The sequence below is a fragment of the Polaromonas vacuolata genome, assembly GCF_012584515.1.
GTDB lineage: Bacteria > Pseudomonadota > Gammaproteobacteria > Burkholderiales > Burkholderiaceae_C > Polaromonas > Polaromonas vacuolata.
Genome location: NZ_CP051461.1, coordinates 1,226,270 through 1,282,597 on the forward strand (window position 1 = coordinate 1,226,270; position 56,328 = coordinate 1,282,597).

At 50.6% G+C, this 56,328-nt stretch carries 57 protein-coding genes (1 of these 57 running past the window's edge); 29 read left to right on the forward strand and 28 right to left on the reverse strand.

The features are described 5' to 3' along the window. Positions 1 to 213 precede the first annotated feature (213 nt). From HC248_RS05725 to HC248_RS05735, 3 genes are all read right to left on the reverse strand, one after another. Positions 214 to 975, reverse strand: a complete 762-nt coding sequence (locus HC248_RS05725; RefSeq protein ID WP_168921667.1) for an alpha/beta fold hydrolase — start codon at positions 973 to 975, stop codon at positions 214 to 216. After that, the gene (locus HC248_RS05730) at positions 972 to 2,045 is read right to left on the reverse strand and encodes a M14 family zinc carboxypeptidase (RefSeq protein WP_168921668.1); all 1,074 of its coding nucleotides are present in this window, start codon (positions 2,043 to 2,045) and stop codon (positions 972 to 974) included. Before HC248_RS05730 ends, HC248_RS05725 begins: the two co-directional genes overlap by 4 nt. A 101-nt stretch (positions 2,046 to 2,146) precedes the next feature. Continuing rightward, positions 2,147 to 2,458, reverse strand: a complete 312-nt coding sequence (locus HC248_RS05735; protein WP_168921669.1) for a 2Fe-2S iron-sulfur cluster-binding protein — start codon at positions 2,456 to 2,458, stop codon at positions 2,147 to 2,149. A 151-nt stretch (positions 2,459 to 2,609) separates the two neighbouring features. On the opposite strand from HC248_RS05735, the gene HC248_RS05740 reads away from it, so the two are divergent. The 3 genes from HC248_RS05740 (at position 2,610) to HC248_RS05750 (ending at position 5,557) form a co-directional block, all read left to right on the forward strand. Further along, positions 2,610 to 3,131, forward strand: coding sequence for a GNAT family N-acetyltransferase (locus tag HC248_RS05740; RefSeq protein WP_168921670.1), 522 nt, complete (start codon positions 2,610 to 2,612; stop codon positions 3,129 to 3,131). A 151-nt stretch (positions 3,132 to 3,282) separates the two neighbouring features. Then, positions 3,283 to 5,019 carry a M14 family zinc carboxypeptidase gene (locus HC248_RS05745; protein WP_168921671.1) on the forward strand — a complete coding sequence of 579 codons (1,737 nt, stop codon included), beginning with the start codon at positions 3,283 to 3,285 and terminating at the stop codon, positions 5,017 to 5,019. 157 nt (positions 5,020 to 5,176) lie between these two features. Continuing rightward, entirely contained in the window at positions 5,177 to 5,557 is a 381-nt protein-coding gene (locus HC248_RS05750) for a hypothetical protein (RefSeq protein WP_202882426.1), read from the forward strand. Between the two features lie 25 nt (positions 5,558 to 5,582). Here HC248_RS05750 and HC248_RS05755 read toward each other — a convergent pair whose 3' ends face one another. Beyond that, complete coding sequence (locus tag HC248_RS05755; protein WP_168921672.1) at positions 5,583 to 5,822, reverse strand: hypothetical protein; 240 nt, start codon at positions 5,820 to 5,822, stop codon at positions 5,583 to 5,585. Here HC248_RS05755 and HC248_RS05760 point away from each other — a divergent pair. The 5 genes from HC248_RS05760 to HC248_RS05780 all read left to right on the forward strand — a co-directional run bounded on the left by HC248_RS05760 (position 5,788) and on the right by HC248_RS05780 (position 10,044). Next, the gene (locus HC248_RS05760) at positions 5,788 to 7,068 is read left to right on the forward strand and encodes a methyltransferase (RefSeq protein WP_168921673.1); all 1,281 of its coding nucleotides are present in this window, start codon (positions 5,788 to 5,790) and stop codon (positions 7,066 to 7,068) included. The genes HC248_RS05755 and HC248_RS05760 overlap by 35 nt on opposite strands. Before the next feature lie 30 nt (positions 7,069 to 7,098). Further along, positions 7,099 to 8,133: a tRNA dihydrouridine synthase gene (locus HC248_RS05765; RefSeq protein WP_420371997.1), complete on the forward strand. Its 1,035-nt coding sequence runs from the start codon at positions 7,099 to 7,101 to the stop codon at positions 8,131 to 8,133. 85 nt (positions 8,134 to 8,218) lie between these two features. Beyond that, entirely contained in the window at positions 8,219 to 8,728 is a 510-nt protein-coding gene (locus tag HC248_RS05770; RefSeq protein ID WP_168921674.1) for a DUF1993 domain-containing protein, read from the forward strand. A gap of 118 nt (positions 8,729 to 8,846) precedes the next feature. Continuing rightward, a complete protein-coding gene (locus HC248_RS05775) occupies positions 8,847 to 9,260 on the forward strand; it encodes a TspO/MBR family protein (protein WP_168921675.1) in 414 nt (137 codons plus the stop codon). Between the two features lie 121 nt (positions 9,261 to 9,381). Then, positions 9,382 to 10,044, forward strand: a complete 663-nt coding sequence (locus HC248_RS05780) for an alpha/beta hydrolase (RefSeq protein ID WP_168921676.1) — start codon at positions 9,382 to 9,384, stop codon at positions 10,042 to 10,044. Positions 10,045 to 10,058: 14 nt separating this feature from the next. On the opposite strand, the gene HC248_RS05785 is transcribed toward HC248_RS05780, so the two are convergent. Continuing rightward, the gene (locus tag HC248_RS05785; protein ID WP_168921677.1) at positions 10,059 to 10,814 is read right to left on the reverse strand and encodes a hypothetical protein; all 756 of its coding nucleotides are present in this window, start codon (positions 10,812 to 10,814) and stop codon (positions 10,059 to 10,061) included. A gap of 397 nt (positions 10,815 to 11,211) precedes the next feature. On the opposite strand from HC248_RS05785, the gene gshA reads away from it, so the two are divergent. Further along, positions 11,212 to 12,708: a glutamate--cysteine ligase gene (gene gshA / locus HC248_RS05790; protein WP_238342783.1), complete on the forward strand. Its 1,497-nt coding sequence runs from the start codon at positions 11,212 to 11,214 to the stop codon at positions 12,706 to 12,708. A gap of 16 nt (positions 12,709 to 12,724) precedes the next feature. On the opposite strand, the gene HC248_RS05795 is transcribed toward gshA, so the two are convergent. Continuing rightward, positions 12,725 to 12,985, reverse strand: coding sequence for a hypothetical protein (locus HC248_RS05795; RefSeq protein ID WP_168921678.1), 261 nt, complete (start codon positions 12,983 to 12,985; stop codon positions 12,725 to 12,727). A 182-nt stretch (positions 12,986 to 13,167) separates the two neighbouring features. Here HC248_RS05795 and ylqF point away from each other — a divergent pair, with 182 nt between their 5' ends. From ylqF to HC248_RS05810, 3 genes are all read left to right on the forward strand, one after another. After that, positions 13,168 to 14,172 (forward strand): ribosome biogenesis GTPase YlqF, encoded by a 1,005-nt coding sequence (ylqF, locus tag HC248_RS05800; RefSeq protein ID WP_168921679.1) that lies wholly within the window; start codon positions 13,168 to 13,170, stop codon positions 14,170 to 14,172. A 78-nt stretch (positions 14,173 to 14,250) separates the two neighbouring features. Then, positions 14,251 to 14,529 carry a DUF3297 family protein gene (locus HC248_RS05805; protein WP_168921680.1) on the forward strand — a complete coding sequence of 93 codons (279 nt, stop codon included), beginning with the start codon at positions 14,251 to 14,253 and terminating at the stop codon, positions 14,527 to 14,529. A gap of 264 nt (positions 14,530 to 14,793) precedes the next feature. After that, positions 14,794 to 16,848 (forward strand): sigma-54-dependent Fis family transcriptional regulator, encoded by a 2,055-nt coding sequence (locus HC248_RS05810; RefSeq protein WP_168921681.1) that lies wholly within the window; start codon positions 14,794 to 14,796, stop codon positions 16,846 to 16,848. A 76-nt stretch (positions 16,849 to 16,924) separates the two neighbouring features. Here HC248_RS05810 and HC248_RS05815 read toward each other — a convergent pair whose 3' ends face one another. Next, positions 16,925 to 17,926, reverse strand: a complete 1,002-nt coding sequence (locus HC248_RS05815; protein ID WP_168921682.1) for an alpha/beta fold hydrolase — start codon at positions 17,924 to 17,926, stop codon at positions 16,925 to 16,927. Positions 17,927 to 18,124: 198 nt separating this feature from the next. Between HC248_RS05815 and pqqA the strand changes: the two genes are divergently transcribed. The 5 genes from pqqA (at position 18,125) to pqqE (ending at position 21,472) form a co-directional block, all read left to right on the forward strand. Then, a complete protein-coding gene (gene pqqA / locus HC248_RS05820) occupies positions 18,125 to 18,199 on the forward strand; it encodes a pyrroloquinoline quinone precursor peptide PqqA (RefSeq protein WP_168923693.1) in 75 nt (24 codons plus the stop codon). A gap of 143 nt (positions 18,200 to 18,342) precedes the next feature. Next, positions 18,343 to 19,260, forward strand: a complete 918-nt coding sequence (gene pqqB / locus HC248_RS05825; RefSeq protein WP_168921683.1) for a pyrroloquinoline quinone biosynthesis protein PqqB — start codon at positions 18,343 to 18,345, stop codon at positions 19,258 to 19,260. A 14-nt stretch (positions 19,261 to 19,274) separates the two neighbouring features. Next, a complete protein-coding gene (gene pqqC / locus HC248_RS05830; protein WP_168921684.1) occupies positions 19,275 to 20,027 on the forward strand; it encodes a pyrroloquinoline-quinone synthase PqqC in 753 nt (250 codons plus the stop codon). Between the two features lies 1 nt (position 20,028). After that, positions 20,029 to 20,337: a pyrroloquinoline quinone biosynthesis peptide chaperone PqqD gene (pqqD, locus tag HC248_RS05835; RefSeq protein WP_420371998.1), complete on the forward strand. Its 309-nt coding sequence runs from the start codon at positions 20,029 to 20,031 to the stop codon at positions 20,335 to 20,337. Further along, positions 20,294 to 21,472: a pyrroloquinoline quinone biosynthesis protein PqqE gene (pqqE, locus tag HC248_RS05840; protein WP_168921685.1), complete on the forward strand. Its 1,179-nt coding sequence runs from the start codon at positions 20,294 to 20,296 to the stop codon at positions 21,470 to 21,472. The genes pqqD and pqqE overlap by 44 nt, the downstream gene beginning before the upstream one ends. A gap of 113 nt (positions 21,473 to 21,585) precedes the next feature. Here pqqE and HC248_RS05845 read toward each other — a convergent pair whose 3' ends face one another. The 3 genes from HC248_RS05845 to HC248_RS05855 are packed head-to-tail and all read right to left on the reverse strand — an operon-like array spanning position 21,586 to position 24,727. Next, positions 21,586 to 22,431, reverse strand: a complete 846-nt coding sequence (locus HC248_RS05845; protein WP_168923695.1) for an ABC transporter permease — start codon at positions 22,429 to 22,431, stop codon at positions 21,586 to 21,588. Continuing rightward, the gene (locus HC248_RS05850) at positions 22,428 to 23,696 is read right to left on the reverse strand and encodes an ABC transporter substrate-binding protein (RefSeq protein WP_238342734.1); all 1,269 of its coding nucleotides are present in this window, start codon (positions 23,694 to 23,696) and stop codon (positions 22,428 to 22,430) included. The genes HC248_RS05845 and HC248_RS05850 overlap by 4 nt, the downstream gene beginning before the upstream one ends. Beyond that, positions 23,696 to 24,727 carry a PQQ-dependent catabolism-associated beta-propeller protein gene (locus tag HC248_RS05855; RefSeq protein WP_168921686.1) on the reverse strand — a complete coding sequence of 344 codons (1,032 nt, stop codon included), beginning with the start codon at positions 24,725 to 24,727 and terminating at the stop codon, positions 23,696 to 23,698. The genes HC248_RS05850 and HC248_RS05855 overlap by 1 nt, the downstream gene beginning before the upstream one ends. Positions 24,728 to 24,960: 233 nt before the next feature. On the opposite strand from HC248_RS05855, the gene HC248_RS05860 reads away from it, so the two are divergent. The 3 genes from HC248_RS05860 to HC248_RS05870 all read left to right on the forward strand — a co-directional run bounded on the left by HC248_RS05860 (position 24,961) and on the right by HC248_RS05870 (position 28,555). Next, positions 24,961 to 25,713 (forward strand): ATP-binding cassette domain-containing protein, encoded by a 753-nt coding sequence (locus HC248_RS05860; RefSeq protein ID WP_168921687.1) that lies wholly within the window; start codon positions 24,961 to 24,963, stop codon positions 25,711 to 25,713. Positions 25,714 to 25,746: 33 nt separating this feature from the next. Then, the gene (locus HC248_RS05865) at positions 25,747 to 28,014 is read left to right on the forward strand and encodes a TonB-dependent receptor (RefSeq protein WP_168921688.1); all 2,268 of its coding nucleotides are present in this window, start codon (positions 25,747 to 25,749) and stop codon (positions 28,012 to 28,014) included. A 94-nt stretch (positions 28,015 to 28,108) separates the two neighbouring features. Beyond that, entirely contained in the window at positions 28,109 to 28,555 is a 447-nt protein-coding gene (locus HC248_RS05870) for an RcnB family protein (protein WP_168921689.1), read from the forward strand. Between the two features lie 167 nt (positions 28,556 to 28,722). Here the strand turns inward: HC248_RS05870 and HC248_RS05875 are convergent, their stop codons facing one another. Beyond that, positions 28,723 to 29,319 (reverse strand): c-type cytochrome, encoded by a 597-nt coding sequence (locus tag HC248_RS05875; RefSeq protein ID WP_168921690.1) that lies wholly within the window; start codon positions 29,317 to 29,319, stop codon positions 28,723 to 28,725. A gap of 86 nt (positions 29,320 to 29,405) precedes the next feature. Further along, complete coding sequence (locus HC248_RS05880) at positions 29,406 to 31,136, reverse strand: pyrroloquinoline quinone-dependent dehydrogenase (protein ID WP_168921691.1); 1,731 nt, start codon at positions 31,134 to 31,136, stop codon at positions 29,406 to 29,408. Positions 31,137 to 31,307: 171 nt separating this feature from the next. Here HC248_RS05880 and HC248_RS05885 point away from each other — a divergent pair, with 171 nt between their 5' ends. After that, positions 31,308 to 31,964, forward strand: a complete 657-nt coding sequence (locus HC248_RS05885; RefSeq protein ID WP_168921692.1) for an ankyrin repeat domain-containing protein — start codon at positions 31,308 to 31,310, stop codon at positions 31,962 to 31,964. A 253-nt stretch (positions 31,965 to 32,217) separates the two neighbouring features. On the opposite strand, the gene HC248_RS05890 is transcribed toward HC248_RS05885, so the two are convergent. Further along, on the reverse strand, positions 32,218 to 34,059 hold the full coding sequence (locus HC248_RS05890) for a glutamine--tRNA ligase/YqeY domain fusion protein (RefSeq protein WP_168921693.1): 1,842 nt from the start codon (positions 34,057 to 34,059) through the stop codon (positions 32,218 to 32,220). Positions 34,060 to 34,217: 158 nt separating this feature from the next. Between HC248_RS05890 and HC248_RS05895 the strand changes: the two genes are divergently transcribed. Both HC248_RS05895 and HC248_RS05900 read left to right on the forward strand, forming a co-directional pair. Further along, on the forward strand, positions 34,218 to 34,595 hold the full coding sequence (locus HC248_RS05895) for a DUF3300 domain-containing protein (protein ID WP_168921694.1): 378 nt from the start codon (positions 34,218 to 34,220) through the stop codon (positions 34,593 to 34,595). 113 nt (positions 34,596 to 34,708) lie between these two features. Further along, the gene (locus HC248_RS05900) at positions 34,709 to 35,542 is read left to right on the forward strand and encodes an undecaprenyl-diphosphate phosphatase (protein WP_168921695.1); all 834 of its coding nucleotides are present in this window, start codon (positions 34,709 to 34,711) and stop codon (positions 35,540 to 35,542) included. 83 nt (positions 35,543 to 35,625) lie between these two features. Here the strand turns inward: HC248_RS05900 and HC248_RS05905 are convergent, their stop codons facing one another. The 5 genes from HC248_RS05905 to HC248_RS05925 form a co-directional block, all read right to left on the reverse strand. Then, a complete protein-coding gene (locus HC248_RS05905; RefSeq protein ID WP_238342736.1) occupies positions 35,626 to 36,477 on the reverse strand; it encodes an alpha/beta fold hydrolase in 852 nt (283 codons plus the stop codon). Further along, positions 36,474 to 37,301, reverse strand: coding sequence for a proteasome-type protease (locus tag HC248_RS05910; protein WP_168921696.1), 828 nt, complete (start codon positions 37,299 to 37,301; stop codon positions 36,474 to 36,476). Before HC248_RS05910 ends, HC248_RS05905 begins: the two co-directional genes overlap by 4 nt. A gap of 45 nt (positions 37,302 to 37,346) precedes the next feature. Then, complete coding sequence (mutS, locus tag HC248_RS05915; RefSeq protein ID WP_168923698.1) at positions 37,347 to 39,959, reverse strand: DNA mismatch repair protein MutS; 2,613 nt, start codon at positions 39,957 to 39,959, stop codon at positions 37,347 to 37,349. 474 nt (positions 39,960 to 40,433) lie between these two features. After that, positions 40,434 to 41,114, reverse strand: a complete 681-nt coding sequence (locus HC248_RS05920) for a cupin domain-containing protein (RefSeq protein WP_168921697.1) — start codon at positions 41,112 to 41,114, stop codon at positions 40,434 to 40,436. Positions 41,115 to 41,153: 39 nt separating this feature from the next. Next, on the reverse strand, positions 41,154 to 41,780 hold the full coding sequence (locus HC248_RS05925) for a glutathione S-transferase (protein ID WP_168921698.1): 627 nt from the start codon (positions 41,778 to 41,780) through the stop codon (positions 41,154 to 41,156). A gap of 631 nt (positions 41,781 to 42,411) precedes the next feature. Here HC248_RS05925 and HC248_RS17930 point away from each other — a divergent pair. Continuing rightward, on the forward strand, positions 42,412 to 42,510 hold the full coding sequence (locus HC248_RS17930; RefSeq protein WP_420372014.1) for an SWIM zinc finger family protein: 99 nt from the start codon (positions 42,412 to 42,414) through the stop codon (positions 42,508 to 42,510). A 427-nt stretch (positions 42,511 to 42,937) separates the two neighbouring features. On the opposite strand, the gene HC248_RS05930 is transcribed toward HC248_RS17930, so the two are convergent. The 5 genes from HC248_RS05930 to HC248_RS05945 all read right to left on the reverse strand — a co-directional run bounded on the left by HC248_RS05930 (position 42,938) and on the right by HC248_RS05945 (position 45,861). Beyond that, entirely contained in the window at positions 42,938 to 43,300 is a 363-nt protein-coding gene (locus HC248_RS05930; RefSeq protein ID WP_168921699.1) for a nitrile hydratase accessory protein, read from the reverse strand. Next, complete coding sequence (locus HC248_RS17805; RefSeq protein ID WP_272953641.1) at positions 43,297 to 43,629, reverse strand: SH3-like domain-containing protein; 333 nt, start codon at positions 43,627 to 43,629, stop codon at positions 43,297 to 43,299. The genes HC248_RS05930 and HC248_RS17805 overlap by 4 nt, the downstream gene beginning before the upstream one ends. Positions 43,630 to 43,649: 20 nt before the next feature. Beyond that, positions 43,650 to 43,982, reverse strand: a complete 333-nt coding sequence (locus HC248_RS17810; RefSeq protein ID WP_272953642.1) for an SH3-like domain-containing protein — start codon at positions 43,980 to 43,982, stop codon at positions 43,650 to 43,652. Next, a complete protein-coding gene (nthA, locus tag HC248_RS05940; RefSeq protein WP_168921700.1) occupies positions 43,979 to 44,626 on the reverse strand; it encodes a nitrile hydratase subunit alpha in 648 nt (215 codons plus the stop codon). The genes HC248_RS17810 and nthA overlap by 4 nt, the downstream gene beginning before the upstream one ends. Before the next feature lie 254 nt (positions 44,627 to 44,880). Further along, positions 44,881 to 45,861 (reverse strand): IS30 family transposase, encoded by a 981-nt coding sequence (locus HC248_RS05945; protein ID WP_168920864.1) that lies wholly within the window; start codon positions 45,859 to 45,861, stop codon positions 44,881 to 44,883. A 252-nt stretch (positions 45,862 to 46,113) separates the two neighbouring features. Between HC248_RS05945 and HC248_RS05950 the strand changes: the two genes are divergently transcribed. The 4 genes from HC248_RS05950 to HC248_RS05965 all read left to right on the forward strand — a co-directional run bounded on the left by HC248_RS05950 (position 46,114) and on the right by HC248_RS05965 (position 49,705). Then, positions 46,114 to 46,812, forward strand: a complete 699-nt coding sequence (locus HC248_RS05950; RefSeq protein ID WP_168921701.1) for a glutathione S-transferase family protein — start codon at positions 46,114 to 46,116, stop codon at positions 46,810 to 46,812. Beyond that, the gene (locus tag HC248_RS05955; protein WP_168921702.1) at positions 46,809 to 47,522 is read left to right on the forward strand and encodes an SDR family NAD(P)-dependent oxidoreductase; all 714 of its coding nucleotides are present in this window, start codon (positions 46,809 to 46,811) and stop codon (positions 47,520 to 47,522) included. Before HC248_RS05950 ends, HC248_RS05955 begins: the two co-directional genes overlap by 4 nt. Positions 47,523 to 47,542: 20 nt before the next feature. Continuing rightward, entirely contained in the window at positions 47,543 to 48,433 is an 891-nt protein-coding gene (gene yghU / locus HC248_RS05960; RefSeq protein ID WP_168921703.1) for a glutathione-dependent disulfide-bond oxidoreductase, read from the forward strand. A gap of 834 nt (positions 48,434 to 49,267) precedes the next feature. Further along, a complete protein-coding gene (locus tag HC248_RS05965) occupies positions 49,268 to 49,705 on the forward strand; it encodes a universal stress protein (RefSeq protein WP_168921704.1) in 438 nt (145 codons plus the stop codon). 349 nt (positions 49,706 to 50,054) lie between these two features. On the opposite strand, the gene HC248_RS05970 is transcribed toward HC248_RS05965, so the two are convergent. The 5 genes from HC248_RS05970 to HC248_RS05990 form a co-directional block, all read right to left on the reverse strand. After that, complete coding sequence (locus HC248_RS05970; protein ID WP_168921705.1) at positions 50,055 to 50,249, reverse strand: hypothetical protein; 195 nt, start codon at positions 50,247 to 50,249, stop codon at positions 50,055 to 50,057. Positions 50,250 to 50,421: 172 nt separating this feature from the next. Continuing rightward, positions 50,422 to 51,378: an IS30 family transposase gene (locus HC248_RS05975; RefSeq protein WP_168921001.1), complete on the reverse strand. Its 957-nt coding sequence runs from the start codon at positions 51,376 to 51,378 to the stop codon at positions 50,422 to 50,424. 636 nt (positions 51,379 to 52,014) lie between these two features. Beyond that, entirely contained in the window at positions 52,015 to 53,487 is a 1,473-nt protein-coding gene (gene ggpS / locus HC248_RS05980; protein ID WP_168921706.1) for a glucosylglycerol-phosphate synthase, read from the reverse strand. Between the two features lie 45 nt (positions 53,488 to 53,532). Next, a complete protein-coding gene (locus HC248_RS05985; RefSeq protein WP_168921707.1) occupies positions 53,533 to 54,264 on the reverse strand; it encodes an HAD-IIB family hydrolase in 732 nt (243 codons plus the stop codon). 109 nt (positions 54,265 to 54,373) lie between these two features. Then, entirely contained in the window at positions 54,374 to 55,480 is a 1,107-nt protein-coding gene (locus tag HC248_RS05990) for a mechanosensitive ion channel family protein (protein ID WP_168921708.1), read from the reverse strand. A gap of 266 nt (positions 55,481 to 55,746) precedes the next feature. On the opposite strand from HC248_RS05990, the gene HC248_RS05995 reads away from it, so the two are divergent. Further along, on the forward strand, positions 55,747 to 56,328 hold the 5' portion of the coding sequence (locus tag HC248_RS05995) for a carbohydrate kinase family protein (protein WP_168921709.1). It continues 297 nt past the right edge of the window; the window shows 582 of its 879 coding nt (coding positions 1-582); the start codon lies at positions 55,747 to 55,749; its stop codon lies off the right edge, out of view.

Below are 56,328 nucleotides of genomic sequence, written 5' to 3' on the forward strand. Positions count from 1 at the left end.
AAGTAGGCAGGCCTACTATTGCGACTATTTTCTTTAAACTTTTTTCTTGGTTTTTTAATTACTCATGTCAATGTATATATTTAATATATTAGTTTGAATTTTTTCAAAAATCTTCTAATTTTATTTATTAATATTTAATTTTTTTTAAAAGCTTTGTTTTTAAATATCCCCTACAAATATTTTCTTTATTACTTTGTAGTTTTTTATCAAAATTTAAAGCTCAACGCTTTGCATCCAAGCCCTGATTTGATGACATACCCATTCCTCATCGTCATGTGGCAAGTCATGGCCGGCCCAAGCATGTTGGCAATGTCTGACTTGCCACGCTTTGGCTAGGCGTTCTGAGCAAATTGGATTAACCAGTCCATCCTGTTTCGATGACAGCACCAATACCGGTGCGGCTGGCGGCTTTGGCTGGCCTTTATATCGCGCGGCCGCCCAAAGCTGGCGCGCCGCATTTATTCCACTGACTGGCGCGCTTTTGCGCAGTGCTAACCAGTCTTTAATATCTATTTTTTGTTTTATCTCTGTTTGGTTTTTTTGATCACAAGTTAGCGCGTGAATCTGGGTTTCTATAAATTGCGCATTCTTCCATCGCAGCGCCATTTGTATTAATAACAACCAGTGGCTAGGCCTGAGTCGTTCAATCGGGTTGCTAAAGGGCCGCATGCTGGTATTGATCAACACCAAGCCAGCGACTTCTTGTGGATGTTGATGCGCCCATTCGGCTGCGACCATGCCGCCTAATGACATGCCTATCAGCAAGTACGGCGTTTGTTGGCTGCGCTGGCCTAGCTGTAGGCGTGCAAATGACAACATAGCTGGCACTGACATCGGTGAGTCGAGTTGATGAAAACGGCCATTGCCGGGCAGGTCTAGCGCAATGATGTTCAGGCCAAGTGCGTGCAGCGCATTGGCAAAACTTCCCCAGTGGCCAGCCTCACGCGTCAGGCCGCGTAAAAGTATGACGTTCATGCTTGACGCCTTGGCCGCCAGTAAGCTGTGGCGAGTTGTTGTAAATCTGGGCGACTTTGGCTGTGTGGTAGCCAGCGCTGTGCAGAAAAAGCAGCGCGGGTTAAAAAGTCTAAGAGTTCTGCATGTCGGCGCAGTACGCGCTTGATGCGGTGCTCAAGTATTGGGTTGAATATGCCGTGGCGTGAGAATAACTGGCGCGGATTTTTGCGTATCCACAGCCATGAGCCCAGCTCTAGCGTCATGGGTAAAAAAATATTTTCTTGCGGCGACGCATCATAGGCGTGGTCCCACAAGTCGCCGTGCAACAAGTATTGATTGCTTTGCGGCTCAAAACTGTAATGGTGGTGAGGCATGGATTGTTCGAGCATGGTTTTGAGCGCAAACATCTCTGGCAGATGATTCATTAGCTGCCGCTTTTTGGCGTAGGGAAACCAAAGGCTGTCCTCAAATCCATAACCCGAGTGACAGTCCAAGGCCAAACTAAAAGGCCGATTCGCGAGTTGTTCGCGCACGACGCTGAGCAGGGCTTGGCTCTCGGCCTGCATGGGCTCTCCCGGCCTACCGCAGTACCACGGCAGATGCGAGCTAAGGGTTTGGCCGCCGGCTAAAAATGGTACGCGGTCTTGTGCCCTATGCGGCGCGTTGCGCATTAAGTCCACACCATTTGGGTTCGCTCGTGTGTGCGCCCACATGCCGCCGGGATTGATGATGGGCATGAACACCAGCCGTACTTTTTCTAGCTGCTGGTGTAGCAACTCATCCCACTCCAAACGAAACAGCAAGGCCCGCATATAGTGCAGTACGACTTGCGTGCCTATGCGCTCTAAGCCGTGAATACCGCCGAAAAACCCTACCGCTGGCGCCGCTGGGTCTTTGCTGCCTATGCTGGCACACAGGACCGGAAATTGCGGGTAGGGCGGTTTTTGGGTGTTGACTTCACACAGGCTGTGAATCTCGAAATGGTTTTGACCGGCGCGCAATATGGTTTTGAGCGCTTCATGCTCGGCAAAGGTCGCACGGGTGTCTTGGGTGCCATATAGGCTAAGCAGGTCAAATGGAATCAGGGGCATGCCCTAATGCTGGCAGAGATATTTGACAGAACACTACATGCTTTTGTGTCTAAGACGTTTTATTACGGCGTGGTTTTTGTCCCCTCGGGAGGCAAACTTTTCTAGCCCAGGAGGTGTAGCACCACGTCCGATTGCGGATAGGCGACGCAGGGCAATATCCAGCCTTCTTTTTTTTCTTCTGCACTCAGGCCTGGCCAGGCGATGCGGTAGATGACGCTGCCGCTTTCCAGCCTACAGATACAAGTCCGGCAGGTGCCGTTGCGGCAGGAACTTAGTGGCACCCAGCCCGCATGCTCGGCGGACACCAGCAATGGCAGATCGGCTGGGGCGTCAAAGACCCGGCCATCTTGCTCGCGTTTGGCTTGAAAGACTGGAGCTGAAAGCTGACTGGCAGGTGGCGCTACGTTTTGCATATCGCCGAGTATGCGTTAGGTTTTATCCTTGACGCCGCACGGTGGTGTTACCTGCTCAAGCAACTGCTTGGCGATATGCGCGACAATGTCGTCCTTTCAAGTAGTTCTGCTTCTCCATATTTGTTTTTCCTGATTCACAAGTGATTTTTTAATGTCCAGTTATTCCGTTCGTCCTGCCACCTCACGCGACGCCAAAGCCATCTCTGAAATCCACGTTGCCACTTGGCAAGTTGCTTATAAAGATTTGATGCCGGCCGATTACCTCAAAAGCATGACCGTCGAAAAACGCCAAGCCTATTGGCGCGAAGCGATTGAATACAGCGAACCACAATTGCTGGTGGCCGTTGATGGCGACAAGTTAGTGGGTTTTGTTGGTTTTGACCGCTCACGCGATGCCGGCACGCGCTCGACTATGGGAGAGGTCTGGGCCTTGTACGTGTCGCAAGCGCATTGGGGCAAAGGCGTTGGCTTGGCCCTTTGGGACGGCGCACGCGATGGCCTAAAAGAAGAGGGCTGCACGCAAGTGTCGCTTTGGGTGTTGCTCAACAACGAGCGTGGGATGCGCTTTTTTGAACAAGCCGCAGGCTTTAAGCGCGAGATGCCATCCCTCAAAACCGTGGCCTTTGGTGCTGTCAAGCTGGAAGAAATTCGTCTTAAACGGCCGCTTGATTGAGCGCTTTGATTAACTGATTTAATTTGGCGCGGTGATGACGCTCTAAAACTAGCTACTTCTGGCCTAGCGTTTTAATTACGCTACGGCTTGATGCTTTTAATCTGGCCCCGCTGCAAACGCGGCTTCGCCGTCTGGTCATAATCCCATTCATATGACCAATGATTCAAACCCCGCCAATCCTGAAGCCACAGATGGAATCGATTTAACTTACGCCACGCCCTATGAGCGCGGCAATTTAAATCAAACCACTACTTGGGCTGAGTGCATCGCTTTCTACCAACGGCTGGCGTTGGATTTTCCGGCGGTGTTGAGTTTTTTTCAAATCGGTGTGTCGGACAATGGCATCCCAATGCACGCTGGCGTAGTGTCTGCCGATGGCGTGTTTGATCGCCAGGCCTTGCAGTCTTTGCGCCGCCCAGTCTTTTTTAACAACAACGGCATACACCCGGGTGAGCCCGAAGGCATTGACGCCTGCATGGCGTTGGTGCGTGACTTTTGCACCGACAGCAAACGCTTATCGGCCTTGGGCGCGACGGTGTATTTGTTTATTCCGGTCTACAACGTTGACGGTTGCTTGAACCGTAATTCCAGCTCTCGCGTGAATCAAACCGGCCCCGAGTCTTTTGGCTTTCGTGGCAACGGCCGCAACCTTGACTTAAACCGCGATTTCATTAAATGTGACTCTTTGGCGGCTAGAGTTTTTAACCGCTTTTTTACCGCTTGGGATCCGGACGTGATGGTCGATACCCACACCTCTAACGGTGCCGACTACAGCTACACCATGACGCTAATCCATACCCAGACCGACAAGCTAGGCGGCGCGCTGGGTGGTTTTTTGTTGGGCAACATGCTGCCAGCTATTTATGCCGACATGGCTGCGCGTGACTGGCCGATAGCGCCGTACGTGCATCTGGTTGGGGAAACGCCAGAAGAAGGCATAGAACACACGCTAGAGTCGCCACGTTTTTCTACCGGTTATGCAGCACTACACCACACGCTGGGCTTTATGCCCGAGACCCACATGCTCAAGCCGTTTGCGCAGCGCTATGCGTCAACCCGTGCGCTGCTTGAAGTGGTATTGAGTTTTACGGTTGCCAACGCAGTAAAAATCAAGAACTTGCGCCGTGACGCCAAAAAAACTTTTGCCGCCAGCGCCGAGTTGCCAGTGCATTGGGAAATAGATTTCAAGCGGCCAGAAATGATTACGTTCAGCGGCTTTAAAGCACTCCGCAGTCCCAGCAAGTTGGGTAACTACAGCCGGCTTTCTTATGACCGCAGTCAGCCTTGGACAAAAGAGATCGCATTTTTTTCGCGCTGCCATGCAGATGTGGTGGTCAAAGCGCCAAAGGCTTATTTAATTCCGCAGGCCTGGCGTGAAGTTATAGAGCGTTTGCAGTGGAATGGCGTGTTGATGCAACGACTGGATGCAGCGCAACCCATGGCGGTACGTAGCTTGCGCGTTGACAGCGTCAGCTCGCGCGCTGGGGCCTACGAAGGCCATCTGTTTCATGATCAGATGCGACTGAGCGAGCACTTCGAGACCTACCAAGCACAGGCCGGTGATTATCTGGTGGTTCTCGATCAACCGAATGCGCGTTATGCGGTTGAGACCTTAGAGCCGCAAGCGCATGACAGTTTTTTCCGTTGGGGATTTTTCAACAGCGTGCTGGAGAAAAAAGAGCATTACTCGGACTATATTTTTGAAGACACCGCGCTAGAAATACTCGCTACCGAGCCTGAACTTAAGGTTTTATTTGAACAGTGGAAGCAGCGCAATCCGGATCTGCTTTCGGATCAAGAGGCGGTGTTAGATTTTATTTTTGCGCACGCTAAGCGGCATGTGGAGCCCAGCTGGCGGCGCTATCCGGTGCTCTCTGTGATGGCTTGATTGTGATTTTGCGCAGCGTCTGTTTTGTCCTACATTTAAGCCCTTGATAGCCGCACAAATGCGTTGCTGCCTGACGCAATAAACTATTGTTCCTATCGGTTGCCACATATCTTTTTCCCCTCCAGCGCACTTAAATTTTTACTCGAAAGGTCGAATCATGGAAAAGCCATTTGCCAAGGACGAACAAAACACTTCCTCCGAAAAAGCCAGCACCAATGGCAGTCAAAATACTGCAAACGCTGTTCATCAGCGCGTCGAGTCAGCCAGTGCGGCGCTTCATGGTGGTGTTGATAAACTGGCCGAGCCGGCCCGCCACGCAGTCGATCGCTTGAGCGGCGCAGCCCATCAAACTATAGACAAACTCAGCAATGGCGCGTCGCATACGGCCGATGTTTTTGCCGAACGCGCACAATTTGTCACCCAAGGCCCTAAGCGCGTATTGGACGAAGGCACTGCTTGGATACAGGACAAACCACTTCAAGCCGTTGGTTTGGCTTTGCTTTTAGGCCTAATTGTCGGCCGCTTGACCTCGCGATAAGTCGCCTCATGTGCGCATGCAAACTTTATTGACGCTTGTGCGAACGCTTTAAAGTTGCTGATTTGGCCTCAACGTGAATTTTCGACGCTCTGTTTTTCATAGCATTAAAGTCTTTATTTGAAACGCTTACAAGCGCTTTTAAATAAGACTTAGGAAATTTTAAAGAGGCGGCAGTGAACGGCAATTGCCAATCTGTTAAAACAGCAGGTTCTTTCAATTGTTTGTCATCTATGTCGTCCCCCATCTCGCCCATTACTTCTTCCACTGCCACACCCGCTTCTGACGACGTTTTAGTCGCCACTTCAGTCGCCGCCGTTGTACCGACCAAGCCCGATTCAGCCCTTGTTACGCCCAGTTTGAGCTGGGAAGAAGCCGGCGTGCAGCGCACGCTGCGCTGGCGCTCTGAGCGTGGCGCTTCGCCGCCTAAAGTTGTAGTGATTGCTGACGACAGCATGAGCGGTGACAACGCTTACCGCCTAGCCAGCGAGGGCACGGGCCTGCTTTGGCGCGGTGATTTCCAGAACGCCAGACTTTTGCTTCAAGCCATGGTGCGCCGCGCCGACAAAGCCAGCGAACGTAAGCAAGAAAAAAACGCTAAAAAAGAGCTTGCCGCACCGACGCCGCTAGAAGCTTTTAATTTGCACCGCCAAGCGCAAGCGCAACGCGCTCGCATGTTGGGCATGTTGCTACTCGAATTTGGCCCAGACTACACCATCGCCTTGCGCCGCGCGCCCGACGTGCGCCGTCCCTGTATTGACGCTTGGGGTAAGGCCGATGGTGAGCCGACTATCGCCTCGCTGCGTGAACTGCTGGGCTTGGTCAGCGCCAATGAATGGCATAAAAAAGGCGTTGAAATACCCGCCTTGGGCGAAGCCCCAGACAACCGTATTTATCCCCGTTACGGCGTGTTCTCACCGCAGCGCGGCGAGTATGTTGACTTAGTAGCGACCACGCCTTTACCTAAAATGACGCCTAGCTTGGCTTTCGACATCGGCACCGGCACCGGCGTGTTGGCTGCCGTGTTGGCTAAGCGCGGCGTAGAAAGCGTGATTGCCACTGAGCTCGACAAGCGCGCCATGGCTTGCGCCGACGAGAACCTGAAAAAGCTCGGTCTGTTTGAGCGCGTTAAAGTGCGCAAAGCCGACTTGTTCCCAGAAGGTCAAGCCGGTCTTATCGTCTGCAACCCACCTTGGTTGCCCGCCCGTCCTAGCTCGCCTATCGAGATGGCGGTGTACGACGAAGGCTCACGCATGTTGCTGGGTTTTCTCGCTGGCCTGTCGGCCCACCTAGCGCCGCGCGGCGAGGGTTGGTTGATTTTGTCGGACTTTGCCGAGCACCTAGGTCTGCGTACCCGCACCCAGTTGCTAGACGCCATTGCGGCCGCTGGTCTGAAGGTGTTGGGCCGCATTGATGCGCAGCCGCGTCATCCTAAAGTTCAAGACAAGACCGATGCGCTACATGCAGCGCGTGCCGCTGAAGTGACTTCGCTGTGGCGACTGGCCGCGGTTTAATCACCCCGGCTAGATTTCTGCCATAAAGCTGTGACGATATTGCTCGCGCCCATGGAGGGCTTGCTCGACTTTGTGCTGCGCGACATTTTGACCCGGGCCGGCGGTATAGACCGCTGTGTTTCGGAGTTCATTCGCATCACTGACCAGCTGCTACCTGAGCGCGTTTTTACCCGCATAGTGCCTGAGCTTTTCAACGCAGGTCTGACTTTTGCCGGCGTGCCGGTACGCGCGCAATTGCTCGGCTCTGACCCAACTTGTTTGGCCGAGAACGCGGCCCGCTTAGCGAGTCTTGGCCCGGCAGGAATAGACCTTAACTTTGGCTGCCCGGCGAATATCGTCAATCGTCACGGCGGTGGTGCAGCTTTGCTCGACCAGCCGGAAACCATTTTTGCCATAGTCAGTGCGGTACGCCGAGCCGTACCAGCGGCTATGCCGGTGTCGGCCAAAATGCGCTTGGGTTTTCATGATGATTCGCGCGCGATTGAATGCGCGCTAGCCATTAGTCAGGGTGGGGCTTGCGAGCTAGTCGTGCATGCGCGCACCAAAGCCCAAGCCTATCGGCCGCCAGCCTATTGGGAGCGCATTGCCGACATCCGTGCCCATGTCACCATACCGGTAGTGGCGAATGGTGAAATCTGGAATGTCGATGATGCACGGCGTTGCCGCGAGGCCTCAGGCTGCGACATGTTGATGATTGGCCGAGGCGCGGTCGCTGACCCCGGCCTAGGACTGGCCATCAAAGCCGATATGGCGCGTGAACGCATTGCCGGTGAAATAGCCCCGACTGATTTGAATCATGCGGGGCAAGCCAGTGGCTCAGCGGCTATCGATGGCATCACATGGACTCTTTTAATGCCTTTGGTGCTGGATTTTTGGCAATTGGTTTGTACCCGGCTCGATGCGCGTTCGCGTGCCGGCCGACTCAAGCAGTGGCTGAACTTTTTGCGTCGGCGCTTCCCAGAAGCTGAGCTGGCTTATCAGTCACTAAAAAGCGTTAATGATCCAGCGCTGATTGATGAGTGGCTGGCTGCCACCATGTCTGGCTTGCCACGCCTTGTGCGCTAAGCTGAGTGAGTTTTTTAAATTCGGCAGACGCTGCCTGAGTATTTTTGCCACCCATTTTTAATTTACCCAAGTCAAAGGATTCTTTATGACCAACGCTGTCTACATTTCTTCCATCCCCGTTTTTAAACAAATGCTGGGCGGCCTTAAAGTTGTTTTGGCTAAAGCTCAGGCTCATGTTCTTGACAAAAAGCTCGACCCCAACGCCTTGCTACAAGCCCGGCTTTACCCGGATATGTTTGCGCTGCTGCGCCAAGTGCAAGTCGCTTCCGACTTTGCCAAGGGTGTTGCAGCCCGTTTGGGTGGCGTTGAGCCGCCTAAGCTGGAAGACAATGAATTGACCTTTGATGAACTACAAGCCCGTATTGACACCGTGTTGGCCTTTATAACTGGCTTGGACGCGGCCGGTTTTGAAGGCGCGGCGACACGCGAGATCGTGCTGCAAGCCGGCACACCTAAAGAAAAACGCATGAACGGTCAAGACTATTTGCTGCATTACGGTCTGCCGCATTTCTTTTTCCACACCACGACGGTGTATGCAATCTTGCGTCACAACGGCGTTGAAGTCGGTAAGAAGGACTACGTCGGCAGCTTTTAAGTTGGTTTGACGTTTGGCAATGCGGTGCCAGCCTTGACCTGATGCGGTTACGGCCGGCCGCATCAATGGTGAGAGAAATGGTACAAGAGTGGTTTTTAAAATTCAGTGAGATGCGTTTATGAACGAGATAACAGCACTCAGCAGTGCTCAGTGGTATGCGCAGCTTGCCAAGCCTTTTTTTGCACCACCTGCTTGGCTGTTTGGCCCGGTTTGGTCAGTTATTTACGTCATCATCGCGATTAGTTTTGGCTACGTTTTAGTGCAAGTTTTGCGCAAACGCTTGCCGTATTCGGTCTTTAGACCTTTTGTTTTTAATCTGGTTTTTAATTTGTCTTTTATGCCCTTGCAGTTTGGGCTCAGAAGCAATCTTTGGGCGAGCGTGGACATTGTGCTCACGCTGCTCACCCTAATTTGGGCCATGGTGAACATTTGGCCGCGTGCGCGTTGGGTTGCTTTAGTCAACATCGGCTACTTACTTTGGGTTTCTTTTGCTACGGTTTTGCAGCTCAGTGTGACTTGGATGAATCGCTAACAACTGCGCTGTGATTTTTTTAATCTTCAATTTTTAAGTTTTTTTGGCCGCACTGATTTTTACCCACGGCGCGGCACATAAAAATTGATATCTGTACTTATTAAATATAAATTTACCCGCCATGACCTTGACAGTTTTAGAGGCGCAGACCGGAGAAAACCCCACTGCCACCATTCTCATCATGCACGGCTTGGGTGCTGACGGGCGTGATTTTCTTTCCATCGCCGAGCAGCTCGATCTCTCTAGCATTGGGCCGGTGCGGTTTTTATTTCCTAATGCACCAGTCATACCGGTGAGTATTAATGGCGGCTACCCCATGCCCGCTTGGTATGACATTTTGGGCGCCGATCTGGTCAAGCGTGAAGACGAATCTGGTCTGCGCCAATCGCAAGCGGAGATAGAGGCGTTGCTGGCGCATGAGAAAGCGCGCGGCATACCGGCGAATCGAATGGTGTTGGCTGGCTTTTCTCAGGGTTGCGCCATGACCTTGATGACTGGACTGCGCTATACCGAAGGTTTGGCGGGGCTGCTTTGTATGTCTGGCTATTTGCCTTTGGCTGATAAGACGGCGGCTGAGCGCAGTCCGGCTAACCAAGACACGCCGATTTTTCTGGCCCACGGTAGACGCGATCCTGTCGTGACGTTTGCGCGTGCGCAAGCTAGCCGTGACGCGCTAGTTAACCTAGGTTATCGCCCCGATTGGCATGAGTATGAAATGGAGCATTCGCTGTGTGCCGAGGAAATTGTTGATATTGAAAGCTGGCTTTGCAAAGTTCTGGCCTAAAACAATTGGATTGCTTAAAGCTTGGCCGGCTCCGCTTGTTGATGGCTAGTTGAACTGCGATTGCTGACAGCGCTAGAGAGTGCTTCGTCGCGAATTTCAAACAGCCGCTGCAAATCCATCATGTCTATTTCAGCCTCGGTGATGCTGATGTTTGGTGACAAGCTCGCAAAATCTGATTGAAATTCATCTTCTCCATCGATCTTGGGAAAGTCATTTCGAAGCAGCAAGTTGGCGGCTACTGAGAGCGCTTCGCGGTCCGTAATCTTGGCATGCGTTGCGGTCGGCTCGGTGACTTCGTATGCTGGCTTGGGTGTGGGCTCTAACCAGACTTTTTTGTTCGGCAAGAATTTATAGGGGCACGCGTTAACAGGCGCTAACTGCCAGGAAATGTCTTCAAGCCACTCGGATGCTTTAGGCTCAAAGCGTTTGATGTCAGCTGTCAGCTCATTTTCTAATGCGGGCAGGTAATGTATGAGCCGCTCGTCCCAGTGCTTTAGCACCAGTTGCAATGCAATTTTGTTGGTTTGGCTTTCGCCATCTATTAATTTGATGTGACATTCAACCCAGTTTTGGGGCAGGCCGTTTCTGCGCATCAAGTCTCGCATCACCACCTGAATCAAACGCCGGCGAATTCCGCCTGGTGTTTGATCGCTTTGCATGAATTGCGCGTTTCTGCCGCCTAGGCTTCGGGGCTGGGTTCGAGTCAGGGGTAATTTAAATAAGTGGTTAACAAAAGTTTTAATGCCGTCGAAAGAGTTTTCTTTTGCCATGCTCGTAAATCCTTACTCCGCCAATACTTTTAATTACTTTGTTTAACAATGATCCGTTTCTAGTTTTTCCCCGTCAATCCTTTTTTTGCCCGTGCCACACTGCGGACATACTGTTAAATGTCATACTCTGGGTAGTATTAAAAGTAAAAAAATAGCAATTTCCTTTAAGCTTGCAGATATCGTATTTACCGATTTTTGCAGGATGTCGTTATGGCACACAGGCTTGTCCAAGCGCGAACCAGTGGCCTGTGATAACTTCCAGCCCAATCTCAATATCTGTCTGAATGAATCCATGAATCCCGACCCAAACACACAATCAATCTCGGATCCGTCTGCGCTAACCGGCAATAGTCTGCATTTAGCTCTGGCTGCGTTGGGCTCTGAGCGCTTGGCGGGTATGCGCCGTGGGGTTGAAAAAGAAAGCCTGCGCGTGCAGCCTGGCGGCAAACTGGCGTTGACGCCGCACCCGGTGGCACTCGGTGCAGCGCTGACCCATTCTTCAATCACTACCGACTTCAGTGAATCTCAAGTTGAGTTAGTCACTGGTGCGCGCACCAGCGTTGCAGTAGCACTCGATGAGCTAACTGCTATTCATCAATTCACCTACCGCAGCTTGCAGGACAAGGGCGATGAAATGCTCTGGGTCTCCAGCATGCCTTGCGGCTTACCGACGGACGAGACGATTCCTCTGGGCCGCTATGGCTCGTCTAATGTGGGGCGCGCCAAAAGTGTCTATCGCATGGGTCTTGGTCACCGCTATGGCCGACGCATGCAGACCATTTCTGGCATTCACTACAACTGGTCGCTGCCAGATGTGAGTAGTGAGCAATACTTTGGACTGATTCGTAATTTCCGCCGTCACGCCTTTTTGCTGCTTTATCTGTTTGGCGCTTCGCCAGCAGTTTGTTCTTCTTTTGTGGCCGGTCGCCAACATGCACTCCAGCAATTGTCTCCAGACACGATGTATATGCCGCACGGTACCTCGTTGCGCATGGGGCGACTGGGCTATCAGAGCGACGCACAATCCTCGCTGGCGGTGAGCTACAACAGCCTAGACGGCTATGCGGCTTCTTTGCAAGACGCGCTAACACGTCCTTACCCGGCCTATGAGGCGGTAGGCGTTCGCAATCCGGGTGGTGACTACAACCAGTTAGATACCACGCTGCTGCAAATTGAAAACGAGTTCTACGGCACGATACGGCCTAAACGCGTGATTTTCCCGGGTGAGCGCCCCTTGCATGCGCTGCGTGAGCGCGGCGTCGAGTATGTAGAAGTTCGCCTGATGGACCTTGACCCGTTTGTGCCCGTTGGCATTACCGCCCAGACCATGCGTTTTCTGGATGTGTTTTTGCTTCACTGCCTGCTCACCCCAAGCCTTGATGACAGTCCTGCTGAGATCGCTGCGCTGGGGCGTAACCAGCACCGCACCGCAGAACGCGGGCGCGAACCCGGCCTGCTACTAGAGCGCGGTGAGACGCAAATTAGTCTGTGCGATTGGGGCGCACAACTGCTCGCCGAGTGCGCGCCATTGGCGCAAAGACTAGATGCTGAAAATGGCACGACTGACTTCAGCCAAGCCCTTGCAGCGGCCAATTTAGGCTTAGAGGACTCCAGCACGCTGCCATCCGCCAGAGTGCTCGCCAGCATGGCTGCATCGCACGACAACTCGTTTATGCAGTTTGTCCGCAGCCAATCCAAGCAGACCCGGGATGTGTTGCTAAACCTGCCGTTTTCAGCTCAGCAGCAGGCTTTTTTCGCGGATCAAAGTGAGCAATCCATCGCCGCACAAAAAGCCATAGAAGCGGCAGACACTATGCCGTTTGAACTCTATCGCCAGCTTTATGTCGCACCAGAGCGCTTAATCGTGGGTAGCGCTCAAGCTATGGCCGCCTAAAGTGTGACTCGGTAGATTATTGACGGGGGTTTGCGCTCAATCGGCGGCGCAGGTAAAGGCCAGCGAAAGCCACGCCCAGCGCCAGCGCAAACCAACCCACTAGGCTTGATTGGGCAACAATTTCTTGTATACCCGGCGAGCTGAGAAAGTAAGGCGAGACCAACACGCCTAGGCCAATCAAAATGCACAGCAATGCCCTGAGAAGCAATTCGTTATTGGCTTTGGTGTGCAGCAGTTTTTGATTCGGTTTTTGGACAGGAGCGGTGGGTAGTGGCATGACGGTTAAAGTGATAACAAAAAATGTAAAAGTCAGCTGAGTAGCCGTTTTCAATCGAGTTGATGCGGCTTGAATTTTGCACCATGGGTCTTGACTCAAAAAGTGATCGGTCCATCGGTCACAATCGCAGGTTACGCGCCACCAGGCGTTACTGCAAAAAAATACAGAAAGAATCCCACGCGATGGCCATTCAATGGTTTCCGGGTCACATGCACCTGACCAAAAAAACCATCAGCGAGCGCATCAAAGAAATTGATGTGGTCATAGAGCTGCTGGACGCCCGCCTACCGGGCTCAAGTGCCAACCCCATGCTGGCTGAGCTGACCGGCTCTAAGCCGGCGCTCAAGGTGCTAAATAAGCAAGATTTGGCCGATCCAGCGCGCACCGCCGTCTGGCTAGAGCACTACAACGCCTTGCCTGCAACTCGAGCGATTGAGTTGGACGCCAGCGAGACCGCACCAGCACGTCGCTTAATCAAAGCCTGCCACGAGCTTGCGCCACTGCGCGGCGGCATGACCAAGCCCATGCGCGTGCTGATCTGCGGCATACCCAACGTCGGCAAATCTACTCTGATCAATACCTTAATCGGTAAGCGCTCAGCCAAAACCGGTGATGAAGCCGGTGTTACCAAGGCCGAGCAACGCATTTCATTGGCCGATGATTTTTATCTCTACGACACGCCCGGTATGCTGTGGCCGCGAATCATAGTCGCCAAGAGTGGCTACAACCTTGCCGCCAGCGGCGCGATTGGCCGCAATGCGTTCGAGGAAGAAGAAGTCGCGTTAGAGCTGCTCGACTACCTGATTAAAAACTACCCTGAAGCGATTACCTCGCGCTACAAAGTCGAGCTCCCGCCCGGCATCACCGACGAGCAGTTGCTGGAAGAAATCGGCCGCAAGCGCGGTGCAGTGCTCACCAAAGGCAGAGTTAACCTGCAAAAAGCTGCCGAGATTGTGATTTACGAATTTCGCGCCGCCACCTTGGGCCGTATCACCTTAGAGACGCCAGCGGAGTTTGCCAAAGGACTTGCCGAAGGCCAGGTGCTAGACGCAGAGCGCCAAGTCAAGAAAGACGCGATTGAAACCAATCGTTTGATCAAGTTTAAGAAAATTCCAAGAACAGACCGGCGCACTGCGGCCAACAAGCCGGATAAAAACGCAAAGCCCGAGAAACCCGATCTGGACTGATCTCATCAATGACTGCAAGGCGCAGTCGTTGAAAAAATAGCTTTGATTTATTGACCGTTTTAAAAAGAAAAAATCATCATGACCGATTCTGAAGTAACACCTGTGTCCGCTGTTCCGTCCGTTCAAGCCGTGGCTTTGCCAGATCGTCTCTCGATTGACCTGCGCAGCCCGCACCATATCGCTGCGGCATTTGATCGCGACGTGCGAATTCGCTTTAACGACAAAGAACGTCTAGATGTCGCGGAGTACTGCGTCAGCGAACGCTGGATTAGAGTGCCAGCCGGCAAAGCCTTAGACCGTAAGGGCCAGCCGCTGCTGATGAAGTTACGCGGAAAGGTCGAAGCTTTCTACGAGTAACTAGCTTGTGGTTATTGAAGTGATGAATCGCTGCTGTCAATGCGGAAGGAGTGGTTTGTCATTTTGCCGGTAAGCGTTCTACTTTAGAGCTGCTTCATGCCTTGACTTGGCTGCCGGGCATAATGATATGTATACAAAGTGTTATAAAGGATTCTTATCCTTGCACTGATCAGCTTTTGCATTGAATCCTAAGCACAAGTAATTGACGTAAGGCTAGCCCACAATCGTCAGGAAATGCCGGTATTCAAACTAAAAAGTAGTTCGATGATCACGCAAGATGGCAACCATTTTCCCCAGCGCGCAAGCTTTGATACGGTCGTTGATATGGCCAATGAAAAAAGGCGAGTGCTGATTGCCGACTCTCAATTGCGTTCAAGCTCTTTCGGCATCAAGTCTTCGGATAAACCAGAATTCTCATCTGCTGGTCGCGGCGTTCTGGCCCATGCGCTAGATGAAAGTCGCTTTCTTTTGCAGCATGCAGCGGCCGCCATGCAAACACTGCATGAGCAAATTTCTAACACCCACAGCATGGTGGTGCTGACGTCGGCTAACGGCTTGGTGCTTAAATCATTGGGGGATATTGATTTTTTAGAGAAAGCCGCGCAGGTGGCGCTCGCACCCGGTTTTGACTGGTCTGAAAAAATCAACGGCACTAACGCCATCGGCACAGCGCTGCGCGAAGAGCAGTCCATGATTGTTCATGGCGGCGAGCACTTCATGAACGCGAATAAATTTTTGACCTGTGCTTGTGCGCCTATCTCTGACCCCTATGGCCGCTTGATAGGCGCACTCGATTTAACCAGCGACTACCGCAGCTTTCAGCAGCACACAATGGCCTTGGTCAAAATGTCGGTGCAGATGATTGAAAACCATATGTTTGAAGACATTTCTTCAAAAGGCGTGGTCATACATTTTCATGCCCGCGCAGAATTCATCGGAACACTGGTTGACGGTATTGCTGTTTTTTCTGCTGATGGCCGTTTTCTCTCTGCCAACCGCAGCGCACAGTTTCAGTTGGGACTGTCCTTTAACGCACTAAGCGCACACACTTTTTCCTCATTGTTCGGCATACCCATGTCGCGTTTATATGCACTTTGCCGCGGCACATTAACCAAGCTGCACTCACTGTGTCTGTATAACGGTGTGACGGTGTCGTGCCGTGTCGATATCACTTCTAGTGGGCAGTTTTTCACGGGCCAAGAGATTCTGCCAAAGCCCGCCATCGATGCAGCTTCGATTACGCGTGAGCCACTTTCGCCTAGCTTGACGCCAAAGTCCAAACTCTCAACCTTGCGTTATCTCGACACTGGAGATGCGCAGATTGCAGCGGTGATACAAAAACTCAGACTGGTGCGTGGACGCGATATTCCCATCATGATTTTGGGCGAGACGGGAACCGGAAAAGAATTGATGGCGCAGGCCATTCATGGCGACTCCGAACGTTCTTCTGCGCCTTTTGTATGTGTCAATTGCGCGTCGATTCCCGAGTCTTTAATTGAGTCAGAACTGTTTGGTTATGAGAGTGGCGCCTTCACCGGTGCGCGTGAAAAAGGCGTGATTGGTAAGATTCAACAGGCCAATGGCGGCACTCTTTTTTTAGATGAGATTGGTGATATGCCGCGCAACTTACAAGCGCGTTTACTACGCGTGCTACAAGAGCGCCGCATCAGTCCACTAGGCGCAGGTCGTGAAATAGCGGTTGATATTTCCATTCTTTGCGCGACTAACAAAAACCTCAAAGAGATGATCGCCTGCGGTGAGTTTAGGCAAGACTTGTATTACCGACTCAATGGCTTGGTTGTGCGACTACCTGCTTTACGCGAACGCACAGACTTTAAATTTGTCGTCAGCAAAATCATCTCCAGCCTATCTACTTATTCCAAGCCAGTGGACTTGTCTGATGAAGTGATGGAGATGTTTCAGCGCTATCAGTGGCCGGGTAATTTTCGTCAGTTGCACAACTTGCTCAGAACTGCGGTGGTGATGTCGGGTGACACCGGTACGATTGAGCGCCTGCATTTGCCCGATGATTTTTTAGAGGAAATTGCCGTACTGCCTTGCGTCGATACGTTTGATATACCGGCTGTTACCGGTGCTTTAACTAACACCAAGCCAGCGATTAATCCATTCGCTAATGTCGCTAATGTCGCTGATATTACTAAACCCGCTGCTCGCTTAGAAGAAGTAACCACGCTTGCTATTGCTCAAATGCTGCGTCAGCATAAAGGCAATGTTTCTTCAGCAGCTAAGGCATTAGGTATTTCGCGCAATACTATTTACCGCAAGAAGCACCAGTTGCCAGCCGATGTTTGGGATTGAATTTATCCGCAGTTAAACCAGTTTAAAAATTAAATCGGCAAGCTAAAACCAAGCGTCTTGCCGACGTAAATTCAATTTATTTGTGTTTGCTTTGGACCACGCGTTTAAGCGTGCGACTTATTCCAGATTCGCTGGCTAAATGTCCCGCAACCGGCCAATGTCCCGAGGCAAGTCCAGGATTAATTAACTCTTGCATAGCCAACCAGCGCAAGCTGTTATCTGGTTTGCAAACAGCATCAAAACGGCCATGTACCCAGTCAGTGCTAGTGCCATTAATCGCTAAGCTGCGCACTGCTGCGTCCAATTCGCCGGGTCTTACAAAACCTTTGTGCCGCAGGTAGTGGCCTTGAATTCTGAATTTTTTCCAGCCCCGAATATCCGCTTTATCGCTCAACGGTTTGTCCAATGAGGCCAACGCACGCCGCTGCTGGCGCCGCAATTGCGCCCAGGTTTGGCGCGCTGCTATTGCGGCTTGTGGATCTGCACTGCGCTGCGCTGCTAAGTGCAACTGACTACGCCACAGTCCTTGCAGTGCTGAACGTAGTTCGAGCAAGTTCCAGCAACGTATCGTGTGCCGGCTTGCAGGGCCCAATGTTTTGGCGCGTAGCTGTTGTTCGAGTCGGGTTAAAACCTGCGCTGCACCAGCGTAAGGTGCTTGTGGCCAAAAGCCATCGAGGGCAACTTTTTTATCGCTCGCAAGTGGTCTTAACAAACCAAAAATCTCAGCGCGTTTAAGGGCAAAAGCGCCGCGCATCACCATTCGCTCTATGCGTTGCGGATAAGCCTGTGCATAGCGCAGTGCTAACACCGTTCCCCAAGAGCCGGATAACACCGACCATTTTTCTATCCCCAGTTTTATCCGTAAAAGCTCAAGGTCGGCAACTAATTGATGCGTATTGTTGCCTGCGATTCGCCCGTTCGGGCGCGACATACCAGCGCCGCGTTGGTCCGGCAAAATCGCGCGATGCTGACCCATATCCAAAGGTTGCAGCATGCCTTGATGCGCACTACCCCCCGGACCACCATGCAGCAGCAGCCAGCATTTTTCATAGGGTAAACCATAGTCGCGATAGGCCATTTTTGACCCCCTAGCTGTCTTAATAAAGTGCGGTTTGTTCCAACTTGGCTTTTCTGTCTTGTTCATGGTGCTTTTTAATCTAGCGAGAAGTTGCATGGCAGTGAATATGTATTACAGTGACACCTGTTGGTTGTTGCTAATGCAATGACCAGCTCTAGTTGACTAGTTACTATCTATACTTATTATTGGAGATTTCATATGCAATGGACTGCACCTTCTTTCGTCGACATGCGTTTCGGTTTTGAAATCACGATGTACATAGCCAACCGCTAAAAACATCGTTTGGCTCTGGCCCACAGGTCACAAGAGCCATACAGAGGTTTAACCACCTCGGTCGGCGTAACTGGCCAGTATTCGACTCGTTTACTGGTCTGTTACATCGATTTTTTTTTGTCTTTTTAAAAAAGCCACACTCCATGCAATTACGCGTTTTAGGCTCTGCCGCAGGTGGAGGTTTTCCTCAATGGAATTGCAACTGTTTTAACTGTGACGGATTGCGCCGCGGCACCATAGTAGCCCAGGCCCGTACTCAATCGTCGATTGCGGTCTCTAGCAATGGCTTGGACTGGTTGTTGGTCAACGCATCTCCTGATGTATTGGCTCAGATACGCGCCAATCCCGAGTTGCAACCGGCCCGTGCCATACGTGACAGCGGTATTGCCGCCGTATTACTAATGGACGCACAGATAGACCATGTAACCGGTTTATTGATGTTGCGTGAGCGCTCAAGTGCGCTGCCTGTGATGGCAACTGCTGAAGTTTTTTCTGATATTGGCGCGGGTTTTCCCTTGACCAAAATTCTCTCGCATTACTGCGGTATTCAAGTTTTACCTATGCTGCCGGATGGCAGCGTACAAAATGTTCCAGGTCTTACCGATGTACAAATACGCCCGATAGTGTTGTCATCTAAGCCGCCGCCTTATTCTCCGTTTCGCAACCAACCGCGGCCCGGCGACAACATCGGCTTGGTGATTGAAAACCCTGTCAGTGGTGCACGTGTTTTTTACGCACCTGGCTTGGGCGAAATCACACCGGAAATACTAACGCTGATGGCCAGCTGTCAAACGGTGTTGGTTGACGGCACTTGCTGGAGCGGTGACGAAATGCTGCGCCAAGGTTTGTCTAAAAAAACCTCTGCTGAAATGGGCCATTTGCCGCAAAGCGGGCCTGGCGGCATGATTTCATTTCTCGATTTGCTGCCGCCCGGTGTGCGCAAAATTCTTATTCACATTAACAATTCCAACCCCATACTAAGAGACGATTCAGCCGAGCGCGCAGAACTCACTGCGCACGGTATTGAAGTCGCTTTCGACGGCATGGATTTGGTATTTTAAAAACCTAGGTCGATATGGATATTGCAACAATTGTTCGCCCTGATGGCGACGGTCCGGCTTGGAATCGTATCGATTTCGAAGCCAAGCTGCGCGCCCAAGGCGCGGCTTATCACATACACCACCCCTTTAATCTGCGCATGAATAGCGGTGGTTGTGCGCCGGATGAAATTCGCCACTGGGTTAGAAACCGGTTTTATTACCAAATTTGTATTCCGCGCAAAGACGCAGCGATTCTTGCCAATATGTCAGACCGCGCGCAACGCCGTTTGTGGATTGAGCGCATTTTGGACCACGATGGCTACGGCGACTACCAAGGCTCTAGCGCAGGTGGTATGGAGGCTTGGATAAAACTCGGCGAAGCCGTGGGCATTGAACGACAAGACTTGTTGTCGCTAAAAGGCGTATCACCAGCCGTGCGTTTTGCTTGCGATGCGTACGTCAACTTTGCCTCGCAAGCGCCTTGGCAAGAAGCGGTTTGCTCATCATTAACGGAAATGTTTGCGCCGCAAATTCACAAAGACAGACTCTCTACTTGGCCCACGCATTACCCGTGGATTGATGCCGCAGGCTTTGGCTATTTCAGAGGCCGCATACCTCTGGCTGGCCGCGACGTGGCGCATGGCCTTGAAGTGACCTTGGCGCATTTCACCACGCGCCAAGCGCAACATCGCGCGCTAGATATTTTGCAGTTCAAGCTCGATATTTTGTGGAATATGCTGGACGCGATTGAGAAAGTTTGTTTGACCCCGGCTGCGGTAAAGGCTTGAGATGACTAGCACTACAACACCCAGCAGCACGGCACCAAGCAATCCGGATATGAGCTTGCCTGCGTTTCCGCGTTTATCGAAGATTTACCGTATGCAGTACGAAGAAGTGCAAAGCGCTTGGGTGCTGCTCTATCCCGAAGGCATGGTCAAGCTCAATCAAAGCGCTGCCGAGATTTTGCGCCGCTGTAATGGCGAGCGTACAGTCGCCGACATAGTCGCTGATCTTGAACTGGCTTTCAACACCACTGCTTTAGCGCCGCAAGTCAATGACATGCTGCAGGAAGGAATGCGTCGTGGCTGGATTACTTGATATTTCAAACCCGGAACCAGCCAGCCCAGCCGTGATTGCACCACCGCTGTGGTTGCTCGTCGAGCTTACCTACCGCTGCCCGCTGCATTGCGTGTTTTGCTACAACCCGACTCAACATGCGCGTTTGCAAGAAGAAATGACAACCGCTCAATGGGTGGATGTGATGCGCCAAGCACGCGCATTGGGTGCCGCGCAGTTGGGATTTTCGGGCGGTGAGCCTTTGCTGCGAGAAGACTTAGAAGAGCTGGTGCAAGAAGCTAGGCACCTAGGGTTTTATACCAACTTAATCACCTCTGGCGTGGGTTTTACAGAGGCCAGAGCGCGGCGTTTAAAAGATGCTGGACTGGACCATATACAGCTGTCGTTTCAGGACTCTACTCGCGAGTTGAATGATTTTTTAAGTTCGACTAAAACCTTTGATCTCAAGCAGCGTGTGGCCCGCTTGATTAAGCAACATGACTGGCCAATGGTGCTCAACTGCGTGCTGCATCGGCACAACCTGCCGCATGTCGACAAAATCATAGAGATGGCGTTGGCGCTAGATGCTGAGTTTTTAGAACTCGCCAATACCCAGTACTACGGCTGGGCTTGGGTAAACCGTGACCAACTGATGCCAACCCACGAGCAGCTCATAGAGGCCGAGGCGGTGGTTAATCGTTACCGAGAACAAATTAATAATCGCTGCCGAATTTTGTTCGTCGTGCCGGATTATTTTGAAGAACGCCCAAAAGCTTGTATGAATGGTTGGGGTTCAGTGTTTTTAGCGATTGCGCCCGACGGCGTAGCGTTGCCTTGCCACAATGCTCGCAACTTGCCGGGTTTGCAATTACCCCGCGTGCAGGATCAGTCGCTGGCTGAAATCTGGACGCGCAGCAACGCATTTAACGCCTACCGCGGCGAAGATTGGATGCAAGCGCCATGCCGGGATTGTGATGAGCGCAAAAAAGACTTTGGTGGCTGCCGCTGCCAAGCGTTTCAAATCACTGGCGATGCGACCAATGCCGACCCAGTGTGCAGCAAATCGCCGCACCATGAAAAAGTCATACAGCTGGTCAAGCAAGCACCGGTTATGCGCGAGCAGCCGATTATTTTTCGCACGGATGCGGCTTCGCGTTTGCTCCATCCCGAGCTTTGATTGTTGTAGCCGCTATTCGTTATTCGCATAGCGGTTAGCGGCCGATGATTGCAAGCTAAAAATTAGCAATAAAAAAACGGCAACGGGTGTTCAAACCAGTTGCCGTTTTTTTTTCAAGCCGCGCCGCGCTTTTTAATCCAGCCGCGCTGCGGGTCATAGCCCCACCAAGCGAGTGCAAAAAATCCCATACTACCCAGTACCACCACGCTCCAAGACAACAAGTTGAACTGGCCGTACATGGCGAAACGAATCGCTTCAACCACATGTGTGAAGGGATTGAATTGGGCAATTTTTAACAGCCACCAAGCGCCTGATTCCTCAAGCTTCCAAAGTGGAAACAATGCTGGACTGATGAAGAACATCGGAAAAATCACGAAGTTCATAGTGCCGGCGAAATTTTCTAATTGCTTGATGTAGACCGACAGCATCAAACCCATCGCGGCGAGTAGCGTTGCGCCGCTCACCATGGCTAAAAACATCACCGGCAGATTCTGCCAAATCAAATCTACACCAAAGACCAGTGCGATCAGCAAAAACACCAGCATCTGCAGAACTGACAAACAAGTGCCCGCAAGCAGTTTAAAAGCCAGCAGCCAGCCACGCGGCAGGGGCGCGGTTAGTAACAGGCGCATAACGCCCATCTCGCGGTCGTAGACCATGGATAGCGAGCTCTGCATGCCGTTAAACAGCGCCACCATGGCCAGCAGTCCCGGCACCATATAGACCTGATAGGTCACATAGGTCTCATAAGGCGGAACAATTGATACGCCAAAGACATTGTGAAAACCAGCTGAGAAAACCACAAACCACAGCAAAGGCCGCACCAGCGCTGAGGCTAAACGGGATGGTTGGCGTAGAAATTTATTCAGCTCTCGGCCGACGACCGCACGCAAAGCTCTGGCCAAGTGCGGCAGGCGTGCTGCGCTGTAGTTGTCGTTGTCGTTGTCGTTTGTAGTCATGATCTTTGTTTGCATGCCGATTCTTTCTCGTCCATACCCAGCGTGTCTAATACTTCGGTCGGATGCAGCACGCCTTCAATCGGTGCTAGGCCTACTACGCCGTCACCGTGGGCGAGAAAGACTGGCTGACGCAACTGGCCATCCCAAGCGCGAAAACTCAGGCGACGACCTTTGGTGCCGTCCAATGCCACTTTGCCGCCGCGCAAGCTTTTGAGCTGCTGCGCAATGCTCGCTTTCGGGTCTTCCACCAGCACGGCGGTTACCGCTTTCACCGCTACCCAAGCCGCCCAGTCGTGGCCTTGCATGGGCCGCATGGCGAGTTTTTCAAAACGCTTAGACAGCTGTGGGCCGCCGTAGCGTTCCCACTGCGGATGCCAAGCCAGCGCCATCAAGCCGCTGCTGCCCACTACCGGTCTGGGCCACTGTGTGGCGTAAGGCAAAGTGCGTGCAAATTCGCCTACGCTGTCGACGACGGCTACGATTTCGTGTTCGCGGTCTCCGGTCAACAAGCGGGTGTTGGCCATGTCACGCTCGCGCGGATCGGTGCTGAGTTTGAACGCTTTGGTTTGAAGCAGGTTCAGGCCATAGCGCTTTGCTGAGCGCTGCAATGCTTGGCCTTGCAAGCTGTCTTGCGGCAGTGGGCCTTGCAGCACCAGCAGCTTGCGCCAATTGCGCGCCGCCAAATATTGGGCCAGTGCATCGCTGCGCATTTGGCTACTCGGTAAGGTGTGCAATAAGTCGGCAGCGCACTGCGCACCGCGCAGGCTGTCGTCTTCTAAGCTGATATTAAAAATCATGGCGCCGTCCAATGCGGCGGGCGCGCTGGCGGCCAGTTGCAACAGCGGCTCTATCGGCAGATCAGCCAGCAGGTGATGAATGCCGGCGGCTTTTAGTTGGACAAGCGCTGCTGGCATGGCCTGAGCATTGGGCAGCAGGATGTCGAGTATTTTTAACTGCGTGCCTTGCATTTGCAATTCCATGGCCGTGTCTTCAATGGCCATGCGCGCTGCGGTGATGGGCCTGCCCTGTGGGTGGCCGGGGTAGGCGTTTTCTAACTCGTGACGCTCGTAGCGCGGGTCTTGACTCAAGCCTATGACCGCTATAGTCACGCTTTTAAGTGGTGCTGCGTGCGCTGTTTGCAGTGTCAAAGCAGACACTGCGGTGATGGCAGTAAAAGCCGTCAAAACGCTGAGCGCCACGCTTTTTAGCCTGAGGCCTGAATCGGCTATGGCGCCTGCCATACGCTGCGCGATTTTGCGCGCCATCAAGGTTGCACCAACACGCTGTGCGGCACGCGGCCGACGGCTACGGTGCGAATCGCTTTGGAGGTAACGGTGTCGACAATCGTCATATCGTCAGACAATCCATTGAGCACATAGAGTATTTTTCCGTCCGGGTGAACCGCCAAGCCCCAAGCCCGTTTGCCGACCAAAATAGTGTTGCGCACTTTGTGTGTGGCACTGTCGACTTCCGCCACATGATTGGCCCGACCCAGACTGATCCAAACGGTTTTGCCGTCAGGGCTGAGCGCCATGCCAACTGGTGTGATGTCGCTCGCACGCATGCCTTTGATACTGAAGTCCAGCGTGTCTTTGAGTTTGTTGTCTGCGGTACTAAGTACACTTACGTTTGAACTCAGCTCGTTACTCACCCATAGCTCTTTGCTGTCAGCGCTGAGCATAAAGCGGCGCGGCCTTTTGCCCACACGGATGTTGCTGGTGATGCTGCGCTTAGTCAGGTCAATCCAGTGAACTGCGTTGGCAGCTTCTGAGGTCACATAGGCACTCTTGCCGTCTGGCATGACCAAAATACCTTCTGGCTCGCCACCGGTTTTAACCTCGAATAACTTGGCTTTGGTTTTTAGGTCGTAAGCGCTCATGGCGCTGTCGTCTTCAGTCGTGAGGTAGGCGGTTTTGCCGTCTGGACTGAAGTCGAAAATCTCAGGACTATCGCCAACTGCAATAGTGCCGGTCATTTTCGCGCTAGCCACATCAACAATGCCGATTTGGTTGCTCTCGCCGCAAGCTACGTAAATTAAGTGGTGGTCTTGGCTAAAGCGCATGTGACGCGGTCGTTTGCAAACTTCGATCGCTGCTAAGCGTTGGCCTTGCGTGTCAAAAACTTGAATGCGGTTGTCTTTTTCCACCGACACATAAACCCGGTTGGCAACCGGCGCTGCATGCGCTGCGCTAAGGCTTGCTGAGAGGGCTGCGGTTAGCAACAGGCCCAGCCAGGACACAGAAAACGGTGGACGAGGTGAAGATGTCTTTAACTCGGCTTGAGGCAAATAATTCATGAATGTTTCCATCTTCTTTTGTTGAAACTGAGGAGTAAAACTTAATCCAGCAACGGTTAAAACAGTCGCTTGCAGGATGCAAAGATTCGGTGGATTTATGCGGGCAATAATGGCTTACAGATAGCGCCAATATTTTCTGCTGGCCTAGCGTTACTGCCTCGCCATCAAGCTACATTATGTCTTTTGATTGCGGCTTGTAATCACTCGATCAATGCTTGTTTAAACTGGGCGCTATGTCTTTACCCAACACCTCTAATTCGCTTAGTCAGCAGCCCTTACTCAAGGTCATTGCGTTGCATAAATCTTATGCTGGTAAACCAGCACTTGCCGGTGTGAGTTTGCAACTTTTCTCCGGCGAGATGCTGGCACTGCTAGGTCAAAATGGATCGGGGAAATCAACTCTGATGCAGCTTTTGACTGGCCTGTTTAGTCCCGACAGCGGCAGTATTGAAGTGCTGGGTCACAACATACTGAGCCACGCCAGCCAAGCGCTTTCTGGGCTGGGTGTGGTGTTCCAGCAAACTGCACTCGATCTCGATTTGTCCGTGCAAGCGAATTTGCTTTTTCACACCGACTTGCACGGACTGCCGCGCAAGTTAGCCAAGCAGCGTATCGCGCAAGGTCTTGGTCTTTTTGATTTGGCTGAGCAAGCTGGCGCTGTGGTGCGCTCTTTGTCGGGCGGCACGCGGCGCAAGATAGAACTGGTGCGCGCAGTGTTGCACCGTCCACGTGTTTTGCTGATGGATGAAGCCACCGTAGGCCTTGACCCCGGCTCACGTCAGCAAATGCTAAAAGCCGTCAAAACATTGGCAAAGGACAGCCAAGTGGCAGTGCTTTGGGCGACTCACTTGATGGAGGAAATCGAGCTGGCTGATAGGGTGCTTTTTCTCAAAGCCGGGCAGGTGTTGTTTGATGGCGGTGTTGATGATTTCAAAACGCAAGAACTCGGCCGTGATTACATCAATAATCCCAGCGCCAAAGCATAAGCATTTCATTTTTTAATTGACGCTAGACCTTTCATGAACCCTTCAAAATCGTTGCTTCAGATTGCATTGGCGCTTGCCTTCAGCGGAGGCTGGCAGGGTCTAGTCCATGCCCAAGTTCAAGATGTGATTAAACCGCTTAGTCTTTCGGCGGTGGACGTCATTGGTACGGTTCTGCTGCCCGGCATAGGCACGCCGCTGCGCGATGTGCCGGCCAATGTTCAAGTGCTATCGGCCCAAGATATGGCGCTGCAAAGGCAGACTAATCTGGTTGAATTTATCGAACAAAATCCTGGCAGCATCAGCGTCAATTCAGCCCAAGGCAATCCCTTTCAGCCAGACATCAGCTTTCGCGGTTTTACTGCGTCACCACTTTTAGGTTTGCCGCAAGGCTTATCAGTCTTTCAAGATGGCGTTCGGATTAACGAGGCTTTTGGTGACAGCGTTAATTGGGATTTACTGCCGCAGTCGGCTATTTCTAGCTTGCAATTAATTCCGGGATCGAACCCTGTGTTTGGCCTGAACACCTTAGGCGGTGCGCTGGCAATACACACTAAAAGCGGCCGCGAAAATCCGGGCGGTTCGCTTGAATTGTCTACTGGCTCGTTTGGCCGAAAAATTTTTACGCTTGAACAAGGCGGCACCAGTGGACCGCTAGACTATTTTTTTACTGCCAACCGATTTGATGACAATGGCTGGGCTGAGCACAATCCGAGTCGGGTACGGCAGGTTTTTGGCAAGGTTGGCTATAAAACTAGCGTCACCGATATTGACCTTAGTCTGACTGCTGCAGACAACACTTTGCAGGGCACGCAAACCTTGCCGCTGTCGTTTGCTAATGATGTGCGTAAAGCCTATACCTATCCAGACAGCAGCCACAACCAACTTGGATTTTTAAACTTAAAAGGCAGCCACTACTACAGCGATAACGTTTTGGTTGGCGGCAACCTTTATTACAGAAAATATAAAAATCAAGGAATCAGCAGCAACATCAACAACAACTTTGGTCAGATCGATGTCGGAACTGGTCTTGCTGACAGCACACAGGCCAACAACGCCCGCGCAGCGATTGATCAGACCGGGTATGGCGTGGGTTTGCAAATGACGCTGCTAGATAATTTCGCTGGTAAAGCGAACCAGTTTGTGCTGGGTGCAAGTAGTGATTTTGGTCGGGCTCGTTTTAGCCAAGATAGTCAAAGTGCGCAATTTACAAGCGACCGCGGCACGCAGGCCACGAGTGACTATGTAGAAGCCACGAACGCCACAACGCACAACCGTTATGACGGTTTATTTTTTGCCGATACCTGGTCGGTCAGCGAGCAATGGACACTCACCGGATCGGGTCGTTACAACCGCGCTTTTGTCCAGATTGCTGATCAAACGGGTAACGCCCCCAAGCTCAATAGTGAGCACCGGTTTTCTCGGTTTAATCCCGCCTTAGGCGTGAACTTCAATCCCACGCCTAGGCTGACAACCTATGCCAATTACAGCGAAGGCATGCGCGCACCTACGCCAATCGAGTTGACCTGTGCAGACCCAGATGCGCCGTGCAAGCTACCGAATAACTTTCTGGCTGATCCACCTTTGAAGATGGTAGTTTCACGCACCATTGAGGCGGGTGCGCGCGGCAAAATCGGGGCGGCTTCGCAGTGGAGCGCGGCGATTTACAACACGGACTTACAAGACGATATTGCCTTCATCAATAGCAGTGGCACTGCAACCAATGCAGGCTATTTTCAAAACGTCGGTAAGTCGCGTCGCCAAGGTCTGGAGTTATCGGCTGCTAGCCGTTTTGGCGCCTTGGCGCTGTCGGCAAATTACAGCTTTATCAATGCGACTTATGAGTCAGATTTTACTGAACTTAGCCCAAATAATTCAACTGCTAATGCCAACGGTGCGGTACAGGTAAATGCGGGTAACCGAATCCCCGGCATACCTAAACAAACGCTTAAATTTCGGTTGGATTACGCGGCCACTAACCATTGGTCAGTAGGCGGAAATGTGGTTTTAAACAGCGCAATTTTTGCCCGTGGCGACGAGAACAATCTCGATGCGCGAGGCAAGATTGCTGGCTATGCAGTGGTCAATCTCGATAGCCGTTACAAGGTGAGTCCAAAGTTAGAGTTTTTTGGCCGAATTAACAACGCTTTGGGCAAGCAATATTCGAATTTTGGCGTGTTGGGGCAAAATTATTTCACCGGCGCAAACCGCAGTTTTGATGGCAATAACCCCAGTGTCGAGCAGTTCCGCGCTTATGCGGCACCACGCGGTCTATGGGTCGGCGTGCGCACCAGTTGGCTCTAGGGCAGGGCGCTTGCATCACGACAGGATATTTCCTTACGTCAGCCTTCAACGCACGAGAGAACAATGAAATTTCTTTATAGCAAAGGAGTAGATGATGAAAAAAATGACTTTGATTTCGACCCTGTCCGTGTTGGCTCTGACGTTTAGCAGCGTTGCCTTTGCCAAACCTGACGGTAATAAAGGTAATGGCAATGGGCGCGATGGTGGTGGTTACGAGCAACGCGACCAACGCGGACATGGCGATGATGGCTATAAAAAGCAAAAACGCGAAAAATACGACAAGCACGATCGCAAGTACGACGACGACCGGTACGAGGCAAGAGAGCATCACGACCGTGGACGCGGCGCCGGTCCCGAGCATGGTTTTTACAAAGGCGATCGTCTGCCATACCTATACCGTAGCAATATCTATGTTGTTAACGATTGGCGGGGTCACCGCTTGAGTCCTCCGCCACGTGGCTACCATTGGGTTCAGACTGGCGGTGACTATGTGCTAGCCGCTGTGGCTACCGGAATCATCTTGCAGATTTTGCTGAACTGATCGATCAAAACTCGATTAAAAAACTGCTTGAAGCAAAAACAAAAAATCCGCACTTGTGCGGATTTTTTTTGCAATGGGCATAGTCATAAAAAATTTATGATGCCAAGAACGGAGTGTCTTAGATTGTTGCTAAGTCTTACCGATTTGTGGGGAAATTTCGGGGGAAATTAACGCAAGCTTGTGATGTAATGACCGAGATTGATGATATCTTCATCACTCAAAGTTTGTGAAACGCTAGTCATATTGCCAGCATCATTGTGTCTGGTACGAGTTTTGAATGCGTGTAATTGCGCAACTATATAGTCGTAATTTTGTCCCGCAACTTTCGGGATTTCATTTTGGCCAGCGAAACCGCCGAGGTGGCACATTGCGCACAGCGTTTCTTCGGATTTGGCCTTGCCTAATTGAATCCTGCCCGGGTCAGCTTTAAACGTTGATGGTTTCGCTGGTTGGGCTTCAAAGTAAGTACCGATATTAATCATGTCTTCGCGGCTTAATGGGGCTGCCATTGCGCTCATGATGGGATTGGTGCGGCGTCCACTCTGGTAGTCCTTGAGTTGAACGTAAATGTAGCGCCAGCTCTGACCCGCCAGATTTGGAATCTCAGCGCTGACCGAGTTGCCAGTTGCACCATGGCAGGCAGCACAAGCTTGAGCCTTAACACGGCCGGCATCTATGTCCTGCGCGGATGCGCTCATTTGCAATCCCAGCAATGCGCCAAAGACCAGAGCTGGCACTGAAAATAGTTTGGATGTGAAATTCATAATGATAAGTATACAAACGATTACCGCCCAGTGCTGGGCGGTAATCTGGGTTGTGATTGTCTATTTAGGCAATCAGCTAGGTGAAATTACTTCTTCGGCAAAGCAAAAACTACCATGGAGTTACCACGCTTGAAGTCAAGCTGGGTATTACCGCCGCAGCCCATGGCCACGTACTGACGGTCTTTTACAGAGTAAGAAACTGGCATTGCGTTGGCACCAGCGCCGCAGTTGTATTCCCACAAAAGTTTGCCAGTTTTGGCGTGCAGTGCGCGGATCAGGCCATTGCCCTCGCCGTAGAACACCAAGTCACCGGCGGTGGCCAATGCGCCACCAATCAATGGCTGCTGGGTGTCAAACTTCCAAGCCATTTTGCCGGTGTTGACATCCACTGCAGCCAGACGGCCCCACTGCTCTTCGCCTTCTACAACCTTAAACGCACCGCCTAGCCAAAGCTTACCATTTGGATATTTAGCCGCTTCAACGTGGTAAGTCATAGGCTGATGCAAATTCATTGCATAGGCCAGGTTAAGTTTTGGGTTGTAGGCCATTGGCGACCATTCCACACCACCATTGGCGCCTGGCAACATGCGTGCGCCGGTTGCTGTTGGCAGAGCCCACATGTTTTCTTGCGGAATCATGGCTTCGGAGAAACGGATCAGCTCGCCATTGTCGCGGCGGTGAACATAGATGTGACCCGTCTTGCCGCCGTGCATAACAGCTGGAACCATCTTGCCATTTTTGTCTTTTGCATCCAACAAAATCGGTGGGCTAACAGCATCCAGATCCCAGACATCGTGGGCGATGTACTGTGAGTGCCATTTGTATTTGCCAGTATCCAAGTCCACTGCGACCAGTGAGTCGGTATACAGGTTATCGCCCGGACGCTCGGCGCCGAAAAGATCGGGTGATGGGTTGCCAACGACAAAGAAGATGGTGCGTGTTTTCAGATCAACCGCAGGGTTCATCCAAACGCCGCCGCCCAGAGTCTGGAAGAAGTCGCTGTTACGGGCAAATTGCGCTTTTTCTGCAGCAATATCGCGGTGCATGTCGCGACCGGTTGCATCTTTTTCTGCCCATACGCCTTCATGGCCTTTTTCAGGAATGGTGTAGAAGTTCCAGACTTCCTTGCCGGTGTTCGCATCAAAGGCTTTGACAAAGCCGCGAATGCCGTACTCGCCGCCGTTGGTGCCTATCAGGACTTTGCCATCGACAACCGTTGGTGACATGGTTTCGCTGTAGCCTTTTTCAGGGTCAGCGATTTCGGTGTTCCACAGCACCTTGCCGGTCTTGGCGTCTAGTGCAATCATGCGGGCATCCAAGGTGCCCATGAACAGCTTGCCGCCTTCGATGGCGACGCCGCGATTGTTTGGCCCGCAGCAAAAAGTGGTAAAGATTCCCATCTTATGTTTGTAGTGCCAGTATTCCTTACCTGTTACCGCGTCAACTGCGTAGACATGGTTGTAGGCAGTCGTGAAATACATGATGCCGTCAACCACAATCGGCGCGGTCTCCATAGACTCTTTGACTTCGGTTTGGAACGTGAACTCAGGACGCAGATTCTTGACGTTGGCCGCATTGATTTGAGCACCTGGATAAAAACGCGTTTGTGCGTAATCGCCATTGGTGTGCAACCAGTCAGCGCCTTGTTTACCGGCCGCAGTGAGCTGGGCTTGCGAAACGTTAGGTGCTTTTAAAATAGTTGCAGGGCCAATATTCATTGCCTTTTGGCCCTGAATTTCTTCTGCGCTTGCGGCTCCGGTTACTGCAAATACAGCAAGTACGATGCTTAGCTTTCGAATTGATTTCAAATTTTTCATAATTAAATCCAGGCTGGCTTTGTTAGGTTGTTTTTCATGTATTTCCCCCTCGCGAGAAACTACTGCGACTATAACTACTAATTTGTTTTTAGAATCACTCAAGTTAACTGTTTACACCTAGATAAATCACAGTTGAAGTGTGTTAAATTTTTAAGTAAGGAAAAATATTGAATGAAAAAAATTAATTGTTTGAAGTACTGTTTACTTAGCCTTGTAATCATCGCTAACTCAGCCGCTTTTGCGCAAAAAGGCATGGATCAGATCAACGTCAATGGTCAGTTCGTGATGGCGGCACGCGCCGGTCAGGTCGACAGAGCAGGTGCCTTACTCGCCGAAGGTGCGAAAGTTAATTCGCGCGATCGCAATGGCGACACTCCGCTTAATATGGCCGCGAATAAAGGAAACCTTGCGCTGGTTGAAATCTTGTTGAAAGCTAATGCGGATGTGAACCTTGGCAACATCGCTGGTGTCACGCCACTGATGAGTTCAGCCTATAGCGTCAAACCTGAGATCATGCGTTTATTGCTGGCTGCCGGCGCTAAGCCAAATACATTTGACCGGGTTAAGAAAAATGCGGCGACTTACGCAGCAGGAACCGGTTGCACAGATTGCTTAGTCCAACTGTTGGGCGCCGGTATTGATGTGAATGCAAAAATGGAAAATAACTTAACACTCTTGATGTGGGCTGCTGCCTATGGCCACGAAAGTGCGGTTTCTTTGCTGCTGGCTAAAGGCGCTGACCGCAGTCCGCAAGACGGTCGCGGTAAAACTGCTGCTGATATGGCACGCGAAGAAAATCACCTCGCGGTTGTTCAGTTGTTGCAATAAGCGCCAGTAAGTGTCAACAAGTAACAATTTAATATGAGAATTATTGGTTAAATTTATTACTATATTTTTTATACGATTTTTGACATTGTTTTGGCGAAAAAAAAACCGGATTTAAATCCGGTTTTTTTATGTCTAATTTTTTAATATAAATGGGATAACGGTTTTCATATCAACGCAATTTATTTTGACTTTACTCACGATTTGTAAGTTTTTTTTGCGAATGATTACATACCTATCGTTATCCTTTCAAAGCTTATTTAACCCAGCTGTCTTTCATGCTGGTGATGCGGTTGAAAACAATTTTTTCATCGCCATGGTCATGCAAGTCAGTAACAAAATAGCCATGACGTTCGAATTGAAAACGCTGTCCTGCGGCTATGCCGGCGAGTGAGGGCTCAACATAGCCTTCGACTACCCGCAGGCTGTCCGGATTGAGGTTGTCAAGAAAATTGTCTGTACCGGCTTCCGGGTGCTCTTGTACAAATAGGCGTTCATATAGCCGCACTTGTGCGGCTAGTGCGCTGCTCACATTGACCCAAGTGATCACGCCCTTGACCTTGGCGCTGTCCGCACCGGGTGTGCCGCTTTTTGTATCGGCGACCAAGTTGGCATGCACGGCAATAATTTCGCCTTCGGCATTTTTCTCGCAGCCGGTGCACTCGATGACATGCGCGTATTTCAGGCGCACTTTGTTGCCGGGAAAGAGTCTGAAAAATCCCTTGGCCGGTGTTTCTTCAAAGTCGCTGCGCTCAATCCAAACTTCTTTGCCAATATCGAAGTGGCGTTTTCCTTGCTCTGGATTGTGTGGGTGAACCGGTGCACTACAGTCGTCCAACACTCCGTGGCCCATCACCTCATCCCAGTTATCCAGCACCAGTTTGAGGGGCTCTAACACGGCCATGGCGCGCGGCACTATAGGGTCTAGGGTGTCACGCAATGAGCCTTCTAAGGTACTGTAGTCAATCCAACTATCGCCTTTGGCCACGCCGATGCGCTCTGCAAACAAATGCAATGCGTCGGGGGTGTAGCCGCGCCGGCGCAGGCCGACTATTGTGGGCATGCGTGGGTCATCCCAGCCGCTGACACGCTTTTCATTGACCAGTTGTGCCAGCTTGCGTTTACTGGTCAGCACATAAGTCAGGTTAAGACGCGCAAACTCATACTGGCGTGGATGCGGTGAAGCTATCAAGCCGCCTGTGGCTAGGCAGTCCAACAACCAGTCGTAGAAGGGGCGCTGGTCTTCAAACTCCAACGTACAAATGCTGTGGGTGATTTGTTCCAGTGCGTCTTCTATCGGATGGGCAAAGGTATACATCGGATAGATGCACCATTTGTCGCCGGTATTGTGATGCGTTGCGCGGCGAATGCGGTAAATAGCTGGGTCGCGCAGGTTGATGTTGGGGGACGCCATGTCTATCTTGGCGCGTAGTACAGCGGCACCGTCAGCGAGTGCGCCGGCGCGCATTTCTTCAAAGCGGGCGAGGTTTTCTTCTGGCGTTCGGTTGCGGTAAGGGCTGTCAATACCGGGCCGGCTGAAGTCGCCGCGGTTTTGTCGCATCTCTTCGGCGGATTGCTCGTCGACATAGGCTTGGCCGCTGCTGATGAGATATTGCGCGGCTCGGTACATAAAGTCGAAGTAGTCGCTGGCTTGATAGGCTTGGCTGTTTCCCGCTTGTGCCCAGTCAAAGCCTAGCCAATGCACGGCGTCAATGATGCTGTCGACATACTCGGTGTCTTCTTTTTCTGGATTGGTGTCGTCAAAACGCAGGTGGCATACACCGCCGTAGTCGCGTGCTAAGCCGAAGTTAAGGCAAATACTTTTGGCGTGACCTATGTGCAGATAACCGTTTGGCTCCGGCGGAAAGCGAAGGCGTATCTTGGCGCTGTCTAGCTCGCCCGCAGCATGGTGAGCTGCGTCGCCCGGACTGCCGCCCCAACGGCGCTTGGCGTAGAGGTCTTCGGCTAAATCTTTTTCTATGATTTGTCGCAAAAAGTTGCTGGATTTGCTGCTGTCTTTGTCGTTACTAAGCTTGCTTGGGTTGCTCAGACTACTGGTGCTAGAGGCGCTAGATTTTGGGGATGCGGGAAATGTCATGGGGTGATTTTAGGCTGAGGTGGGCTTACGTTTGGCAACGCGCTTAACCGGGCGAGCGGTAGTGCTTACATATGGCTGAGGTTTAATAAATTACTGGTTGTTTTATCCCAGCGCCCTTAATTTATCACCGTAGTAATTAGCTACCTAAGGAGACCTTTATGACTCGTTTAATCAAATCGATACGCTGCCGCTTGGTGGCCGGTGTGAGCGCTGCGCTGACATTAGCCGCCACGGCTTTTGCGGGCGAGGTGCAGGCGCGTGAGAATGTCTCGATTTCTCTTGGCATAGCCGTTCCCGGTGTGTCCTTAGGAATTAACAATGGTTTTAACCAGCCCTACTATGGTCCGCGCGCAGTTTATGCTCAGCCTGCACCGATTTATGTGCAGCCTCAGCCGATTTACTATGCACCTCAGCCGTATTACCGCGGTCAGTCTTACTTTTACCCCGGCAAGCGCCACCCGAATAAATTTCGTGGTCATGGACGTGGCCACGGTCGGCATCACGGTGAGCATCGTGGTTTTGAAGACCGTCGTTAACTGCGCCACCCACTCGTTTTAACAGCCCGCTAATTGCGGGTTTATTTTTGCGCTCTGCCCAGAGTTTGCCGGATGGTGACCGCGGTCATAATCTTTAAATTTTAGGGAGTGGCATGGACACCGTACTTTTATTAAAAGCCGCCGTTATGGGCGTGGTTGAGGGCTTGAGCGAGTTCCTTCCGGTGTCTTCTACCGGCCATCTGATACTGGCGGGATCTTTGCTCGGTTTTGACGACGCAAAGGCCAAAGTGTTTGATATTGCGATTCAGACCGGTGCCATTTTTGCGGTCATCATGGTTTATTGGCAAAAAATTCGCAGCACCTTGATTGCCTTACCGAATCAAAAACAGGCCCAACAGTTCGCTCTCAATGTGCTGATAGCTTTTTTACCGGCTGTGGTTTTAGGTTTGCTGTTTGGCAAGGCGATAAAGGCCAATCTTTTCAATGCCAACGTGGTGGCCAGCACCTTTATTATTGGTGGATTTATTATTTTGTGGGCTGAAAGACGTCAGCAAAATAATCCAGCTGTTGCTCGCATCCAATCGGTTGAAGAAATGTCTCCCATGGATGCGCTCAAAGTCGGCTTGGCACAATGTCTGGCCATGATTCCTGGTACTAGCCGCAGCGGCGCGACGATTATCGGCGGCATGTTTTTGGGCTTGTCGCGCAAGGCAGCTACTGACTTTTCTTTTTACTTAGCCATTCCTACACTGATTGGCGCAGGTGTCTACAGCCTTTATAAAGAGCGTGCGCTTTTGTCTATGGCCGATCTACCCATGTTTTTAGTTGGGCTGGTGTTCTCTTTTTTGAGTGCTTGGCTGTGTGTGCGCTGGTTGCTGCGCTATATTTCTACGCATAGTTTTGTGCCCTTCGCCTGGTACCGAATTGTGTTCGGGATTGTGGTGTTAGGCACTTCACTGAGTGGTTTGGTGGTCTGGGCAGATTAGTCAGATCAAGCGCTATAGACTTTATTTTGCCGACTTGAGTCGGCAATTTTTTTAGACGCAGATGACAGGTCTGTTCATCATCATTAGCTCAGCATGTTGAGCAGGGACGCTTCCATCGCAGCGGCTGTGATGAAGGGTTTTTCCATCGGAAAAAGATGGCTGCCATCGAGCATCATGATGCGGCCGCGCGTGACTTTTTCAGTCAGTCCCATACCGACTTGTTTCATCTCTTTAGAGTCGCGTCCCCCAATAAATGAAACCGGGCACTTGATGGGATTGCGCTTTAGCTGCTGCTCTAAATTGTCTGGCAGGGTGTTGTAGATGGCGGTTTCTACATCGCGGTCAAAACTCAAATGGCGCTCTTTGCCGGCCTCGTGTGTGCCGTGTTCAATATAGTCTTTGAGCACCGCTTCGTCCCAGCGCGCAAAAGGTTTTTTGCTGCGAAAGTGGGCCAGCACTTCGTCTTGACTAAGCCACTGATTTTTACGCCGACGGCTGACTACGCCGGGTGACACCGAGCCGACTAGCCTGGCGCGTTTGGCCATGCCCAGTGCAGTGGCGCGCCAGCCGCCTATCAGCGGCGAATCTAGCAACAATACGCCGCGAACCGGAAACCCGCCAATCTCAGGCTGACTAGAGGCGCACATCAGGCTTAAAAATCCGCCCAATGAATGGCCGACTAAAAAAGCGGGCTGCGCACTTTCTGTCACTTGTTGCGCGGCAAAGTCACCGAGTTGGCGCACCAAGTGCGGCCAATTGCTGGTGACCGGATAGGCCGCGTCGTGACCGAATTTTTCAATGGCTTTGACGCTAAAGCCGCGCGCTTCTAGTTGCTCAAACAACACCCGATAAGTACTTGCGGGAAAACTATTACCGTGCGAGAAAATTAGCAGCGGTCGAGCTGCTTTCGGCGCTTTATCTAGCAGAGTTTTCAAATCAGTTTTTCATCCGGTGTACGGATCTTTCTAAGCGTAGCGTGGCGTGTGGCTGGCATTTTCAGAGGGATGTCGGTGTGGGCATCGTCCCAGACTGGGTCTTCAATGCTGTCGAATACTTCGCGCAGCTTTTGTCCCCAGTTGTTATGCATCATGGTGTAGTAGGGGTTGTTGCTGTCTATGCAGACGAGCTTGTCGCTTTGCAGCGCATTCACGTCGTAGACCACTAAGTCCAGCGGCATGCCGACGGAAAGATTGGATTTCATCGTTGAATCCATGGAGACCAATGCGCATTTTGCAGCTTCAGCTAACGGTGTTTCTGGCGTGATCACGCGGTCTAGTACCGGCTTGCCGTATTTGGATTCACCGATCTGAAAGTAAGGCGTGTCACTCGTGGCTTCGATGAAGTTACCGGCTGAATAAACTTGGAATAAACGCATGCCTTCGCCTTTGACTTGTCCGCCAAAGACCAGTGAGACATTGAAGTCGACATCCGCGTTTTTCAGTGCCGCAGCGTCTCTGTCATGCACACGGCGTATGGCTGAGCCGAGAACCCGTGCCGCATCGAACATACTGGTGGCGTTCCAGATGGTGATGGCCTCGCCGCCTTCGTGGTTCTTGATTTGCTCTATCTGCAAGATCTCGCGTATCGACTGAGAGATAGATAAATTACCCGCCGAGAGCAACACCATGAATCGGTCACCGGGCTTTTCGTAGACGATCATTTTGCGAAAAGTGCTGATGTTGTCTAGGCCGGCGTTGGTCCGCGAGTCGGATAAGAACACTAATCCGGCATTGAGTTTGATGGCGACGCAATAGGTCATAAGAGCTAAGAAAACTTTAAAAAAGAAAGAAGAAGTCAGGCCGCTTTACGCGGCTATTGACAGACGCTTGAGCCGGTAAAGCGCCTCTAGCGCCTCGCGAGGGCTAAGCGCGTCCGGGTCTATAGTAACCAAAGCTCGCTCTACCGCGCTTTGCTCGGTTATGACGGCTTCTGGCGGCGGCGCGAACAGGTCAACTTGAGCCTGACCTTGCGTTTGCTGTGCTTCTAATGCGCTCAAGGCGTGGCGCGCATGGCTGAGTACGGCCTGCGGCACGCCGGCTAGTTTGGCCACCGCAATACCGTAGCTTTTGCTGGCCGGGCCGGGCTCAATGTGATGCAAAAACACAATGTCTGCGCCTGACTCTATCGCGCTGACATGCCGATTCACCGCGCCGTGGTGTTGCACCGGGAACTCAGTCAGCTCGAAGTAATGGGTGGCAAACAGCGTAAAAGCTTGGGTCTTGTTGTGCAGATAAGCGGCGATGCCGCCGGCCAGCGCCAGACCGTCAAAGGTCGAGGTACCGCGGCCTATCTCATCCATCAGCACCAGCGAATGTGGACTAGCGCTGTGCAGAATTTGCGCCGCCTCTGTCATCTCCAGCATAAAGGTCGACTGGGCATTAGCCACATCGTCAGCCGCACCAATGCGGGTGTGAATAGCGTCAATCGGTCCGAGCCGGCAACTTGCAGCCGGCACATAAGAGCCCATGCTGGCAAGCAATACGATGAGGGCAATCTGCCGCATATAAGTCGATTTGCCGCCCATGTTTGGGCCGGTGATAATTTGCATACGACTTTTGCTGCTCATGTCGCAGTCGTTGGCGATAAACGCGCCACCACCAGTCTCCGCCAGCCGGGCTTCGACAACAGGATGGCGGCCTGCGCTGATGTCTATGCAGGGCTCTTTGGCAAAACTAGGCGCTGACCAAGCCAAGGTCAGGGATCGCTCAGCCAATGCGCACAGCGCGTCTAAGCTGGCAATCGCACGTGCTAGGCGGCTGAGCGTGGGCACGAACTCTTGCAGCTGATCTAACAACTGTTCGTATAAAAACTTCTCTCTTGCCAATGCGCGCTCTTGTGCCGACAAGGCCTTGTCTTCAAAGGCTTTGAGTTCTGGCGTGATGTAGCGCTCAGCATTTTTTAAGGTCTGGCGGCGCCGGTAATCATCTGGCACTTTGGCGGTTTGGCCTTGGGTGACTTCAATGTAAAAACCGTGGACTTTGTTAAATTGAACCCGCAAATTGGTAATGCCGGTACGTTCGCGTTCTCGGCCTTCGAGATCGAGTAAAAAAGCATCGCAATTAGTTTGTATGCCGCGCAATTCGTCAAGGTCTTCATCGCAGCTGTGGTTGATCACGCCGCCGTCACGAATTAATGCGGCCGGCTCGTCGAGAACAAAGCGCGCCAGCAAATCTTCACATGCTTTGGGCGGTTGCAAATGCGTAAAAATTTCGGCTAGCAGGGCTGGGCAAGCGCCGTGATCAGGCACTAGTTGTTCAGCTTTTTGCAGCGTGTAGCGCAGCGCGACTAATTCCCGCGGCCGCACTTGGCGTAGCGCGATGCGGGCGGTAATGCGTTCCACATCGCTGCTGCCTTTGAGCTGGGCGCGCAAGTTTTGCTGCGTGCCTTCGCGCAGATAGGCAATCGTCTCCAGCCGCTCGCTGGCTTGGCTTCTATCCCGGCGCGGGCTGAGTAACCAGCTCTTAAGCGCGCGGCTGCCCATGCCGGTGATACAGCTGTCAATCAGCGAGAACAAGGTCGGCGAGTCTTCGCCGCGAAGGGTCTGAGTGAGTTCAAGATTACGCCGGGTGTTGAGCGGCAGTTCTATCAGCTCACCCGAACGCCAGACCTGCAAGCCGCGCACGTGGGGCAGGTTACGGCCTTGAGTGTGTTCGGCGTAACCGAGTAAAGCAGAAGCCGCAGCGTGGGCGTCGCCCAAGTCTTGGGCATTCCATGACGCCAACGAGGCGACTTCTAATTGCTCAAGTAAACAGCGCTGGCCAAGTGCTGCCTCAAACTGCCAAGCGGGGCGGGCGGTGACGGTGCAACGTTGGGCTTTAAGGCGCTGCTCAAAACTGCTGCTGACGTCGACGTTATAAATTAGCTCACTTGGCGCGATGCGCAGCAGCCAGCTGCTCAGTTCATCATTAGCGCATTGGGCCAAATGGATTTCACCTTGAGTCACACTAAGCCAGGCCAGGCCGCAGGTATTACGCGCACCTTGATGAACCGCCAGCAACATAGATTCAGTTTTGTCACTCAGCAGCGCAGTGTCAGTCAAAGTGCCAGGCGTGACCACCCGCAAAACCTTTCGCTCAACCGGACCTTTACTAGTAGCCACATCGCCAATTTGCTCGCAAATAGCCACTGATTCACCGAGCTTTATCAGCTTGGCCAGATAGCCTTCCAGCGAGTGAAAAGGCACACCCGCCATAGCAATCGGCTCACCACCCGAGTTGCCGCGTTTGGTTAGCGTGATGTCCAAGAGACGCGCAGCTTTTTCTGCGTCACCAAAAAAGACTTCATAAAAGTCACCCATGCGGTAGAAAACTAGGGTGTCGGGATAGTCGGCCTTGATGGAAAAGTATTGCTGCATCATGGGGGTGTGGCCTGCAAAGGCTTTGTCAGCGCTGGGTGAAATTGGAGAGTCCTTAGCCATAAATTGATTACGTGATGGGTTGAAAATGCAGGCGCTATGCCATTGTCTTCTAAACGATGGGCTAGCTATCGGCAAGGGCGTTGATTTTCCAAGCCACCTCGCACGGAAGTGGGAGAGTAACCATAAGTGGCCGTTTTTCGCTTGATCTGCGATAAGCGATAAGCGATAAGCGATAAGCGATAAGCGATAAGCGATGTTGACACTTTGTGTTGAGCGCTTGGCTAACAAAGTGTCTGATATTTTTAACTTAATTTGGTTGCGCGATGGTTGGATTAAACCTATGAATAAGGCTGCGTTATTTGTACGCTGCATCCCAACGATAATTAATTTTGCTTTGACCTGGTGTTAGACCGCATGGTGAAGAAGTCAACATTTAATAAAACGTTACATTTCTTAAAATTTTTTTATCTGTCTACTCAGGAATTACAAAAAAAGCTGCTTAAAAAATCTGATTAGCTAATTTTCAGTTTGGTGTTAAGTTATTTTTGGTGCGTCGACAAAGCGCAAATGACGCTGCTTTACCCAGACCTTAGCGCCTTGATTTCCGGCTGTTGCTGCAAGTTGACCACCGCGCGGTATGCGCATCCAGGACATAGTTTCTAAATAGTCACCTGAATCGGTAAAGTTGCCTGCTAGCACTAGCAATTCAGCACCGTCGGTGTAAGTGAGATTGATCTTAGCGCCCGCTTCCCAATGCTCTAGTTGAACAGTTTCACGTTCATCTTCAAATAGCGGTGCGACTGAGGCACCCGGACGTTTTTGTACGTCTACTTTTATTATTTTGTTCATGTCTAATGTGACATGCTGGCGGTCTTGGTGTGCAAATTGCCAGAGCTTGACGAAAATTGTGCAACCCTGTGAAGAGCCAGGTGTGTGTCGGCTAGTCGGCGGGTTGCGAACGTAAGAGCCGCTCGGGTAGTCGCCTTGACCGTCTTGGAAAACACCATCGAGCACTATGAATTCCTCTCCGCCACCATGCGTGTGCGCAGTAAATTGACTGCCTGGTGCATAGCGAACAATTGAGGTAGCACGAGCGACTTCGTTGCCGATGCGATCTAGCATACGGCGTTGAACGCCGGCTACCGGAGAATCCACCCACGGCATAGTCGCAGCATGCATGACGACGCGTAAACTGAAATCGGCATTGATGTCCATGTGTGAATTCTCTGGTGGTCTTTTTTAAGACTGAGTTAATTAACTTCCCGTACCGCCCATGCTTGCGCGCTTGGCTATGCGAGCACGCCAGGCTACTAATTCGGTGCAGTCAGCTGGAATGGAAATTTTGGCAGCGTCTGCGAACGACAGGCCGAAAAACAACGTGATGTCTGCCACTGAAAAATTTTCACCGGCTGCATACGGCTGATGGGCCAAAAAATCATTGAAATACCGCATGCCAGCAAGTGCGCGTTCGTGCTGCTTTAAGCCCCATTCTTTATTTTGATAAAGCTCTAGCGCACCTAAGCCCGGAGTGGCGTGGTGAAAATACGTGCTCACTGCATCTAAAACACCTTGCTCTGCACGACGTTGCATCATGTGGATTACAGCGCGTTCTTTGGCAGTCGTTCCGGTTAACGAAATCCCTGGGAAAGTGTGATCAATGTACTCGGTGATGGCTGAACATTCGCTGATGTAAGTTCCATCGTCAAGTTCTAGACAAGGTACGGACGCACTTGGATTCTTGCTGACAAACTCTGGCAGGCGGTGTTCACCTTTCAACACGTCCACATTCACGAATTGCACTTTGTCCGTGGCATTTTTTTCGGCCAGTGCTGCGCGAACTCGGGCTGGATTAGGAAAACCTTTGTAGTCGTAAATTTTCATATTAAATTTATAGATAGTTAAGTAATTAAAAAATTTAATTTTAAAAGATTTGATGTTGACTTATTTAAGCATTTGAAAATGACCTTTTCACAATGACGGTTCCAGTTGCGTCAATGTTAAGTTTTATTCAATTTATGTTTCTCTAAAAAATATAGGACACGATTTTTTAGTAATTTTATGAGCACTAAAAAATTTCCTTTATTTTTTTATTCTGAATTTTTAATTCATACGCGGGTTAAATTGTCCTAGGTGTCTTTACGAATTTTTTGATTGTTGCTCAGAGCCCTGAGCGCTCTATAACCTCAACTAAATAAACCATCGTCGTATTCTTTTGAAAATATTTTTAGTGCTCAGTGGCCTAAATTTTTCATTGCATGAAAAATTATTAACGGATTGTTATAAAGTTTCTTGTCTTGTGTAACTTCTTAGAGGCTAGATTCTCATCATGTCTTTACGTTAAAAACTTAATGGTCTTCTTTGTGTGAGCATTTAGTTATACCTCGTATAAAGTTCTTGGAATTTTTAGTTCTATACAAAATAGTTTTTAAATTTATGGCACTCATTGTATTTACGACGTGCAATGCCGTTTGACTGAGTCTTAGCCAATCTTCGTAGAAATGAAGATCTCTTTATAGTCAGTTTTTGCACTTGTTTATATTTCGATTTGCAATTCGTGTGTTGCCATGTAGCGGCTGCGCTGGATTGCGCTGCTATCGCGCAAAAAACTTAGTCGATCAATGCTTATAAATGACGTGTTTAGTCAAGATTTTGCTTAGTCGTTAGTGCGTATTTTTACCAGAGTTGTGCGGGTGGTTTTTTTAACAGCATGATTGCTTGACGTATCACCCTCTCGCAGAGAAGGCGGTAAGTCAGTTTTTATATAAATACTTTTTGAGCGTTGGCCGGGCACGTAGGTTGCGTGCTTTTGATGCGGCCCTATTTTGGTTGGCGCTTTGTCGAGAACTGTATTTCTTTAGGTTTTGTGGCTACCGCTTAAGGCGCTGAACCTGATCGAAACCACACACTAGGTGTGACCAGGCAAATTCGTTCTTACGCTGCGCATTCGCTGACGATTTGATTGCTGATAATTCATCAACGGCAATAGCTTTTGCGAACTACTAATTTAGTAGTCTTAATCTGATGATTTATGACCAGGACTACTTGATGTCTGTTGTCTGTAATTCAATCGGTCGACCATGTGGCGTCCTATTTGCCGCGTGATCCCAAGCCAGTTGATACTGCTTTAACTCGGCCTGACTGCTGATTTTCTTTGTTGTCACCAAGCTCTCCAATGCTGCCAGCCAATGTTGATAGTAGGTGTCACCCAGATCCGGATCGCCATTTGCCTGAGCAAGTTGAATTTGTAGCGTCAAAGCCTGTGCCCACTCGCTCCATGTGAACAAGCCACGTTCATGCAAAGAGAGCGTCATTGCGAACGCTTGCGCTTCCCATGGTTCACGAAACACCGGACCGTCGTCATCTTTTGGCTGTCCTGATAAAAGGTGGTTAGTTAAATTCATTTCACCTGCTCGAGGTAGGGTTCCCACGCATCGAGGTAGACAGTTAAGCCATGTTCTGCTTCTTGGCCCCACAGCGCAGCGCCTTCAAATGCAACGCTGTAAAGCCACTGGGGTTGTTCTCCTAAGCCTTGCGCGTTGCTATCCGGATAAACATGCACGGCCCGAACAGCTGCAATACACCCCAATTTGTCTCGCGCATAGGCTGGAAGTCGCGTGTGATGATTCGCTTGCGTCTGCAGGGTTCGTACGTGATCACCCACCGAAAATTTGGCTGCAGTTGTGATGGCTCTATCTGCGGGCGCACCTTTTGCCAGTACGCCGCTAACCATAGATGCGGTTAAAACTTTTTTTACAGGCAGGGCAGGGCAGGGCAGGGCAGGGCAGGGCAGAGCATTTGGCCTGCTTGAATTTCTTCGTCGGTGACAAGTCCTTGGGCTGTTAAAAGCTTGCACAAGCCGTTAATCCATATTTGGTAATAGCTCAATGAAAGATAGTCTGGCTGCGTTTCTCTTGCGCGTCGGCTCATGTCTATATTCCAAGACCCGGTGGCCCCCATAGCCAAGGACAAAGCAAATGCAGTGGCTTCCCAGTTGCTATGAAAAATTGCTTCGTTCGGTTCGGGTACTACTGGGCCCATGCCTGTAAGACCGCCCAGATCAGCAAAGCTTAGGTAACTCATCATTTGGCTACCGGTGCTAAAGCTAGCCCGGTACCAATCATGGAGTCACGTGTTACCCATGCCGCCAATTCGTCTTCTGCTAAAAACTCAGTTCCTGCAGGGCGTTGCGGTATGACTAGGTAACGCACTTCTGCAGTGGAATCCCAAACGCGAATTGTGCAAGATTCAGGAAGAGTTACGCCGAAGTCTGACAAGACGCTGCGCGGTTCTTTGACCGCCCGTGAACGATAGGGCGCGCTTTTATACCAAACCGGTGGTAATCCCAAAACGGTTACGGGGTAGCAACTACACAGAGTACAAACCACTATGTTGTGAACACTTGGCGTGTTTTCTACTGCGACCATGTGCTCACCCTGACGACCGCTGTAACCAAGTGATGCTACAGCAGCTGTAGCGTCTTCAAACAGCCATTTTCGGTAAGCAATGTCCACCCACGCCCTTGCCACCACACGCGCGCCGTTGCGCGGTCCAATCTTATTTTGGTAGGTGTCTATCAGTACGTCTAAGGCAGCTGGGTCGATATAACCTTTTTGGGATAAGACGGTTTGTAGGGCACGTACCCGAATTTCGGTTTCACTGAGCTCGCTGTGGGCGTCGCCGTTATTACTATGACTGTGGTCGTGGTCGTGGTCGTGGTCGTGAATCATCTGATTGATGCTATCTGAATTCGCAATTTTTGTTTTTAATTTTGATTCGACTGATACATTTTGTTATCAATGTGACATTTGAGAGGCCTTTGTAAGCTGGCGACTTTGGTGCTTCAGTGTGGCTCCGTTTAATCATTTCTAAATGACTGACTTCTGCGATTACAGTTCCTCTGATAGGTCGGGAAAACGCTTCGCTTTTGTTCAAAAATCGTCATTTATAAATCGTGATGATGGCTATTGTTTATATGGCGGATTCAAGCTTGAAGTGCAACCGTATGCTGATAGGACTCTAACTGTTCCATAAAAACCTGATGCGGCGTTCGATACCCTAAACATTTTCTAGGACGATGATTGAGCCTGTGCATCGCTAAAGCAATGTCATCGTCGGTGATGCAATTAAAGCGCATCCCCTTTGGGAAAAACTGGCGAATCAAACCGTTCATATTCTCGTTCGCCCCACGCTCCCACGAGGCGTATGGATGGGCGAAAAAGAAATCTGCACTCAGCGCAGAAGCTATTCGTTCATGCTGGGCAAATTCCTTGCCGTTATCAGTCGTGAGAGTGTGCACGCAATGAGCGAACGGTTTGAGTAAAGTGATTAACGCGTCCCCTACGGCTTGCGCTGTTTTGAATGGCACGTGGAAAATTATTGAATAGCGAGAGACACGCTCATTAATCGTCACTAGTGCTTGCTTCTGCCCGGCACCAATCACCAGATCAGCCTCCCAGTCGCCAAAGCGCGCACGCTCAAGCACGATGTCGGGTCGCAGTTCTATTGAGACCTGGTGAGAGATGGTGCCGCGCCGTTCACGGCCACTGCTGCGTTTTTTTCGCGTCTTCTGGCAACGCAGTGTTTTATGCAAGGTGCCGCCCGCGCGTTTGTCAGCGTAGATGTACTGGTAAATGCTCTCATAGCTAACACCGGGTTGGTGGCTAGCTTCGAGGTGGCCGCTGATTTGCTCGGGGCTCCAAGCCTCAGCCAACTTTTCCTCCACTACAGCCCATGTCGAGTCAGCAACTCTAGGACTATTGGCGCAGGCAAGTCTACGTTCTTGGGCTTTGTCATTTGCCTGCTTAGGGCGATAGCCTCGTAGACCGCGGTTACGACGCAACTCACGGCTGATGCTCGATTTATCACGGTCCATCATTTTTGCAATTTCACTTTGATTGAAGTTTGCTTTGACGAGGATTGCAATCTGGTAACGTTCGTCACGGGTGAGGTGTGTGTAAATCATTCTGGGCAACTTTGACTTGGTAGTCGGGAAGCTTGGATGCTCTCACATCTCACCCACCCGTACGGTTAATTTCAAAGTTGCACTTCAGACTTGAATCCGCGTATAGATTTTCCAGCAATAGGTTCTGGCAAATAAAGTTTCACCCAGTTGGAATGTTGGTATGAGCGTTTGAAGTCAAGGTTTATTTGTGATCGAACTTACACTAGCGCTTCGTTGAAAATAGTTAACCACACATCTTTAATAAGGAATCTCATGATCAAGTTTTACTACCACCCGTCTCCAAATCCCGCCAAAATCGCTCTGTTTCTGGAAGAAGCCGGTGTGCCGTACGAACTTGTTCCAGTCGATACGCGTAAGGGTGATCAATACCTGCCAGAGTTTCTCGCTATCAACCCAAATGCCAAAACGCCGGCATTGGTCGACGGTGATGCTGTCGTGTTTGACAGTAGTGCAATCTTGATTTATTTGGCAGAAAAGACCGGTGCTTATCTGCCAGAGAACACACCTGCGCAGCGCGCTCAAATGCTATCTTGGTTGATGTTGGTTGCTACTGGCATTGGCCCTTATTGCGGTCAAGCGGTGCACTTTAAACACTTCGCGCCTGAACCAAAGGCTTACGCCGTAAACCGTTACGACTTCGAGGCTCAACGCCATTGGGCGCTGATTGAGGCACAACTTGCCAAGCACCGCTACATGCTGGGTGACACTTACACCATTGTTGACATGGCCGTTTGGGGCTGGGCCCGCGCTATACCGTTTATTTTGGGCGCCGATGCTTGGGCAACGCTGCCTAACGTCAAGCGTTTGCTCGACGAGATTAACGCTCGCCCTGCAGCTCAACGCGCCGAAGCGCTGAAAACTCAACACGCTTACAAAGCCGAGATGGACGAAGAATCCCGCAAAGTGATGTTTCCGCAAAACGCCAGGCTCGCTACGCCTGACGCTGCGTGAGCTTAAGTAAAAGCGTTACCCCCTACCAGCGCGCCTTGATTGTTGGCGCTGGTCCCGGGCTTGGCGCTAGCCTTGCACGCGCTTTTAGCGTTGACTGCGGCATGCGCGTTGCAATCGCCGCACGCAGGCGTGAACCGCTCGAAGCGATAGCTGCTGCGACAGGCGCAGTGCCGCTGGTCGCTGACGTCAGCAGTGTCGCTGCCGTTGAAGCGCTGTTTGACGCTGCTGAGTTGGCTTTGGGTGGACCACCTGATGTGGTTGTCTATAACGCCAGCCAACGCGTTCGCGGGGCTTTTGCTGAAGTCGATGCAGAAGCTGTCGCGCGTGCGGTGGACGTGACTGCCATTGCGGCTTTTCGCGTCGCCCAGCAAGCCGTACGCCGCATGTTGCCTGAGCGACACGGCGCGGTGTTTTTTACCGGCGCTTCAGCTGGTGTCAAGGGGTATGCGCAATCGGCTGCGTTTGCGATGGGTAAGTTTGCCTTACGTGGCTTAGCCCAAAGCATGGCACGAGAGCTGTCGCCACAAGGCATACACGTTGCCCATTTTGTGATCGACGGTTCAATCCGGCCTGTTGGTGCGCCAAATGACGGCAAAGATACGCAACTTGACGCCGACGCTATTGCCACCAGTTATGTGCACCTCCTTTCACAACCACGAAACGCTTGGTCGTGGGAGATAGAGGTACGCCCCTGGGTCGAACATTTTTAATGAAAATTTAAGGGATCTTTATGAGTGATGCAACTGAATACACCCCACCTAAAGTCTGGCTCTGGGACAAAGAAAGCGGCGGCAAGTTTGCCAGTATCAACCGGCCTATCGCCGGTGCTACGCACGACAAGGAATTACCAGTAGGAAAACACCCGTTGCAGCTCTACTCAATGGCCACGCCCAACGGCGTTAAAGTGACCGTCATGCTTGAAGAGCTGCTGGCACTAGGCCACAGCGGCGCTGAGTATGACGCTTGGCTAATTAGCATCAGCGATGGAGACCAGTTTGGCAGTGGTTTTGTTGCCGCCAATCCAAACTCCAAGATCCCTGCTTTGATGGACTACAGCGGTGAAACTCCGGTGCGGATATTCGAGTCCGGCGCTATTTTGCAGTATTTGGCCGAGAAGTTTGGTGCTTTTTTGCCTGCCAGTGGTGCAGCCCGCGCTGAATGTTTGTCATGGTTGTTTTGGCAAATGGGCAGTGCGCCGTTTCTGGGTGGTGGTTTTGGCCATTTCTACGCTTACGCGCCCGCTAAGTTTGAATACCCTATCAACCGCTTCGCGATGGAGGTCAAACGCCAGCTCGATGTATTAGATCGCCAACTTGCAGAGCATCGTTTTTTAGCCGGTGATGAATACACCATCGCCGACATGGCGGTCTGGCCTTGGTACGGATCGTTGGCCAAGGGCTTGATCTACGACGATGCCGGTGAATTTTTGAGCGTGCAGGAATACAAGCACGTGCTGCGCTGGACCGACGAGATTGCTGCACGCCCAGCCGTTCAACGCGGTCGAAAGGTCAACCGCGCCTTTGGTGAATTATCAAGTCAGCTGCACGAACGCCACGACGCCAGCGACTTTGATACAAAAACGCAAGACAAGCTAAACCCTGGGGCAGCGGATAAGTCGTAATCAATTTTAAAGTCAACTTTCAATAGTCAAGGGTTGGGCTTTTGCCTTTTCCTTGACTTTGATTTTGACTTTGACTTTGACTTTGAATGCGAAGGGAAAGGAAATCGATTAATTGACGGTCATTCATTCTGGTGGTGTTAGTGACCAACATACGCCGAAGATGGCGTACTTGAATGATCAGGTCGGCCCTACCAACTAGGGTTTTCTCTAGCTACTTTTTATTGCCGGCGCAAAGTAAGCGACGACTCAGCGGTTTGCTCCAATCCGTTCGACCACCGGCATCACTATTACCGTTTCACTCCAGCGGTATTCATGACTTGGGCCGTCTAGTAAATGTCTGCAAGCCTAATAACTCATCGTATGAGTTGAACAAATACGAATTGACGAACGATATACCCACTTTTGACAGAACATGGGATTGTTTAGTTAACGGTGAGTTGAAGACAAGTAATTTATCTCTCTAAATTTCACCGAAAAGATGTGGAATTGGTAGACAAGGCTAGAAATCTTATGGGTTTTGCTATGAAATTCGGTGCTTACGAAAGCCGGCAATCTTAAAAAATTATCCATTAAAACGCTCAATTTCGGCAGTGGAAGTGGTTAGTGGTGACCCTCTTAGCGAAATAAAGCAGGGATTGTTTGAGCTTCAATATTTAATCAAGACTGACATCTTAAACACGGGCATAAATACTAAGTTAATTTTAAAAAAATTATTTTTTAAAATTCAAGTTTTCCATATTTAAAGCTGCGATTAATCTATGAATAAAACACGTATTTATTGACAATTAAAAAGTAACCGACTATTATTTTTTAATGTTTATTAGGAGAAGTGCAATGTACAAACGTATTGTTCTTGCCTACGATGGTTCAACAGCCTGCCAACAAGCTCTCATTGAATGTAAAGAACTTGCGCAGTGGAGCCAAGCTGCCTTGTGGCTAGTTGCCGTAATGTCACCGGTTAGTAGAATTATCGGTATGGAAGGCGGCATGCTTACGCAAGAAGTTGAAGACTTTGACACTGAGAAATACCGTCACATACTGAAAGACGGTTTGCATCAATTAGCTTCTAACGGCTTTGAAGCTCAAGGTGAACTACTAGTGGGGGAAGTTGTATTTGAAGTATCTGATTTCGCGCAGAATATAAATGCCGATTTGATAGTTGTTGGTCATAAGCATTTAGACAGTTGGGCGGCTAGGTGGTGGCGTGGTAAAACTTCTGGTGCTTTAATTGAGCATTCACCTTGCAGCGTTCTTTGCGTCATTTCTCATTAAATAAATTTATTTAATTTGACGCGATAAAGCAGATAAAGTTTTAATGGTCATCACTTTATTTGGGTCGGATTCAAGCTTGAAGTGCAAGCATGTGTTGATTGGATCTTCAATTTTTTCTATAAACCTAGTGCGGCGTTCTACGCGCCAGGCATTTTCTAGGACGATGATTGAGTCGATACATTACTAAAGCATTGACCTCGTCCATGACTCAGTAAGAAGCGCACAGCTGGTAAGAACAGTCAAATCAAACCGTTCATATTTTCATTTCTTTCACGCTCCCACGAAGCGTATAGATGGAAAAAATTAAATCTACAGTCAAAGTAAAAGCTAATCGTTCATGTTGTAAAAATTATTTGCCGTTGTCAGTCTTGAACGTGTGCACGCAATGTGCAAATGGTTTGAACGAAGTGATTAACGCGTCCCCAACAGTCTGCGCCGTTTTAAACCGCATATAGGCAGTGATTGAGTAGCGTGAAACACGCTCGCTAATCGTCACCAGCGTTTGGCTTTTACCGTTGCCAATCATCAAATCAGATTCTCCCAATCTCCCAATCTCCAAAGCGAGCTCTCTGCACCACGATGGTTGGCTGCAGATCTATGGAGACTTGATTCGGGATAAAGCCACTTCATTCAAGTTCGCTATTGCGTTTAATGCGAGCTTTTTGGTAACGCAGTGTTTAAGTAAGGCGGATTCAAGCTTGAAGTGCAACAGCGTGTTAGTTGGACTTTAACTCTTCCATAAAAACCTGATGCGGTGTTCGATACCCCAAACATTTTCTAGGACGATGATTGAGCCTGTGCATCGCTAAAGCAATGTCATCGTCGGTGATGCAATTAAAGCGCATCCCCTTTGGGAAAAACTGGCGAATCAAACCGTTCATATTCTCGTTTGCCCCACGCTCCCACGAGGCGTATGGATGGGCGAAAAAGAAATCTGCACTCAGCGCAGAAGCTATTCGTTCATGCTGAGAAAATTCCTTGCCGTTATCTGTCGTGAGTGTGTGCACGCAATGAGCGAATGGTTTAAGTAAAGTGATTAACGCGTCCCCTACGGCTTGCGCTGTTTTGAATGGCACGTGGAAAATTATTGAATACCGAGAGACACGCTCGTTAATCGTCACTAGGGCTTGCTTCTGCCCGGCACCAATCACCAGATCAGCCTCCCAGTCGCCAAAGCGCGCACGCTCAAGCACGATGGCGGGTCGCAGTTCTATTGAGACCTGGCGAGAGATGGTGCCGCGCCGTTCACGGCCGCTGCTGCGTTTTTTTCGCGTCTTCTGGCAACGCAGTGTTTTATGCAAGCTGCCGCCCGCGCGTTTGTCAGCGTAGATGTACTGGTAAATGCTCTCATAGCTAACACCGGGTTGGCATCGAGCTTCGAGGTGGCCGCTGATTTGTTCGGGGCTCCAAGCCTCAGCCAACTTTTCCTCCACTACAGCCCATGTCGAGTCAGCAACTCTAGGACTGTTGGCGCAGGCAAGTCTACGTTCTTGGGCTTTGTCATTTGCCTGCTTAGGGCGATAGCCTCGTAGACCGCGGTTACGACGCAACTCACGGCTGATGCTCGATTTATCACGGTCCATCATTTTTGCAATTTCACTTTGATTGAAGTTTGCTTTGGCGAGGATTGCAATCTGGTAACGTTCGTCACGGGTGAGGTGTGTGTAAATCATTCTGGGCAACTTTGACTTGGTGGTCGGGAAGCTTGGATGCTCTCACATCTCACCCACCCGTCCGGTTAGTTTCAAAGTTGCACTTCAGACTTGAATCCGCGTAAAATACCGCACGCGCGCTTTTCAACATTGATGTTTTGATAGATGGTGTTATAGCTAACGTCGAGTCAATAGATGGCTTTTAGTTAGCGGCTGTTTTAATCAAAGTTCCAAATTTCGGCCAACATTTTCGACATGACAGTCCATTCTGACTCAGCAACTCTGGGGCTGTTAGCGCTGGCACTCACTCGTTCTTCTGTCATTTAGTTTGCCTGCATGAGACGTAACCACGTTGACCTCGGTTGCTACGTAGTTCAAGACCAATACTCGATTTATATTGAAGCATCACTTTTACAATTTAACTTCAAATGCGAATAATTTCTGCAAGGACTTCAATCGAGAAGCGCTCGTCAACGGTAAAGTTTGTTTTAATCATTCTGGATACTATTCACCTTTTGGCCGGGTAGCTTGAGCACTTAGATCTCACCCACGCGACCGAGTAACTTCCAAGTTCCACTTCAAAATTGAATCCGCGATTTAAAAAAACTAATTTAATATCGAAAAAAAACCGGTGTGAACCGGTTTTTTTTAATGCTTTTAAAGAGATTTAAACTTATCTAAAACATGCTGCGTCCAATACTTGATATCGTATTTGTTCACATGCTCAAGTAAATTTCGCATACGACTACGCTTTTCTTCCAGCGGCATATCTATCGCTTGATCTAGCGTGGCGTCTAAAGAGTTCAGACTGAACGGATTGACCAGTACCGCATCTTTTAGCTCCATCGCTGCACCTGAAAATTCAGACAGTATCAGCACACCATCTTCACCTTGCTTGGCAGCAATAAATTCCTTAGCGACCAAATTTAAGCCGTCGCGCAAAGGGGTGATCCAAGCAATGTCTGAGGCGCGATAAGCGCATACGACTTCTTCAAATGCTAGCGGCGTGGTGGAGAGATGAATCGGTGTCCAGTTCAGCGTGCCGAAATGACCGTTGATGCGGCCCACTAGCTGCTCTATCTTGGTTTGTTCTGCGCGATACACTTCCATGCCTTCTGCCGCAGCGACAGTCACCAGCAGCAGCTTCACGCGTCCAATCAATTCAGGGCGGCGCTTGAGTAAGCGCTCAAAGGCTTCTAATTGTTGACGTCCACCTTTGGCGTAATCAACTCGGCTAACTGAGGTGATCAAAATTTCGGCATTTAAGTCTGCACGAATTTTGGCTGTACGTGCCAAGCCTTCTGGCGACTCAACAGTTTCTTTGATTAGGTCTGGCGAAGTTCCAATCGGCCAAGTGTCTATGACAATTTTTCTGCCCTTGTAATGCAAAGCAGTTGTGACTTTTGGCTCTGATAAAGCCGAATTCATAGTCCGCATGGGTTCTGGTATATCGCTGTCTTCGCGGGTGATTTCACAGCGCAAACCTTGCGCGATATTGCAGAAGTTTTGGCTAAACCGCGGTATGTGAAAACCCACCATGTCGCAAGCTAAAAGGCTTTCAACGATTTCATCGCGCCACGGCAAGATATTGAAAATATCGGCTGCGGGAAACGATGTGTGATGAAAAAATGCAATCTTTAAATCCGGCCGCATGTCGCGTATGAATTTGGGTACAAGCCAGAGGTTGTAGTCGTGAATCCAGACCACTGCGCCTTGCGCTGCTTGCTCGCAAGCGGCTTGTGCAAAACGTTTATTGACCTCGCGAAACATCAGCCAATTTGTGTTTTCTGAGGAGTAAAGCCATGGAAAGGAATTGATCACAGGCCACAGCGATTCTTTCGATGTGACGTGATAAAACTGGTGGATATGCGGCGCGTCTAGCGGCAAACGAACCACGTCGTAGTTGCCAAAGCTGTCGTCAACTGTGATGCGGCGTTCAAATGCAACCGGCTTTCCGGCTGGCGACTTTTTCCACGCCACCCATACAGCCTTATCGACTTGGCTAAAAAATCCTTTGATCGCAGGGATGATGCCGTTAGGACTGCGGGGTTCGCGGAACTCGACTTTTCCGTTTTCAATAACTTCCTCATACGGTTGGCGGTGATACACCACCACTAATTCAAAACTCATGTAAGTCTCCTTTTATAAAGGTTGAAAAAAAGCAGATCGCTGTATTCACGCCGTAATACTGGGGCTGTGAAAGCGCTGCAAGGCCTCTAGCACGCCGGCGGCGCCGTCTTCTGTGCTGAGGTGAACATGCGGCAGGTTGACCAAGGCCTGGCTTAGCAGCGGTTCGCGGTTGGCCACCGCCACACCGGCCAAGCCGGTATGAAACAGTGACAAGTCATTCAGTGTGTCGCCAGCCACTAGCGTGCGATTTGGATTGAGGTTTAGCGCCGCTAAAGTGCGCAGCAAGGTAGGGCCTTTTTGCACCCCTTGCGGCAACACATCAAAGTATTTATGCGCTGAAAGCAGCACATCAAAACCCAGTGCTTGCAGTGGCGCGCGTGCGGCGTGTGCGAGTGCTTCGTCGGTGTAAAAGCAAGACATACGCCGACCTTCGACCACTGGTTGGGCGACGAGGTTAGGATGCTCGCGCAGCACGGCTTGAATTTTTGCTTTTGCATCGGCTGGCCAACCAGCGTCCAGCCAGCTTGTCAGCGCTGCCAGAGGTTTGTGATCCGGACCGCTGTAAACACTGGTGCCTACGTCGGCGATGATGTGGTCGGGCTTTAACGGCAAACCGGTTAGAACATCTTGCATAGTGGCCAAGCTGCGGCCGCTGACGTAGATTAAAACGATCTCGTTGCGGCGCTCGGAAATCCATTGGTATAGGGCGTCACATTGCTGCTGTGTGCCACCCAGAAATGTGCCATCTAAGTCGGTGGCGAGAATAGTTTTTTGCATTGAGTCTCCTTGCATTAATATTAATTGACAGCGTTATTTACGGTCGCTGAGGTATATCAACCGGACAAGCCGCGCTGTCGCTTTTTTTTAGTTTTCTGGGTGTAAAGACTTAAACCTCTGGCGCCAGCACATGCATGGCCAGTGGTTGCTTGCTGTCTTTATCTAGCACCAGTGAACGAATCGGCACAGCTAATTGCACGCCGTCATCGCTGAGTTTTCGCAGCAATGCCAAATTGATGATTTGCTGTGCATCCATGTAAAGGTTGTAGTCTGGCGTGGTCATCCAGTAAACCAGTTCAAAGTCCAGCCCCGATGGGCTAAAGCCTTTTAAGTGAGCCCTATCAAATCGCACGGAGTCGACACTTTCTGTGATCGTTTTGAGAATCACAGGCAAGGCTTCTAGTTGATCGGTTGTGGTCGCGTAGGTCACGCTGAAATTAAAGACTATGCGCCGCTCTTCCATGGATTTGTAATTTCGCAGCCTTGCTTTGGTTAAATCAGCGTTTGAAAATACCAGCATCTCACCACTTAAACTGCGGATTCGTGTTGCCTTCAAACCAATGTTATCGACCGTGCCGCAATACTCATCAATGATGATGAAGTCGCCGACTTGAAACGGTTTGTCCAACACGATGGAAAGACTGGCAAACAAATCGCCCAAAATATTCTGAACGGCCAAGCCGATCGCAATGCCGCCTATTCCAAAGCCAGCTACCAGTGTGTTGACGTCGAAGCCGAAATTGCTCAGTAAAACCATTAGCAGTATTGACCACAAAGCCGCACGCGCTATGAAGCTGAGCATGGAAAGTGCGCTGGTCGCTGAGGGGTCGATTTCAAGCCCTTGTTTACGTGCGCTTCGAATCCATGTGTCTAAAAATGATGCTATCCACAAGCCAATTTGAATGAATAGCGCCACGAGTGCTAGCCCATGACTCCAGCGCTCCACTATCGGTATGAGTTCTAGCTCATTACTCGCTGGTCCTAATGCCATTAATGCGATCAGTCGCCAACGCGTAGCAACTAATGCATTGACCGCAGCGTCGTCCCAATTCGAGGATGTTTTTAATGCAAAAACTTCCAGTTTTGCGACTACTTTTGGTACTACAACCCGCATTAAACCGACTGCTAGAACTACCCAAAGTAGGGCTTTTACCCAAACAAAAAAAGCATTTCCGGCGATTGGCTGGTTTAAAAATTCGAGCATCTGTTCAAACATCTGTAGGCTAGTTCTTTCTATTATTTTTATTTTGTATTTTTATTTTTGGAAATCAAAAGAGTTAAAAAATTTACCTTTTTATTCTATGCTACTTCGAATGGCATTGAATTAGACCTAGATTTAAATGCTTAGTAAAAACTGATTTCTCATTGGTAAAACTCATATTTTTAACCAATTTTTTTACTTTTAATTAGCTATTTTTATTCATTTGTAACATGTGTACATTCTGTTTCATAACTTTGATCGCTTGATGTTAGGATGAAATTATGACTACAAAACCAGCAGTACAACTGTGCGTCGCGGGTCTTGTGTATTTTGAGGTTTTTGTTCCCGCCATTGGCCTGCCTGCAGCTGGTGAGGAAATCTTCGTCAACGACATCCGACTCGGCTTGGGCGGTGCGCTCAATACGGCTTCGGTCGCTTCAGCACTTGGGCTTTCTGTGCGACTTGCACACCCCAACGGCAATGGCTTATCCGATATTGCCATTGCACAAAAAATCTCCCGCTTGGGTATCTCCACGCTTAATTGGGCTTCTCGTGCCGATCCGGCTATTTCACTTGTGTTTTCAGGTGTCGATGACAGGGCTTTTGTGAGTGCGGCGGACATCACTGCGCTTGCCGATTGCAACACGTTGCCGTCTGCTACTTGGATACATGTTCCCGGTTTGCTAGAGGCGCGCTATTTGGCCAAGCCTTTGGCAGTCGCCAAGGCGAAAGGCGCGCGCATTAGTGTTTCAGGCAGCTGGGCGCCGGATGAACTTGCAGCGTTATCTTCGCTGCATGGTCAGCCTTGGGATTTGTTAATTCTCAATGCTAAAGAGGCCCAACTAGCCGTCGGCGATGCACGT

Coding starts and splice junctions, on each gene's coding strand:
- HC248_RS05725 (WP_168921667.1), bottom strand. CDS start 975: ATGAACGTCATACTTTTACGCGGCCTGACGCGTGAGGCTGGCCACTGG.
- HC248_RS05730 (WP_168921668.1), bottom strand. CDS start 2,045: ATGCCCCTGATTCCATTTGACCTGCTTAGCCTATATGGCACCCAAGAC.
- HC248_RS05735 (WP_168921669.1), bottom strand. CDS start 2,458: ATGCAAAACGTAGCGCCACCTGCCAGTCAGCTTTCAGCTCCAGTCTTT.
- HC248_RS05740 (WP_168921670.1), top strand. CDS start 2,610: ATGTCCAGTTATTCCGTTCGTCCTGCCACCTCACGCGACGCCAAAGCC.
- HC248_RS05745 (WP_168921671.1), top strand. CDS start 3,283: ATGACCAATGATTCAAACCCCGCCAATCCTGAAGCCACAGATGGAATC.
- HC248_RS05750 (WP_202882426.1), top strand. CDS start 5,177: ATGGAAAAGCCATTTGCCAAGGACGAACAAAACACTTCCTCCGAAAAA.
- HC248_RS05760 (WP_168921673.1), top strand. CDS start 5,788: ATGTCGTCCCCCATCTCGCCCATTACTTCTTCCACTGCCACACCCGCT.
- HC248_RS05770 (WP_168921674.1), top strand. CDS start 8,219: ATGACCAACGCTGTCTACATTTCTTCCATCCCCGTTTTTAAACAAATG.
- HC248_RS05775 (WP_168921675.1), top strand. CDS start 8,847: ATGAACGAGATAACAGCACTCAGCAGTGCTCAGTGGTATGCGCAGCTT.
- HC248_RS05780 (WP_168921676.1), top strand. CDS start 9,382: ATGACCTTGACAGTTTTAGAGGCGCAGACCGGAGAAAACCCCACTGCC.
- HC248_RS05785 (WP_168921677.1), bottom strand. CDS start 10,814: ATGGCAAAAGAAAACTCTTTCGACGGCATTAAAACTTTTGTTAACCAC.
- gshA (WP_238342783.1), top strand. CDS start 11,212: ATGCGCCGTGGGGTTGAAAAAGAAAGCCTGCGCGTGCAGCCTGGCGGC.
- HC248_RS05795 (WP_168921678.1), bottom strand. CDS start 12,985: ATGCCACTACCCACCGCTCCTGTCCAAAAACCGAATCAAAAACTGCTG.
- ylqF (WP_168921679.1), top strand. CDS start 13,168: ATGGCCATTCAATGGTTTCCGGGTCACATGCACCTGACCAAAAAAACC.
- HC248_RS05805 (WP_168921680.1), top strand. CDS start 14,251: ATGACCGATTCTGAAGTAACACCTGTGTCCGCTGTTCCGTCCGTTCAA.
- HC248_RS05810 (WP_168921681.1), top strand. CDS start 14,794: ATGATCACGCAAGATGGCAACCATTTTCCCCAGCGCGCAAGCTTTGAT.
- HC248_RS05815 (WP_168921682.1), bottom strand. CDS start 17,926: ATGGCCTATCGCGACTATGGTTTACCCTATGAAAAATGCTGGCTGCTG.
- pqqB (WP_168921683.1), top strand. CDS start 18,343: ATGCAATTACGCGTTTTAGGCTCTGCCGCAGGTGGAGGTTTTCCTCAA.
- pqqC (WP_168921684.1), top strand. CDS start 19,275: ATGGATATTGCAACAATTGTTCGCCCTGATGGCGACGGTCCGGCTTGG.
- pqqD (WP_420371998.1), top strand. CDS start 20,029: ATGACTAGCACTACAACACCCAGCAGCACGGCACCAAGCAATCCGGAT.
- pqqE (WP_168921685.1), top strand. CDS start 20,294: ATGACATGCTGCAGGAAGGAATGCGTCGTGGCTGGATTACTTGATATT.
- HC248_RS05845 (WP_168923695.1), bottom strand. CDS start 22,431: ATGACTACAAACGACAACGACAACGACAACTACAGCGCAGCACGCCTG.
- HC248_RS05850 (WP_238342734.1), bottom strand. CDS start 23,696: ATGGCGCGCAAAATCGCGCAGCGTATGGCAGGCGCCATAGCCGATTCA.
- HC248_RS05855 (WP_168921686.1), bottom strand. CDS start 24,727: ATGAATTATTTGCCTCAAGCCGAGTTAAAGACATCTTCACCTCGTCCA.
- HC248_RS05860 (WP_168921687.1), top strand. CDS start 24,961: ATGTCTTTACCCAACACCTCTAATTCGCTTAGTCAGCAGCCCTTACTC.
- HC248_RS05865 (WP_168921688.1), top strand. CDS start 25,747: ATGAACCCTTCAAAATCGTTGCTTCAGATTGCATTGGCGCTTGCCTTC.
- HC248_RS05870 (WP_168921689.1), top strand. CDS start 28,109: ATGAAAAAAATGACTTTGATTTCGACCCTGTCCGTGTTGGCTCTGACG.
- HC248_RS05875 (WP_168921690.1), bottom strand. CDS start 29,319: ATGAATTTCACATCCAAACTATTTTCAGTGCCAGCTCTGGTCTTTGGC.
- HC248_RS05880 (WP_168921691.1), bottom strand. CDS start 31,136: ATGAAAAATTTGAAATCAATTCGAAAGCTAAGCATCGTACTTGCTGTA.
- HC248_RS05885 (WP_168921692.1), top strand. CDS start 31,308: ATGAAAAAAATTAATTGTTTGAAGTACTGTTTACTTAGCCTTGTAATC.
- HC248_RS05890 (WP_168921693.1), bottom strand. CDS start 34,059: ATGACATTTCCCGCATCCCCAAAATCTAGCGCCTCTAGCACCAGTAGT.
- HC248_RS05895 (WP_168921694.1), top strand. CDS start 34,218: ATGACTCGTTTAATCAAATCGATACGCTGCCGCTTGGTGGCCGGTGTG.
- HC248_RS05900 (WP_168921695.1), top strand. CDS start 34,709: ATGGACACCGTACTTTTATTAAAAGCCGCCGTTATGGGCGTGGTTGAG.
- HC248_RS05910 (WP_168921696.1), bottom strand. CDS start 37,301: ATGACCTATTGCGTCGCCATCAAACTCAATGCCGGATTAGTGTTCTTA.
- mutS (WP_168923698.1), bottom strand. CDS start 39,959: ATGGCTAAGGACTCTCCAATTTCACCCAGCGCTGACAAAGCCTTTGCA.
- HC248_RS05920 (WP_168921697.1), bottom strand. CDS start 41,114: ATGGACATCAATGCCGATTTCAGTTTACGCGTCGTCATGCATGCTGCG.
- HC248_RS05925 (WP_168921698.1), bottom strand. CDS start 41,780: ATGAAAATTTACGACTACAAAGGTTTTCCTAATCCAGCCCGAGTTCGC.
- HC248_RS05930 (WP_168921699.1), bottom strand. CDS start 43,300: ATGAATTTAACTAACCACCTTTTATCAGGACAGCCAAAAGATGACGAC.
- HC248_RS17805 (WP_272953641.1), bottom strand. CDS start 43,629: ATGGTTAGCGGCGTACTGGCAAAAGGTGCGCCCGCAGATAGAGCCATC.
- HC248_RS17810 (WP_272953642.1), bottom strand. CDS start 43,982: ATGATGAGTTACCTAAGCTTTGCTGATCTGGGCGGTCTTACAGGCATG.
- nthA (WP_168921700.1), bottom strand. CDS start 44,626: ATGATTCACGACCACGACCACGACCACGACCACAGTCATAGTAATAAC.
- HC248_RS05945 (WP_168920864.1), bottom strand. CDS start 45,861: ATGATTTACACACACCTCACCCGTGACGAACGTTACCAGATTGCAATC.
- HC248_RS05950 (WP_168921701.1), top strand. CDS start 46,114: ATGATCAAGTTTTACTACCACCCGTCTCCAAATCCCGCCAAAATCGCT.
- yghU (WP_168921703.1), top strand. CDS start 47,543: ATGAGTGATGCAACTGAATACACCCCACCTAAAGTCTGGCTCTGGGAC.
- HC248_RS05965 (WP_168921704.1), top strand. CDS start 49,268: ATGTACAAACGTATTGTTCTTGCCTACGATGGTTCAACAGCCTGCCAA.
- HC248_RS05975 (WP_168921001.1), bottom strand. CDS start 51,378: ATGATTTACACACACCTCACCCGTGACGAACGTTACCAGATTGCAATC.
- ggpS (WP_168921706.1), bottom strand. CDS start 53,487: ATGAGTTTTGAATTAGTGGTGGTGTATCACCGCCAACCGTATGAGGAA.
- HC248_RS05985 (WP_168921707.1), bottom strand. CDS start 54,264: ATGCAAAAAACTATTCTCGCCACCGACTTAGATGGCACATTTCTGGGT.
- HC248_RS05990 (WP_168921708.1), bottom strand. CDS start 55,480: ATGTTTGAACAGATGCTCGAATTTTTAAACCAGCCAATCGCCGGAAAT.